Origin of the sequence: Nocardia brasiliensis IFM 10847 (assembly GCF_000710915.1) — a bacterium.
Taxonomy (GTDB): Bacteria; Actinomycetota; Actinomycetes; order Mycobacteriales; family Mycobacteriaceae; genus Nocardia; species Nocardia brasiliensis_A.
Map to the genome: position 1 here is coordinate 1 of NZ_BAUA01000119.1, position 57,671 is coordinate 57,671.

A 57,671-nucleotide genomic window follows, 5' to 3' on the forward strand; every position below is an offset into this window, starting at 1 on the left:
GCGCCCGGTGTGTACGCGTCCGTAGGCCGCGCAGTCGTGCACCGACGGCAGCACCGCGACGAACGGCAGGTCGGGTCGCAGCTGAGCCAGCGCTTCGCGCGACTGCTCCAGGTAGTCGACACTCACCTTCGGCGGAAGTGCCACGGGGCGACCGAGTTTCGAGAGTTTGGGCTGCAGCCAGTTGTAAGTCGCGCGGACCCCGCGGCGCACGCCGGACGGGCGCACGTACCGGATCAGTTCGCGCAGCGCGGTCGGCAGCGGCGAGGGCAGCGAGTCCATCCCGCCGACCGCGAAGACCACCGCATGCGCGCGCGGCACGGCCGCCCACACGCGCGGGTCACCGATCAACGCCCAGTAGGCGTCTCGGCAGGTCCAGCCGATCCGGCCGACCAGTTCGACGTCCCAGCCGAGTTCGGCGCCGACGAGATTGGGCCAGATCTGCGGATGATCCGCGGGCAGACCGCCTTTGGGCCCGAAGTACGACAGCGAATCGGCGATCACCAGCAGCACCGGTCGCTCGTCGGACGAATCGGCCACGGCCTGCGGTTGCCCGGACACATCCAGGGCGTCGGCCGCGGATTCGGCGATCAACTCGGCCGCGCCGACCACCTCGGCGACCGGAGCATCGAGATCCTCGGATTCCGCTGTGCCCGTGTCGGGCTCGGCCGCCACGACCGAACCGACAGCGGTGCCGCGTACTTCAGCGGGCGGGTCCACCGAACTGGCGGGCCGGGCGGAGTCGTCCGCGTCGGCGGTTCCCTGCGCGTCTTGCGCACCCGAATCCGTTCCGTCGGAGTCTGTTTCGGTCGCCGCGGCCGGGGCTACCGGCGGCGGGCCGAACAGCGCATCCGGGATCGAACGTTCCGGTTTCGCCGAAGCTTTCCGGAACAGTTCGTCCGGCACCTGCCGAATCGGATCTTCAGAGGACATCCGGGGCCACCTTCGCAGCTGCGTTCCACACGTCGAGACGCCAGCCGGGCTGGTCGATGCTCGGACCGTGGCTGCTGAGCTGCACCCAGCTGGTATTGGCCAGTCCACCGAGGACCGGCCAGTTGGCTGGCGGCAGGTCGAGCAGCGCGGCCGTGAGGCCTGCGATCAGCCCGCCGTGCGCCACCAGGATGATAGTCCGGCCCGGCCAGTCCTGCCGCTCGACGAGTAATTCCCGCACGACCGGCAGCGCCCGTGCGCCGACCTCCAGTTTGGTCTCGCCGTTGGGCGGCCGAAAGCCGGGGTTACGACGCCATTCCAGGCGCGCGCCGGGGTAATCGGCGTCCACCTCCAGATGCGTCAGGCCTTCCCAGTCACCGAGATCGGTTTCGCGTAGCCGCTGATCGGGCACCACATCCAGCGCGGTGTGCTCGGCCAGCGCGGACGCGGTGTCGAAGGCGCGCCGCAGATCCGACGAGACGATGGCGATGGCATTGCGGGAAACGAGTTCGCGCGCCGCCTCTTTCGCCTGCCTGCGACCGAGTTCGGTGAGATCGGTATCGATCTGCCCCTGCATCCGGTCGGCGGCGTTCCATTCGGTCTGGCCGTGGCGCAACAGGATCAACGTGCGCACGCTGGCATATTTGTTCACGACTGCCACCCGGCTACTCCCCCTCGTTCACTCGGCGTCGCTGTCCGCGTCACCGTTCACCGCCGCGGGCCGGTTCTCCGGCGCGCCGATGCCGTCCACCGGCACCACCGGGCAGTCTTTCCACAACCGTTCCAGCGCATAGAAATTGCGCTCGTCGTTGTGCTGGATGTGCACCACGACGTCGACGTAGTCGAGCAGCGCCCAGCGCCCCTCCCTGGTGCCTTCGCGCCGCACCGGCTTGTGCCCGGCTTCGCGCAGCTTCTCCTCGACGTTGTCGACGATGGCGTTCACCTGGCGCTCGTTCGGCGCGGAGGCGATGACGAAGCAGTCGGTGATCACCAGCTGCTCCGACACGTCGAGCACCACGACGTCGGTGGCCAGCTTCTCGTCCGCCGCCAGCGCAGCAACCTGCGCGATCTCGACCGACTCGACCGATGCCGTCATGCCCGCCCCTCGCTACGCATTTTCACTCAGCTACCTTCCGCTTCTGCGGCCTCGTACAGGTGCCGCTTCGATATGTACTGCACCACGCCATCGGGGACGAGGTACCACACCGGCCGGTTCTCGGCGGCGCGGCGACGGCATTCGCTCGACGAGATCGCCAGCGCGGGGATTTCGATCATGGTCACCGCGTCGGCCGGCAGGTCGCGCAGATGCTCTTCGAGATGATCGGTATTCAGTTCATACCCCGGACGGCTCACCCCGACAAACCTCGCCAGTTCGAACAGTTCCGCCCAATCCTGCCATGTCAGGATGTTGGCCAGCGCATCCGCTCCGGTGATGAAGAACAGCTCGGCGTCGGGATGCTTGCTGCGCATCTCGCGCAGGGTGTCGACGGTGTAGGTGACTTTCTCCCGGTCGATGTCCGCGCGACTGACCGAGAAGCTCGGATTGGAGGCGGTCGCGATCACGGTCATCAGGTAACGGTCCTCGGCGGGGCTGACCTGTTTGTCCGCCTTCTGCCACGGCTGACCGGTGGGAACGAAGATCACCTCGTCGAGGTCGAACCGGTCGGCGACCTCGCTGGCGGCGACCAGGTGACCGTGGTGGATGGGGTCGAAGGTGCCGCCCATCACACCCAGTTTGCGGCCGCGCCGGCCTGTCTCTTGCATGAGTGCCGAGCTTAACCGGTCGGCTGCCGGTCGCCGGGGCCGGTAAGCCGCGGACCGGCGGCTGCGGGCAACCGCCCGCAGCCGCGCTATTCGCCGGATGCTTCCCCGTCCAGCATTTCGTCCAGCTGTCTGCGCGTCTCCGCGAGTTCGTCGCTCACCTCCGCGCTCGGGGCGGCCTGCTCGAGCTCCACGATCAGGGCGTGCATCGCCCGGAACCACGGCCGGTCCGGTTCGGCGCCGTAGCCCCACAGCTGCAACCAGGCCGCCGAGCGCACGCACCGGGTCCGAGACACCACCTCGCCGAGTTCCCCGAACAGTTCGGCGGCGCGCAGATACGCCGCCAGCGCCTCCTCGGGGCGTTCGCAATAGTCCAGCGCCGTCGCGGCGGACCAGGCCAGTTCGGCGTGCAGCGCGCGCCGTTCGGGATCACGCTCCACCAGCCGGGCGCCCTCGGCGAACTGACGCGCGGCCTCCTCGTACCGGTGCAACGCCTTCAGTGACGCGCCGAACTGCGCGCGCACGGTGGCCAGTTCGGCGGCCGGATAGGGCACATCGGCCGTCATGACTTCCTCGAACAGCGCGACGGCCTCGCCGTGCCGGGCCGCCCGGTGGAAGGCCCGCGCCGCGATCACCGTGTGATGCAGCAGATCCGGTTCGGACAATCCCTCCCAGCGCGCGCCCGCGCGCACCGCCGCGTCGGCCAGGTCCAATTCGCGACCGTGTTGTCCGGCCAGGGCGATGACGAGCTGGGAACTGAGCCGGGCCAGATGCTCGGCGGGCAAGACCGCGACACCGATCGCCAGCGCCTCGCGCAGATGCCCTTCGGCCGCGGCCGGCGCGGCGGCGAGTTCCGCGGTGCCGAGTTCGGCGAGCCGCAGCGCTTCGGCCCGGCGGTCGTCGGCCGAGCTGCCCGCCCATTCCGCGGCGACCACCGTGCGTTCGACGCAGTCCGCGGCGGCGATCTCGTCCACCGCGGCACGCACGCTGACCACCTCGAGCTGCTTGCTGCGCAGTCCGAGCGGCAGCCGTTCCACCAGTGGTTGCGCGGCCAACCGCGCGGCGATCCGGGTGCTCACCGCGGTGTTGCCGTTGCGCAGGTCGTACCGGGTGCACAGGCCGGCGATCTCCGTATCGAGTTCGGCCAGCAGCGAATACGCGGTCCCGCTGCCGATGGGCAGATAGCCCAGGCCCAGGGTTTGCAATCGGCGCAGCAGGACGCTCACGCCGGTGATGAACGCGAGCCGCGCGCCGACGTCCGCACCGGGCTCGGTGAGCCAGCGGGAGTGCTCGGCGAGAATCTCCAGCCCGCGCCCCTCGTTCCCGGTGAGCGCGCAGAATTCGATGTGCTGGGCCACCGACGGCCGCAGACTGTCGCTGTGCCGCACCAGCGGATACCCCGTGAGGTGCGCACCCCGTGCCTCGGCGATGCGCCCGGTGCGCAGCAGCGGCAACAGCGCCTGCGCCAGCACCCGATGCGGCTCCTCGCTACAGCTGTGCGCCCCGTCGAGCACCGACTGCCAGTGCGCGAGCGCGGCTTCGTCGTCGCCGAGAGCCGCACTGCCGGTACCCCATTCGTTGCGTTCGCAGGCTTCGCAGTCGGACATGCCGTCACGGGGCGCGGCCATGGCCTGCTCGTGCAGCCGGGCGCCCTGCTCGGCATCGCCGAGCTTGCGGGCCAGCTCACCGCGCAGCGCGAGCACCGGTCGCAGACTGTAACCGCGCTGCCGGTACCGATTTTCGAGCTCTTCGAACCAGCGGTGCACGGTCGGCAGCGGGATCGCCGGATTGTCGATCAGCCCCCAGGTCATCCATTTCAGGTACCAGTGCACCGAATACGTCAGCGGACCCAGCTCGGCCGGGTACTGGTCGTAGATCTGCAGCAGTCGGCCGTAGGCGACCGGCGCGAGGTCGCGCTCGCTCGCATAGGTGTAGGACTCGGCAAGCTCCAGCAGCACCCGTCCTTCGAGGTGCCGGTCGGTGGCCGATTTGGCCGCTGCCGCAAGCATTTCCAGCCGTTCGACGCGAAGCCGACCGTGCGGCAACGAATAGACCTGCGCCAGCGCGTCCTTGATCTCGGCGGTGTCCACGTTCACTCCGTCTCGTCGCCGGTGCCGGTGGCACGACGCGTTGCCCAGCTGAGGAATTCGCCGAAGGCGCGGTTGAGCAGCGCGGTGTCGGCGGGCCGCAGCGGGCGGTGGGTCATCAGCAGGGCCTGGCCGTACAGCGATTCCACCGCGGTCTTCAGGAACGCGGAGTCGCTGATCCGGGACAGCCTGCGCACGATCGGGCTGTGGTGGTTCAGCACGAGCTGAGCACGCGGTGCGGCCGCATCGAGCGCACCGAGGATCTCCGACCACAGCTCGTCCGCGCCGAGCGCGGTCTCGGCCCTGGTGCGCTCGTTGCGCGCGGCCCGGCCGTCCAGGTACAGCGCGGGTACCGAAAGCGGATGGAAGGCACGCAGAATCACGTCGCAGGACAGGGGATCGAGCACCGCGCGGGCCGTGGTCAGAACCGGGGTCAAGGCCAGTTCCTCGGCGGGGTCGACCGGATCGAGCGCTGCCGTAAGGGTGTTCACGTCGAGGTCGACCACCTCCACATCGGGTAGTAGTCGCGGTAGCAACGCCACCAGTTCCCGGTCGTAGGCGTAGCCGCCGTTGACGATGCCGATGCCCTGCGCGGCCGCGGTCGAGGCCACCTGACGGAACTCTTCCACCGTCGAGGTGATCCGGATGACCGGGTGGTTACGCGCGAAGTCGGCGAGCGGTACCCGGCCGTCGGTGGTCTCGAAGTGCAAGTGCGGCAGCATGATCCGGAACAGTTCGGGCGAATGCCGGGCCATCGCCTTGACCCCGAGCGCGTGCACCGCGAGGAACGCGGCCAGGCGTTGCGGCTGCTCGGCGGCGATCTCGGTGAGCCAGTCGCGCACCCGATCGCCGAGCACCTCGCGGATGATGGCGAGCCGCTCGTCCTCGTAGAGCCCTTCGCGAGAGGCGGTCGGTCGCAACGAGTCGGTGTCGATCACGCAGCGCACGAAGAACGCCCAGTCCGGCAGCAGGCCGCGGACGGCGTCACCGAGCAGCATGCCCTTCAGGTAGACCCGGTGCGCGCTGCTCTCGGCCGGATTGCCCGGCTGGGCAAGGACATACGCGACACCGGTGACCCCCGCGAGCTCCGCGTCCAGGTCGATCACGTCCAGCGGCGCGAAACCGAGTGTGCGCTCACCGAATTCGAGCAGCGCCGCCCGGCGCTCGGCCTGGGACGGATAGTCGCGATGCCACACCGCGGGCCCGTCGGTGACCGGCACGATGATGCCGTCGGACTCGACCGTCACCGCATACGGCAGCAGCGAACCGAATTCGCGGGCGAGCTCGATCACCCGGCGCGGCGCGAACCACGACTCGGCGCCCGCCCGCGGGGTGAGCCGCACCGTCGTGCCCGGCTCGGGATAGGCCTTCGGCTCCAGCACGCGCACCGAGTAGGTGCCGTCGGCGGCGGCCAGCCATTCGACCGGCGGGGCGGCGGGGTCCGCGGCGGAGCGGGTGACCACCTGGATCGTCTCGGCCACCGTGAAGCAGGCCAGCAGGCCGATCCCGAACTGCCCGAGGAACTCGCGGCGCGCGCCCTCGATCTCGTCCCGCTTCGAGGAGCGGCCGATGGTGGCCAGGAAGCGGTGCACGTCCGCCTCGGTGAGCCCCACCCCGGGATCGGCGATCCGCAGGCCGCGCTCGTCCACACCGATCCGAATCGCGGTGGGCGCCAGCCGGTCTCGCGCGGCCCGCGCCGTGACGGCGTCCACCGCGTTCTGCAGCAGCTCGCGCAGATAGACGCGCGGGCTCGAGTACAAGTGGTGCGACAGTAAATCGACGATCCCCCGTAGATCCACCTGGAACGCATAACTGTCCGCCACCGCCGCCGCCCCGTTCGGCGTTCTTTCCACCATGGCTGGCGATCCTGCCCGAACGGCCCAATGGTTCTCTTAACGATCGCTGATGGCGGCCGATCGTTACACCGGGAGCAGGCGCGATACCACCGCGGTCAACTGCCGGGCCGAGCGGCATTCGTGCATCTCGATGACATCCTGGTACTTATCGGCGGCCGAATCGCCCGAACCCCAGTTGGTGCGCATCTCCGGATTGAGCCAGTGCGCGTGCTTGGCGGTGCGCACGAGCGACCGCAGCGTCTCCAGGTCGGGATCGCGGTAGTTGGTGCGTGCGTCGCCGAGGATCAGCAGCGAACTGCGCGCGGTGACCGCGTCGGGGTAGTTCCTGGCGAAGCTGGCGAGCGCGTTGCCGTAGTCGGAATGCCCGTCCATGCCGACTACGCCGGCCTCGGTGAAGATCCGCGCCATCGCCTTGTCCAGCTGGGTGCGCGGATCGAAGAACCGGGTCACCTCGTCGGTCTGATCGACGAACGCGAAAATCCTTACCCGCGAAAACTGTTCACGCAACGCGCTGACCAGCAGCAGGGTGAAATTGCTGAAGCCGGCCACCGAGCCGGACACATCACACAGCAGCACCAACTCCGGTCGACCGGGGCGCGGCTTGCGGTTCACCAGATCGATCGGGACGCCGCCGGTGGACATCGACTTGCGCAGCGTCTTGCGCAGATCGATCTCGCCGCGCCGGGAATGCCTGCGCCGCACCGCGAGTCGCGAGGCGAGAACGCGAGCCAGCCGCTGCGTGCTGCGCCGCATCTCGGCGAGTTCGGATTCGGAGGCGCGCAGGAAGTCGACATCCTCGGATTGCCGTGCGACGCCATAACTGGCGACGCGCTCGCGACCGATCCGCTCGGCCACCCGCCGCCGGGTCTCGGCCTCCACCGACGCGCGGAACCCGTCGATGCGCCCGCGGGCGGTGCGCCGGGCGATCTCGGTGTCGAACGCGCTGACGTCCGGCCCGGCCGCGAGCCCGGCCAGGATCTTGGCCAGCAAGGTCTGCGGCTGAACGTCTTTCAGGGCTTGATAGGCCGAGAACGAGGAACCGCTGGCCGACTGGTACTGACCGAGTTGATCGACGAGCTGGGCGGCGAGTGCTTCGAGTCGTGCCTCGGCCGATTCCTCGGTCAGCAACTGCGCGAGCAATTCGCGCAGCGCCGCGATATCCACCTCGCCCGCCGCGTTGCGCGGGATCTCCACCTCGTCCCGCGCGGCGGTGCGCTCCCCCAGCGCCACTGGAAACCACAGATCGAACAAGCCGTCGAACGTCGCGCGGTGCGTGGTCCGGCGCAGTAGGGCGCAGGCGAGACCTTCGCGCAGCACGTCACGGTCGAGCAGGTCGAGCACGGTGACCACGCGGCCCGCGTCCACCGTCTCCGACGGACCCACCGGGATGCCGCGCTCGCGCAGCGCCTCGACGAACCCGACCAGGTGGCCGGGCAGTCCGTGCGGCGCGTGCAACTCCGGTTCCGGCGCGGGCAGCGATCGCGCGGGCATCGGTCAGGCCAGCTTCAGCTCGGCCAGCGCACGCTGGTGATCACTCTGGTGTTTGAGCACCACGCCGAGCGTGGCGCGCACCGTGGTGTCGTCCAGATCGTGCAGGCCGAGCGCGAGCAGCGTGCGGCCCCAGTCGATCGATTCGGCGACCGAGGGCAGCTTCTTCAGTTGCATGCCGCGCAGCACGTGCACGATCCGCACCAGCTGGGCGGCGACGGCGGCGGACAGCTCCGGCACCCGGCTGGCCAGGATGCGGCGTTCCAGTTCCTCGTCCGGGAAATCCAGGTGCAGGTACAGGCAGCGCCGCTTGAGCGCCTCGGACAGTTCGCGGGTGGCGTTGGAGGTGAGCACCACGAACGGCTTGCGGCTCGCGGTGATGGTGCCCAGTTCCGGCACGGTCACCGCGAAATCGCTGAGCACCTCGAGCAGCAGGCCCTCGATCTCGACATCGGCCTTGTCGGTCTCATCGATCAGCAGCACGGTGGGCTCACTGCGGCGGATCGCGGTGAGCAACGGCCGCGACAGCAGGAACTCCTCGGTGAAAACGTCGGCTTTCGTTTCTTCCCAGTCGTTTTCGCTGGACGCCTGGATACGCAGGATCTGCTTGGCGTGATTCCACTCGTACAGCGCGCGGGCCTCGTCGACCCCTTCGTAGCACTGGAGGCGGACCAGTTCGGCGGCGGAAGTCTGCGCGACCGCGCGCGCCAGCTCGGTCTTGCCGACGCCCGCCGGACCCTCGATGAGCAGCGGTTTGCCCAGCCGGTCGGCGAGGAACACCGAGGTGGCCGTGGCCTTGTCGGCGAGATAGCCCGTTTCGGCGAGCCGATCGATCACATCCTCGACCGAGGTGAAGATCGGCTCCTGGGGCGTCTCGGGAATGGGGGCCACGTGCAGTCCTTCCTTCGGAGGCGAACGGAATGCGGACCGCTCGCCCCTCTACTTATACGGGCCGAATCTGGCCCTCGCCCCACACGATCCACTTGGTGGAGGTCAGCTCCGGTAGTGCCATCGGGCCGCGGGCGTGCAGCTTCTGGGTCGAGATGCCGATTTCGGCGCCGAAGCCGAACTGCTCGCCGTCGGTGAACGCGGTGGACGCGTTCACCATCACGGCCGCGGCGTCGACCCGGCTGGTGAATTCGCGGGCCGCGGCGATCTCGCCGGTGACGATGGCCTCGGTGTGCCCGGTGCCCCAGGTGTTGATGTGGTCGATGGCCGCGTCCAGGCCGTCCACCACCTTGAGCGCGATATCGAGGGTGAGGTACTCCTCGCCCCAGTCCTTGTCGTTCGCCGGCACCAACCCGGGCAGGTCGCCGTGCACGGTGACGCCGTGCCGCTCCAGCGCCTCGATCAGCTTCGGCACCGCGGTGGTGGCGATGGCGTCGTCGATGAGGACGGTCTCGGCGGCATTGCAGACGCTCGGCCGGCGGGTCTTGGCGTTGAGCAGGATCTGCTCGGCCATGTCCAGGTCGGCGGCGGCGTGCACGTAGACGTGGCAGTTACCGGTGCCGGTCTCGATGGTCGGCACCTGCGCGTCCCGGACCACGGCGTTGATCAGGCCCGCGCCGCCACGCGGAATGACCACGTCCACCAGGCCGCGGGCCTGGATGAGGTGAGTGACGCTGGACCGGTCCGCGCTGGGCAGCAGCTGCACGGCGTCGGCCGGAAGATCCTGTGCGACAAGCGCGTCCCGCAGCACGGTGACCAGCGCGGCATTGGAGTGCGCCGCCGAGGACGAGCCGCGCAGCAGCGCCGCGTTGCCGGACTTGAGGGTGAGCCCGAAGGCGTCCACCGTCACGTTCGGCCTGGCCTCGTAGACCATGCCGACCACCCCGAGCGGCACCCGGACCTGCCTGGTCTCCAGACCGTTGGGCAGCACCGAGCCGCGCACCACGGTCCCGACCGGGTCGGGCAGCCCCGCCACCTGGCGCAGCCCGGAGGCGATGCCGTCGATCCGGGACTTCGTCAACCGCAACCGGTCCAGCAGCGAATCCTCGGTGCCCGCGGATTTCGCCGCCATCAGGTCCTCGGCGTTGGCATCGAGGACGGTGTCGGCCGCCGCGAGCAGTGCGTCGGCGGCCGCGTGCAGCGCCTCGTTCTTCTGCGCCGTGGTCAGCTGGGCGAGCACCCGCGACGCGACCCGAGCCTTGCGCGCGGCCTCGTGCACCGCCTCGCGGACATCCACGTCGGACGCCGTTTCTACCGTCATGGCTACAGCCTACTGACCCGGCTCAGGGCGAATCCCACCACTCGGCGCGACGGCCGAGGCAGGGCCTAACCTCGACGGCATGGCCGAAAAGACGGACGTTGCCTCGATCGCGGTGCTCGGCAGTATCAACATGGACCTGGTGACGACGACGCGGCGGCGGCCGGTGCCCGGGGAGACGGTGCTCGGGACGGGGTTCGCGATGGTGCCGGGCGGGAAGGGGTCGAATCAGGCCATCGCGGCGCAGCGGGCAGGTGGGTCGGTGCGGTTCGTGGGCGCGGTCGGTGACGACGTGTTCGCGGACGAACTGCGGCGAGCGCTGACGGATGCCGCCGTGAACGTGGATCGGCTGCGTACCGTGGCCGGCCCGAGCGGGGTCGCCGCGATCGTGGTGGACGACGGCGGCGAGAACAGCATCATCGTGGTGGGCGGGGCGAACGCCCGGTTGACCGAGCTGACCGACGAAGACCTCGCGGTCATCGCCGACGCCGATATCCTGCTGTGCCAGTTGGAGATCCCGATCGAGACGGTCGCCGCGGCGGCCCGGCATGCCAGGACGAACGGCACGACGGTGCTGCTCAACCCCTCACCGGCGCAACCGCTCCCCGCCGAGCTCTGGGCGAATATCGATGTGGCAGTGGTCAATTCGGGTGAAGCCGAGCAACTCGGCGCCGAGCTGGACCCGGTGGCGCACGTGGTGATCACCCGTGGCGGCGAGGGCGCGGTCTACCGCGGGCCGAACAGCGAGATCACCGAGCCCAGCCCGCACGTCGAGGTCGTCGACACCACCGGCGCGGGCGACACCTTCACCGGCGCGCTCGCCGCGGCCTGGCACCGCGGCCCCCGATGGGCGCTGAACTGGGCGGTCACCGCGGGCGCCCTGGCCACCACCAAACTCGGCGCCAGCACCTCCATCCCCACCGCGGCGGAGATCACCGGGGCGCTCGTCGCCGAGTAGCCGAAACACACCCGGTCGACGGGCGACCCGGCGAACGGTGGATCGTGCCCGGCCGACGACCGCCGGAACGGCCCGCGGCCGCACGCGAATCCCCTGGGCGACACCGGGTTCGACCCGTCGGGTTATTCCCCCGGCCGGACCCGCGGGCTATCGTTGACGTTCATGCCGACCATGCCGGAGCGCATACCGTCCGAGGACGACCACGAGGCACTGATCGGCAGGGTGGACGCCGATATCGTCGCCCTCACCTTCGTCGACAATGCCGGGATCACCAGGGTGAAAACCGTGCCGATGCGCCGGCTCGCGCAGGCGGCGCGGTTCGGCGTCGGGGTCTCGCCCTGCTTCGAAACCTTCGCGTTCGACGACCTGATGACGGTCGGCGAATATCTGGGCGGCCCGGACGGCGACCTGCGGCTGGTCCCGGATCTGTCCGTGCTCACCGAACTCGCCTGCCAACCCGGCTGGGCCTGGGCGCCCGCCGACAAATACACCCAGGACGGCACGGCGTTCGTGGCCTGCCAGCGCGGGTTCGCCACGCGTCAGGCCGCCGCGGCCCGCGCGGCGGGGCTGCGGCTGTCCCTGGCGTTCGAGACCGAGTGGTCCGTCGGCCAGGACACCACCGAGTTCACCCCCGCCATCCACGGGCCCGCCTACGGCCTGGTGCGGCTCGGGCAGGTCGCCGACTACGCGCGCGAACTCGTCGCGGTGCTGGAACGGCAAGGCATCCTCGTGGAGCAGTTCCATCCCGAGTACGCACCCGGCCAACTGGAACTGTCGGTGCAGCCCTGCGACCCGGTCGGCGCCGCCGACGACGCGATCCTGGTGCGGCACACCATCCGGCAGGTGAGCACGCAGTACGGCTGGCGCGCCCAACTCGCCCCCTGTATCGATCCCGCCGGTGCCGGTTCCGGTGCGCACCTGCACTTTTCGGCGCTGGACGACGACGGTCCGCTGTTCGCCACCGGCGAGGGCCCCTACGGCATGCGCGCGAACGGCGAGGCCTTCCTCGCCGGAATCCTTCGGGAACTGCCCGCATTGGTCGCGGTCGGCGCGGGTAATCCGGCCAGTTTCCTGCGCCTGGTGCCGTCCCGCTGGGCTGGGGCCTGGCAGTGCTGGGGCCGGGAGACCCGCGAAGCGGCACTGCGTTTCGTCACCGGAGTGCGCGGGACCGAAGAGTGGGCGGCCAACGCCGAGGTCAAATGCTTCGACGCGACCGGGAATCCGTATCTGATCGTGGGGTCGATCATCGCGGCCGGGCTGGCCGGGATCGCCGAGGGGCTGCGGCTGCCCGCCGAGATCACCGGCGACCCGGTGGATTTCGACGCCGAACGCTTGATGATCGCCGGCGTACGGCGGTTGCCGACCAACTCCGGCGAAGCCGCCGAGCGTTTGGCCGATTCCACGGTGCTCGCCGACGCGATGGGCCCCGAACTGCACGACGCCCTGCTCACCGTGCGCCGCGCCGAAGCAGCGCGCTACCGCGACACCAGCCCGGAAGAGCTTGTCGCACTGACCCGTTGGCGGTTCTGACGTGCTGACCGACGGACTCACCCTGACCGATCACCACTGCCACGGCGTGGTGCCCGCCGATCTCGATCGGCCCGGTTTCGAGCAATTGCTCAGCGAAGGGCCGACCGGCACCTTCGATTCCACCATCGGGCTCGCCGTCCGCCGCTGGTGCGCACCGGCCCTCGACCTGCCGCCGCATGTGGGCGCGGATGCCTACCTGTCCCATCGGGCCGAGCTGGGCTGGCGCGAGACCGCGGTCCGTCTGCTCCGCGCGACCGGGACGACCAGCTGGTTCCTCGACACCGGATACGGTGGCGGCACAGCGGATTTCGGCGCGCTCACCGACGGCGAGGTGCGCGAGATCGTGCGCATCGAACAGGTCGCGGAGCAGGTGATCGCCGAGGTCGGTGCGGGCCGGAAGGTCTTCGAGCAGATCGAATCGCGGCTGCGGGCGCGGGCGCGCGACGCGGTGGGGCTCAAGACCGTCGTGGCCTATCGGTGTGGCCTGGACTTCCCGCTGCGGGATCGGCCGCCGCGCGCGGTCCTGCCCGAACGCAGGCTCGCCGACCCCGACCTGCTCGGCTGGCTGGTCTGTCTCGGCGCGCGGATCGGCGCCGAATACGGTCTGCCACTGCAGTTCCACACCGGCTTCGGCGATACCGATCTGCGGCTGCACCGGGCCGATCCGTTGTTGCTCACCGACTTTCTGCGCAAGACCGCGGACACCGGCCTGACGGTGATGCTGTTGCACTGCTGGCCGTTCCATCGCAACGCCGCGTACCTGGCGCACGCGTTCACCCATGTCCGGATGGATGTCGGGCTCACCGTGCCGTACGTGGGGCACCGCGCTCAGGCGGTGCTGGCCGAAGCCCTGGAGCTGGCACCGTTCCGGTCGCTGTGCTACTCCTCGGACGGCTACGGACTACCGGAGCTGCACTATCTCGGCGCGCTCTGGTGGCGGCGCGGCCTCGGGCGGCTCCTGGACGAGTGGATCGCCGACGACGTGATCACCACCACCGACGCCGAACGCCTCGCCGCAGGCATCGCCCACAGCAACGCCGAGGCGGCGTACCCGAGCACACCGGCGCGGTGAACCGGCATTTAATCGAGTGCACTGCGCAGACCTGATCCCTACCGTTGAGCAGTAACTACAACGAGAGGATCGAACCGATGTTTCCCGTCGAGCTGCGCGGTACCCGGGCGCAGACGCTGATGTGGGCCGAGGAGCACGCCGTCGAACAGGCGGCGCTGCAACAGCTGCGGAATATCGCCGCGCTGCGCTGGGTCCACGGCGTCCGCGTGATGCCGGACGTGCACCTCGGCAAAGGCGCGACGGTCGGTTCGGTGATCGCGATGAAGGACGCGGTGTCCCCCGCCGCGGTCGGTGTGGACATCGGCTGTGGCATGGAGAGCGTCAAGACCGACCTCACCGCCGCCGACCTGCCCGACGACCTGCGGTCGCTGCGGTCGCGGATCGAGGCGGCCGTGCCGGTGGGCTTCTCCGCGCACGACGATGCGGTCAACGTGGCCGAGCTCGGCGCCGAAGTCACCGCGTCGGGTGCGAGCACCGCGACCCTGCGCACGGGCTGGGATCGCTTCTGGGGTTCGTTCGCCTCGCTGGACGAAGGCGTGCGGGCACGAGAGTCCAAGGCGCACAAGCAGATGGGCACGCTGGGCGGCGGCAACCACTTCATCGAGATCTGCCTCGACCAGGACGACGCGGTGTGGATCCTGCTGCATTCGGGCAGCCGCAACATCGGCAAGGAACTCGCCGAACGGCACATGGCCGTCGCGCGCACGCTGCCGCACAACGTCGACCTGCCCGATCGCGATCTGGCGGTGTTTCTTTCCGGCACACCGGAAATGGCGGCCTACCGGCGCGACCTGACCTGGGCGCAGGAATACGCCGCGCGTAATCGCGCGGTGATGCTCGCCCTGGTCTGCCGGGCGGTACGGGACGAATTCGCCGCGCGCGAAGTACGTTTCGAGCAGCCGATCTCCTGCCACCACAACTACGTGGCGGAGGAACTCATCGACGGCGTTCCGATGCTGGTGACCCGTAAGGGTGCGGTGCGGGCCGGCGCGGGCGATCTCGCGCTGATCCCGGGTTCGATGGGCACCCGCTCATATGTGGTGCGCGGCAAGGGAAACCCGGCCTCGTTCCAGTCGGCCTCGCACGGCGCGGGTCGGCGGATGAGCCGGAACGCGGCGAAGAAGCAGTTCACCGTCGCCGACCTGGTCGCGCAGACCGAGGGCGTCGAGTCCCGCAAGGACGCCGGTGTGGTGGACGAGATCCCGGCCGCCTACAAGGACATCGACGAGGTGATCGCCGCACAGCGGGATCTGGTCGACGTCGTCGCGACGCTACGGCAGGTGCTGTGCGTCAAGGGCTGAGCCGTTGACTCCGGGCCGCGCGCACCACATCGTGGGCGCGCGGCCCGGATCTACCTGCGCCGCAGGGTGGCCGCGATCGCGGCGCCGATCAGGAACATGCCGGTGATCAGCGCGAAGCCGTTCAGCACCCAATTGTGCAGGGCCAGATGGAAATCGTCGGACAGCTCCGGCAGATTCTCGATCTGCCGGTAGGTGTCCTCCGGGAACAGGATCTGCAGCAGGCCGGGGATCAACCCCCACACCAGCCCCGCGATGGCCGTACCGACCGGCGAGAACGCGGCCAGCGCGGCGACCAGGAACAGCAGCACCGCGCCGCCGATGATCTGGAAGTTCGAACCCCACCGGTCGGCGGCGGTGCCCAGGAGCACCCACTGCCGGGTGTCCAGTGCACCGTGCGCGGCCAACCCGATCCCGATCGGCGTCACCACCAACCCGACCACCGACCCGATCAGCGTCCGCCCGAAGCCGCTGCGGGTCTGGAACTGCGTGCCCGGCGGTGACCAGCCCGCGGGTGGCTGATAGTTGCTCGACATGGTTGCCCTCCTGCGGGTCCCCGGCGCCGGGAATCTTCCCAGTCCTATTCTCCCCCGGCGTCCGTCACGCCGAGTCGCGAGTGTCGAGGCCGTACAGCGCGGCGATGTTCTCGACCACGACGGTGTTGCCGCCCCGCTGTTTCGCCTGATACATCGCGCTGTCCGCACAGCGGATCAGATCCTGCACCAGCCGGCGGGTGCGGTGGAAGCCGACCACGTCCGCCTCGCCGATCGACAGGCCGATGCTGGCGGTCACCGAGATCGATCCCATCGGCGCGGCGAGGGCGGCGCGCAACCGCTCCGCGGCGTCGAGCGCGTCGGGCAGCGACAGGCGCGCGACGATCGCGAATTCCTCACCGCCGAGCCGGGACACGATGCTGTCCGCCGGTGCGTTGTGCAGCAACCGTTCCGCGGTCGACACCAGCACCTTGTCTCCCGCGTGGTGTCCGAAGGTGTCGTTGACGACCTTGAACCGATCCAGGTCGGCCATCAGGACACAGACCGGAACCGGGCCGGGACGGGCGACCACCAGCGAGGAGTGGTATTCGAAACCGCGCCTGCTGAGCAACGTCGTCAGCGGATCGGACAGCATGTCGGTGCGCAGCACCCAGTAACAGAACTGCAGGCCCGGCGCCACCACCGTCGCCGCGACCATGCCGAGGATCATGATGGCCGCCGAGGCCGGGTCGCCCTCGCCGAACAGCGGCACGGCGAGCACCACGGCCGAGGCGAGCGACCACGCGGTGTGCACAGCGAGCAGCCGCGGACTGTGGAAAGCGCTGACATAGATGCCGACGATCAGCAGGAGCAGCATGCCGACCGAGCGCACCACGTAACCGGGGCTCAGCAGACAGACCACCGTGACGCACACGTCGCCCGCCGCGATGAGGACCAGCGATTCCAACACGTTCGGCCAGGGCAGAAACCACCAGCGCGCGACCCACACGACCGACAGCGCCGCGATGCACCAGAGCACCGTCCGGCCGAGGAGCGTGTCCGGGCCCGCCGGCGAGGTCACGGTGAGCACGCTGATGAACGGTGTTGCCAGGCCGCACAATCCGATCGCGATCTTCACCACCCCGAGCGCGGAGCGGGACTCCAGCGCGTTCACCACCCAGCGATAGTCGACGCCGTCGCGCCACCAGTCCCGCAGCAGTTGGAGGTGGCCGGTCAGCGCCGCACCTCGTTTGCTCCGCTCGTTCATTGCCACAAGTCCTCGGCGTCGACGAATCCTCGTATCTCCACGAAAAGCGCACCCGATGCGGTGAATACCGCCACCTGACGCCGGACTCGACCCGGCGACGTCACAGCAATTCAGGCAGTGTAAGGCACATCACGACTTCTGAACCCCGGATATACCGACCGTTTCGAACGGGATTCGGCGCGTCGCCCGCGCCGGTGGTAATGGACGCGACATGCGCGCAGGGGGGCGGGCGGACGCGACGCGCGCCAGGTGTGTCGGTACCGTCGGGCACGATGGAGCGCATGACCACGGCGACCGATGTCCCGGCGATCGACCTCACCGCACCCGACCTGCGCGAGCGCGCGGAAGCGCTGCTGCGCGAGCTGGCCGGTCCGCAGGCCCGGCTACGGGAGGATCAGTGGACCGCGATCGAGGCGCTGGTGGTGCAGCGGCGCCGGGCACTCGTGGTGCAGCGCACCGGCTGGGGTAAGTCGGCGGTGTACTTCATCGCCGCGAAGCTGCTGCGAGGCGCCGGCCGTGGCCCGACGGTCATCGTGTCCCCGCTGCTGGCGCTGATGCGCAACCAGGTCGCGGCGGCGCAGCGGGCGGGAGTGGTTGCCGCGACCATCAATTCGGGCAATATGACCGAATGGGATGAAATACATACCCAGGTCGCGGCGGGCGCGGTCGACGTACTGCTGGTCAGCCCGGAACGGCTGAACAATCCGGACTTCCGCGACCAGGTGCTGCCCAAGCTCGCCGCCGACGCGGGTCTGGTGGTGATCGACGAGGCGCACTGCGTGTCGGACTGGGGTCACGACTTCCGGCCCGATTACCGCCGCATCCGGACCCTCATCGCCGACCTCGGCTCCGAGGTGCCGGTCCTGGCCACCACCGCGACCGCCAACGATCGCGTGGTCACCGACGTGGCGACCCAGATCGGCACCGACACTCTGGTGTTGCGCGGCACCCTCGACCGCGAATCGCTGCACCTGTCGGTGGTGCGCTTCGACGACGCGGTGGAACGCACCGCATGGCTCAGCGCACAGCTGCACCGGTTGCCCGGCTCGGGCATCGTCTACACCCTCACCGTCGCCGCCGCACACGACCTGGCCGACGTGCTGAACTCGCACGGGCACACGGTCGCCGCGTACACCGGCCAGACCGATCCGGCCGAACGCGAAGCGCTGGAAGCGGCGCTGCTGAACAACGAGGTGAAGGCGCTCATCGCCACCTCGGCGCTCGGCATGGGCTTCGACAAGCCCGATCTCGGCTTCGTCGTGCACGTCGGTGCGCCGTCCTCGCCCATCGCCTACTACCAGCAGGTGGGTCGCGCGGGTCGCGGCACCGCCCGAGCCGAGGTGGTGCTGCTGCCCGGTCCGGAAGACGCGCGGATCTGGAGTTACTTTGCCTCCGTAGCGTTTCCGCGCGAGCACATCGTGCGGGCGGTACTCGACGCGCTCGACACCGACCGCCCGCTGTCCACCGTCGCGCTGGAACCGATGGTGGAGCTGAACCGGTCCCGCCTGGAGATGGTGCTCAAGGTGCTGGACGTGGACGGCGCGGTGCGCCGGGTACGCGGCGGCTGGCTCAGCACCGGGCAGCCGTGGACCTACGACACCGAACGCTACGAGCGGTTGTCCGCGGCCAGGGAGGTCGAACAGCAGGCGATGATCGACTACCAGTCGACCGCCGAATGCCGGATGGAGTTCCTGCGCCGCCAGCTCGACGATCCCGGATTGCCCGCGGCGCCGACGGATTCGCCCGGCTGCGGGCGGTGCGACAACTGCACCGGCGCCCGTCCCGATGTCTCGGTGGACGCCGCGGCGGTCGCCGCGACCCGGGCCCGCCTCGATCGGCCCGGACTCGACCTCAGCCCGCGCAAGCAGTGGCCGACGGGTATGGCGAAACTCGGTGTTCCGTTGTCCGGCAAGATCACCGACGGCGCCGAGACCGGCCGGGTGCTCGGCAGGTTGACCGACCTCGGCTGGGGCCAGCGCCTGCGCGCCCTGCTCGACGGGCCCGACGACCCGATCCCCGACGCGGTCTTCGACGCCTGTATCGCCGTACTGCGCGACTGGAACTGGACGACCCGCCCCACCTCCGTCATGGCCCTCGCCTCCCCGCGCTACCCGGTGCTCACCGCCACGCTCGCCGCCCGCCTCGCCGAAGTGGGACGCCTCGACGATCTGGGTACGCTGCCGACGCGTCCCGACCGTCCCCCGGTCTCCGCCGCCAACTCCGCGCACCGCGTCGCGGGCCTCTACGACTCCTGGGACGTCCCCGACCTCACCGCCGTCGAGGGCCCGATTCTCTTGGTGGACACCCTGTCCGACACCGGCTGGACCCTGACCCTCGCCGCCCACGCCCTGCGCAAGGCAGGCGCCGACGCCGTCCTCCCCTTCGCCCTCGCCTCGGTGACCTAGCGGGACACGCCGGCCGCAGCGCCACAGGCCGACCGCTGCGCCACCGGCCGACCGCTGCGCCACCGGCCGACCGCTGCGCCACCGGCCGGGCGCTGCGCTACAGGCTGAGGGTGGCGCGGAGGCGGGCGTCGAGGGATTCGCACTCGGCGGCGGTGAGTTCGCCGAGGTGCTCGGCGAGCCAGGGGCGGTAGGCGCGGTGCAGTTCGAGGGTGTCGGCCCAGCCGTGTTCGGTGTGCGTGGCGAGCACGTGGCCGGGGTCTGCCTCGCGAAGCGGGACGACGTGCAGCCAGCGGTACGGGGACGTGATCACCGCGGAATCGGAGACCAGCACCACCGTCATGCGTCTGGGCAGCGGGGTGCCGTCGCTGAGCGCCGGAGAGTAACGCCAGATCTGTCCGCGCCTCATGCCGCGCCGCGGGCGTCGGCTTCGGCGGCCTCGGTGACGTGCACGTCGTCGTAGGCGGCGGCGCGTTCGGCTTCCTCGTCGACGGCGAGCTTGGCCAGGCTGTCGTGCACGAGCGCGGACCGCAGCGACGCGTTGATCACTGCGGAAAGGCTGCGTTTCTGCTGGTCGGCCGCCTGTTTCGCCCACTCGGCCACCTGCGGGTCCAACGTCACCGTGACACGCGTCGCCTTGCTCATACTCACATGCATACCAGATCGATGCACTCGGCGCGGGCGCTCGATCGGCTATCGTCGGACCCGTGGCCAGCAAGTCGGCGGCGTCGGCCATCGAATTGGATGTCGGCGACCGCACAGTCCGCATCAGCAACCCGGACCGGGTGTACTTCCCGGAGTCCGGTGCGACGAAGCTCGACCTGGTGCAGTACTACCTGAGCGTCGGCGACGGCATCGTCCGCGCGCTGCGTGATCGGCCGTGCATGCTGCACCGGTTCCCGAAAGGACTCGCCGGGGACAAGGTGCATCAGAAGCGGTTGCCCGCGGGTGCGCCGGACTGGATTCCCACGGTGCGCGTCTTCTTCCCCCGGTACGGCAGGCATGCCGACGAGTTGTGCGTACACGAATTGGCCGATGTCATCTGGGCGGTGCAGATGTCGACCGTGGAGTTCCATCCGTGGAACTCGCGCGCGGCCGATACCGAGAGCCCGGACGAATGGCGCATCGACCTGGATCCGATGCCGGACTGCCCGTGGTCGCGGGTGCAGCGGGTCGCGGGCGTCGTGCACGAGGTGCTCGACGAACTGGGCGCGGTCGGCTGGCCGAAAACCTCCGGCGGCAAGGGTTTACACGTCTATGTGCGGATCGCGCCGCAGTGGGGTTTCCAGGATGTGCGGCGCGCCGCGCTCGCCTTCGCCCGCGAGGTCGAGCGCCGCGCCCCCGACGACGTCACCACCACCTGGTGGCGCAAGGACCGCGATCCCGCGATGCTGTTCGTCGACTACAACCAGAACGCCCGCGACCACACCATCGCCGCCGCCTATTCGGTGCGCGGCGTGCCGGCCGGCACCGTCTCCACCCCGGTCCGCTGGGACGAGATCCCCGATATCGATCCGCGGGATTTCACCATGCGGACCGTCCCCGCTCGTTTCGCCGAACTCGGCGATCTGCACGCGGGCATCGATGACGCGGTCTTCGAGATCGACCGGCTGCTCGAGTGGGCCGATCGCGACAAGGTCGACGACGACCTGGATCAGGAAACCGACCTCGACCAGGAGTGACCCGAACCGGTCTGGCCAGCGGTGATAACGTCGCTGCGGTACTGATCGACGGTGCCGCGCGAATCCGTCGCACTGCTTCGAAGGAGGTCCATTTCCGTGCACCGACTCCCGGCAGCGATAGCGATCGGACCCGCCGACCCACCGCCCGCGCTGTTGGCGAAGGCGGTGACGGAGGCCGGCGCACAGGTGACCGATCCGGCCGAAGCTCGCGGGTTGATCTGGGCGGGCACGCCGGGACAGTTCCCCGACGAGCTGCCCGCCTCGATCGAATGGGTGCAGCTGCCCGCGGCGGGGGTCGAGCAGTGGTTCGACGCGGGCATCATCGCGAACCATCCGAAGGTTCGGTTCACCTCCGCCGCAGGCGCTTTCGCGGCCAGCGTGGCCGAGCACGCGCTGATGCTGCTGCTCGCCGGGGTGCGCTATCTGCCCGAGCAGCTGCGCGCGGCGAGCTGGCGGCAGCAGGACTTCGTCCCGCATATCGGCTCACTGCGCGGCAAGACCGTCACCATCGTCGGCGCGGGCGGCATCGGCCGCGCGCTGATCCCGATGCTGATCCCGTTGGGCGCGCACGTGATCGCGGTGAACCGCTCCGGCCACCCGGTCACCGGGCCCGGCATCCCGGACACGATCGAGACGATCTCCACCGATCAGCTCTCCAGGGTCTGGGCGCGCACCGACCACGTGGTCGTCGCCGCACCGGCCACGCCCGCGACCACCCACCTCATCGACGCCGACGTGCTCGCGCGGCTGAAACCGTCGTCGTGGATCGTGAACATCGCTCGCGGCAGCCTGATCGACACCGACGCGCTGGTCACCGCGCTGGCCTCCGGGGCGATCGCCGGCGCCGGACTCGACGTCACCGATCCGGAACCCCTGCCGGACGGCCATCCGCTCTGGGTACTGCCGAATGCCATTGTCACGCCGCATGATTCGAATCCGCCACAGTTGCGGCTGGCCGCCTTCGCCGACCATGTCGGCGCGAACGTGCGACGGTTCGTCGCGGGCGAGGAACTGCTCGCGCCGGTCGACCCCGAACGCGGTTACTGACCCGATACGTCTGCCGAGTTGCTCGGCATACGTATACGACGGCGAAAAGTACTTATAGATGACTGATTCGGGGCAACCCCCTGCGGCCATAACGTAGTTCCTGTCAGCACAACGACAGCGAAACCGCAGATCACAGCCCCGAAGGAGCTCATCATGGACACCATCGTCGCCCAGTACCTGGAAGCCTGGAACACCACCGACGCCGCCGGGCGCAAGGCCGCCGTGGCCCGCGTGTTCACCGAGACCGCAGGCTACACCGACCCCCTCATGGCGGTCACCGGCCACGACGCCATCGACGCCGGAATCGCCGCCGCGCAGGCACAATTCCCCGGTTGGACGTTCCGGCTGGCCGGTCCGGTGGACGCGCACCACGACCAGGTCCGGTTCACCTGGGAGCTCGGCCCGGCCGACGCGCCCGCCGTCGTCGTCGGCTTCGATGTGGCCGTGCTCGAGCAGGGCAAGATCGCCAACGTGTACGGCTTCCTGGACCGCGTCCCCGCCACCGCCTGATCGAAACCATTTCTCCCCCATACTGATTCACCGAACGTAAGGCACCGCCATGACCACCACCGCCCCGTCCTACCTGTCCTCCGTGCTCGCCCCCGGCCCGAAGCTGCTCCGCCTCTCGCTCCGCTTGGACGCGGTGGTCACCGGCGTCAACGGTCTGGCATATCTCGCACTCGCCAAGCCGCTGGAGTCGCTGCTCGGCCTGAACACCGAGATCGGCATTCCGGTGGGTGTCTTCCTCACGCTGTACGGTCTCGCGGTGGCGGTCATCGGCACCCGGTCCACGATCAGCACCGGCGCCACCCGCGCGGTCATCGCGGCCAATTCGGCCTGGGTCGTGGTCAGCCTCGCGGCACTGTTCGAGGGCGCCTTGGACCTGAACGCGGTCGGCTCGGTGTGGGCGGTCATGCAGGCGGTAACCGTCGGCGGTTTCGCCGCACTCCAGTACCTGGGTCTGCGCAAAGCGTCCTGAACCAGTCGAAACCCGGCCGGGGTACCAGCAGACCTGCTGGTACCCCGGCCGTTTTTGCAGGTCAAGGCCGCTTGTAAACAGCCTGCAATAAATGTGCCATTGACAACTGGCACATTCATGGATGATTCTGGGCACATGACAAGGTCAACGAGGACCTCGGTTCCCGGCGTACCCACGGCACCGTCCGTGCAGGCGACGCTCGCCGCGACGGCCACCCGGTTCGGCTTGCGGCAGCTCAACTGCGCAGTGCCGATGAACGCGCCGGGAGTCTGGTTCGCCCGCAAGCTCGTCGCCACCTTCATGGCCGTCGGGGGTCCGGTGCCGAACGGTACGCAGGTCACGCCGGTACGGTCCGGCGCGGTGCGCGGGGAATGGGTCCGTGCGGCCGGTGTGTCGTTCGGCCGCCGCGCGATCTACTACCTGCACGGCAGCGCCTACGTGATCTGCTCCGCCCGTACCCACCGCGCGCTCGCCGCGCAACTGTCCCGCAAGACCGGCCTGCCCGTCTTCGTCGTCGACTACCGGCTCGCCCCCGAGCATCGCTTCCCGGCGGCAGCCGATGACGTCGAGGCAGGCTACAACTGGCTGCTCGAACAGGGCTATACCCCGGAAAACCTTGTCCTCGCTGGTGATTCGGCAGGTGGACACCTCGCGCTCGACCTGCTCGTGGAGAACGGCCGTCGCGGCATGGCCACCCCGGCCGGTGTCGCGTTGTTTCCCCCCTGCTCGATCTCACCCTCGGTCTCGCCGCCGAACAGGAACGGCAGCAGTCAGATCCGCTCATCACCGCCGCGGCGGCGAGCCGGATGCCCGCCATGTACACCCGCGGCCTGCCCGCCGACGCACCACGGGTGCGGCTGAGCATCCCCGACGGCCTCGCGTTGCCGCCGATGCTGGTGCAGGTCGGCGGCGCCGAAATGCTGCGCGCCGACGCGCGGGCGTTGTGCGCGATGGTGCGCGCCGCGGGCGGCAGCGCCGATCTAGAGGTGTGGCCGGGCCAGATGCACGTCTTCCAGGCGTTGCCGCTGCTGGTGCCCGAGGCCGACCGAGCCCTGACGCGCGCGGCCGACTTCCTGTCCGCCGCACTGGCCTCCCATCCCGTCTCGGAAAAGGTGAGCTGACATGTTCGGACTGGAAAACCTTCTGCCCCTTGGTAATCGACCGCGGCGCAGCTACGGCGCACGAGCGGTGGTGACCGGCGCGGGCAGCGGCATCGGCCGGGCCTTCGCGGTGGAAATCGCCAATCGCGGCGGACACGTGATCTGCGCCGATATCGACGAGGGGCGGGCCGACGAGACCGTCGCCCTGATCGAGCGCAAGTTCCCCGGCGCCGCACACGCGTTCCGCTGCGATGTCGCGCAGCGCGAAGACGTGGAAAACCTTGCGCGCTTTGCCGAATCGCTGTTCGAGCGGCCGGTCACCTTGGTGATCAACAACGCCGGCGTGGGCATCGGCGGAACCCGGGTCGGCCAGGTCGGATTCGACGACTGGGAATGGGCCCTCGGCATCAATCTGTGGGGCGTGGTGCACGGCTGTGAGGTGTTCACACCGAAGCTGCGCGCCGCCCGCCGCGGCGGCATCATCAATGTCGCCTCCGCGGCGGCCTTCACCGCCGCGCCCTCGATGGCCGTGTACAACGTGTCGAAGGCGGGCGTGCTCGCGCTGTCGGAAACGATGGCGGCCGAGCTGAGCGGCACCGGCGTCGCCCTCACGGTGCTGTGCCCGACGTTCGTGAAAACCAATGTGGCCAAGGACGGCCGGATCACCCAGCAGTCCGCGCGGCTCGCCGACACCTTGATGCGCTGGACCGGGTTCTCCCCGGAGACGGTCGCCCGCAACACCCTCGACGCGCACGATCGCGGGCAGCTCTACGTGCTGCCGCAATTGGACGCGCACGTGATCTGGCGGCTCAAGCGCTACTTCCCCGCCCAGTACACCTATGTTCTCGGCCTCCTGGATCGCGTACTGCCCCAGGACAACTCCCCCGCCACCGACCACGCTGCGGTCACCGACAAGACAGGAGTCTGACATGGCCATCGCAATGGACTTCGACGACATGCTCACCAAGATCAAGAACCGGCAGTGGGCGCTGGCCGATATCGACTGGGACGCACCGGGTGCCGAGACGATCTCGCCCGAACTGCACGCCCGGCTCAAGCCGTTCATGGCCGACCTGATGTGGATCGAGAACGTCGGCGCGCGCGGTTTCGCCGCCATGGCCAAGAAGGCGCCCACCGAAACGCTGCGCGAGATCTACCGGTACTTCCACGCCGAGGAGCAGCGTCACGCCAATGCCGAGCTGGCGCTGATGCGGCGCTGGGGCATGCTCGAGGGCGACGAGATCCCGCAGCCGAACGTGAACGTCAAGCTGGTGATCGACTTCCTGGACAAGTACGCCGACGACATGTCACTGTCGTTCCTCGGCACCGTGATCCCGATGCTCGAGGTCGCGCTCGACGGCGCGCTGGTCAAGTTCATCATGGACGAGATCGAGGATCCGGTCTGCCAGGAAGCCTTCAAGAAGATCAACAACGACGAATCCCGGCATCTGGCCGTAGATTTCGCGGTGATGGATCTGCTCGGCCACTCCCAGGCCCGCAAACTGTTCATCGACCTGGTGGGCGGCTGGATGAAGCCCTCGCTGATCATCGGCGTCTTGAGCTACGTGCCGCTGCTGAACAAGATGCGCGACAACATCGTCGAGATGGGCGTCGACGAGGAGAAGCTGTACGCCGCGCTGAAGCGCTACGCCAATGTCGGCGAGCGCAGCGAGTTCGCGCGCCGACTGCCGATGTACCAGATCGTGAAGATGCACGGCGGCTGGGTGATCGACCGCGGCCACCCGTACCACCTGTTCGCCGACGCACTGGTGAAGATCACCGCGCGGGTGCCCAAGGCCCTGCTGCGCCGCGACCCGACCTGGGTCAAGGAAGTCACCTACGAGCCGGCGGCCTGACGGGATGACTATGACGAACAAAACCCTGGACGTCGCGATCATCGGCGGCGGATTCGCCGGTATCGGCGCCGCGATTCGGTTGAAGCAGAAGGGCATCGACGATTTCGCCATCTTCGAACGGGGCGAATCCATCGGTGGCACCTGGCGCGACAACACCTATCCCGGTGCGGCGTGCGATATTCCGTCCCGGCTGTACTCCTACAGCTTCGCGCCGAATCCGGACTGGTCGCACACCTATTCGGGCAGCAACGAGATCCTCGGCTACATCGAGACGATGGTGGCGGAGTTCGGGCTCGCGCCGCATCTGCGGTTCGGCCACAACGTAACCGGCATCGTCTTCGACGAGGCGGCCGGACGCTGGGAGATCTCGGTCGAGGGCCGCGCCGACACGGTGCTCGCCCGCACCGTGGTGCTCGCCTCGGGCCCGCTGGCCAACGCGAGCTTCCCGAACATCCGCGGCATCGAAAGCTATGCCGGGCACAAGATCCACAGCGCCCGGTGGGATCACGACTACGACTTCACCGGTAAGAAGGTCGCCGTCGTCGGCACCGGAGCCAGTGCGGTGCAGATCATTCCGGAGCTGGTCGACAAGGCAGCCTCGGTCAAGGTCTTCCAGCGCACACCGGGCTGGGTGCTGCCGCGGGTGAACCGGCGGACAAACGCGGTCACCAGGGAGCTCTACCGCCGGGTGCCCGCCGCCGAGCAGCTGGCTCGGCAGGCCTGGTTCTACGGCCACGAGTCGGTCGCGCTCGGCGTGGTCTGGAACACCCCGCTCACCCGGGTGGTCGAGCTGGTCGGCAAAGCCCAATTACGCAGGCAGGTCAAGGATCCGTGGCTGCGCAGGCAGCTCACGCCGGATTTCCGGGCGGGCTGCAAGCGGCTCCTGATGACCGACGACTACTACCCGGCGCTGCAACGGGACAACTGCAAGCTGATCACCTGGCCCATCGCCACCCTGTCCGAACGCGGTATCCGCACCGCGGAAGGCATTGAGCACCACGCGGATTGCATCGTATTCGCGACCGGTTTCGATGTATCCAAGACCGGCACGCCGATTCCGGTGGTCGGCCGCGACGGACGGGTGCTCGCCGACGAATGGTCGCGCGGCGCATACGCGTTCAAGAGCGTCGCGGTGTCCGGGTATCCGAACATGTTCCTCACGTTCGGGCCGAACTCCGGGCCGGGCCACAATTCGGCGCTGGTGTATATGGAAGCCCAGATCGACTACCTGGTGCAGGGCATCGACACCATCCTGAAGCAGGATCTGCGCGTCCTCGATGTCCGCAAGGACCGGCAGGACCGCTACAACGAGGGCATGCAGCGCAGGCTCACCGGCACCACCTGGAACTCGGGCTGCAAGAGCTGGTATCTCACCGAGGACGGTTTCAACGCCACGATGTACCCGGGCTTCGCCTCCCAGTACGTCAATCAGCTGCGCACCGTCGACCTCGCCGACTACACGGTGGTGCCGTCGGCCGGTCAGGTGCGCAAGACGCGGATCGCGGCGGTTTCTTAGGTGATCGGTGCCGGAGATCGGGGCGATAGACTCGGCTCCGGCACCGTGGCGGGCGAGGAGGTGAGTTCGATGGAGTACCGGATCGATGACCTCGCGCGCGCCGCGGGCACCACCACCCGCAACGTGCGCGCCTATCAGGAGCGTGGCCTGCTGCCGCCGCCGATCGGCAAGGACGGCCGGGCCAGCATCTACGACAACTCGCATCTCGAGCGATTGCGGCTGATCGACGCGCTGTTGCAGCGCGGGTTCACCACCGCGCACATCGGCGATTTCATCACCAGCTGGGAGACCGGCAAGGACCTCACCGAGGTGCTCGGCCTGCAACACGCCGTGACCGCCTCGTGGTCGAAGGACGAGACGTTCGAGGTGCCCCGCGAGCTGATCGGCACCATTCTCGGCGCCGAGGCCGATGAGCTGGTGGACCGGCTGCGCGAGATGAAGCTGGTGCGGCTCGAGGGCGACACCGTGGTGTTCACCGACACACAGCTGCTCACCTCGTTCGCCGAACTGCACGAGTACGGCCTGGAACTGCGCACCCTCATCGAGATCTACGCCAAGGTGGCCGACCGGATCGATGACATCACCCACATCATGATCACGGCCGCCAAACAGCACATCATCGATGAGCACGGCCCCGGCTGGCTGCCCGATACCAGCAGCGAGATCGCGGACACCACAACGATGTTGAGCAAGATGCGGGAGCTGGCCGTGGCCTCGGTGCACGCCACGCTGGCCCGCTCGCTGGACGTGACCCTGCGCCGGGAACTCGGCGACTACCTGGCCACCGCGGCCGAACGCGAACGCGCCCGCACCGATCCCGCCACCTAGCGCGGCGGCGGGAAATGGCCGAAACCAGCGGCTGATGAGCGCCGAAGCGCGCGCTCGGTCCGTACCGTGGTGCCATGCACGTCGCGCTGTTCACCGACTTCCATCCCGACACCATGGGCGGAATCCAGACCTCGGTGCACGCCCAGCGGCGGGGGCTCGAACGCCTCGGCCACCGCGTCACCCTGTTCTGCGCGCCGCTGCCCGGCGCCGCGGACACCGACCCCGATGTGGTGGTGCTGTCCGCGCTCGGTGGTGTCGTGGTGAACGGATTCGCCATGGTGCTGCCGACCAGGGCGAACGCCCGATTGATCGACGCGGTGTTCGCCGAGCGGGGCCCGGTCGACGTCGTGCACACCCAGACCACCTACGGCGTGGCCATCGCCGGGTTGCGCGCCGCCCGCCGGCACGGCATTCCAGTGGTGCACACCGTGCACAGCCGCGACGACGTGTTCATCCAGCACACCTCGCCCGCCCCCTACCTGGCCGCGCTGACCATGCGCGCGCTGCACGGCCGCTTCGTCGCGCACCCCGAGCGGATGCCGCGCAACGACGAATCCCGGGCGGCCAGGCATGCCTGGCACACCATGGTCGGCCAAGCCCAGGCGGCGGATCGAGTGATCGTGCCGACCAACCATTTCGCCGAGCGTCTGCGCGCGCACGGGCTGGCTCGTCCGCTGCGGGTGATCTCCAACGGCATCGATGACGCGCTGCTCGATCGGGCACAGGCCGCCCGCTCGGCCGAAACACCCACTGCCGCAACCGGGTCACTGCGTGTGCTGTGGTGTGCCCGGCTGTCCGCGGAGAAGCGGCTGCTGGCGGCGCTCGATGCGGTGGCCGCGGTGCCGAACTGCGAGTTCGACATCTACGGTTCGGGCGATCTCGAGGATCGCGCGCGGGCGGTGATCGACACGCGCGGACTCGGGGCCCGAATACGGCTACACGGCGCGGTCGGCCAAGCCGAGTGTCTCGCCGCGATGGCGAACCACGACGTGCTACTTTTTCCCTCTTCCGGTTTCGACACACAGGGCATGGCCCTGCTGGAGGCCGCGGCGATGCGGCTGCCGGTGGTCTACTGCGATCCCGATCTGGCCGAGACCGTGCCCGACGGCGGCGGAATCCGCACCGGCGACCCGTCGGTGGCGGCGATCGCGGCGACGCTGCGGGAATTGGCCGCCGACCCCGAACTGCTGGCGCCGATGCGCAAGATCCTCACCGAGTACACCGATTCCGCCCGACAGTCCCGGCTGACCGCGTCGATCCTGGAGGTCTACGCCGCTGCCGCACAGCAGGTTCCGGATGTGCCCACCGCGCCGGGACGGCTGCCGCTGATCGGTCACACCGCGGTTGCGCTGCGCGACGGATTGCGCTTCGTCACCTCGCTGGCCGAACTCGGGCCGATTGTGCGGATCTATCTGGGCCCGCGCCCGGCCTACCTGCTCACCACCCCGGAACTGGTCCGCGCGGTGGGTTTCGGCGAGGCAGGACAGTTCCATCGCGAGGAGTTGCGCGAGGCGATCGCCGAGGTCATCCGCGAGGCGTCCAATGTGCTCAGCGGCAAACCGCACGAGTTGCGCCGCCGGTTGATCGCGCCCGCGCTGCGGCAACGCCGTTTGAACGAATACGCCGTGGTCGCAGCGAATCTCGCGAATACCTGGTCGGCGTCGCTGCGTCCCGGGCAGCAACTCGATCTGGCCGACGAGGCGCATCGCTTGGTGCTCGACATCATCTCTTCCACCCTGTTCACCGCGGACTTCGGTGCGCAGGCTAAACGTGAAGTACAGCAAAGTATTCCGTGGCTGCTCGGGCAGGTCATCCAGCGGGCCGCGCTGCCTCCGCCGGTGCGTCGGATGCGGGCGCTGGCGAACCGTCGCTTCGCGCGCACGGCGCACCGGCTGCGTACCCAGATCGGTGCGGTGGTCGCCGAATACCGCCGTGCCGACCGCGATTTCCACGATGTGCTGTCGGAGTTGGTCCGCCATCGCGACCCGGAGACCGGTGCCCAGCTCTCCGACGAGGAGATCATCGACGAGCTGCTGCTGATGCTCGCGGCCGGCGTCGGGTCGACCGCCTCGATCCTCGGCTGGGTGTGGCACGAGATCATGCGCCAACCCCGGATCTCCGATGAAATACGCAGGGAGCTCGACGATTTCGTGGGCACCGGACAGGTCAGCGCCGAGCACGTCACGCGACTGCCCTACCTGCGCTCGGTCATCCAGGAGACGCTGCGCTTCTGGGGCCCGTGGGTCAGCACGCAGACCGCAGACGGTCCCGTCACGTTGGGCGAGACGATCTTGCCCGACGGCGCGACAGTGGTGTTCAGCCCGTACCTGATCCACCACAACCCGCACTACTATCCCGATCCCGAAACCTTCGACCCCGACCGCTGGTTCCCCGACCGGGTCGAGGAGATCGACAAGAAGGCGATCCTGCCGTTCGGCGTCGGCAACCGGCACTGCCCCGGCAGCAACTTCGCCCTGATGACCGTCACCCTGGCCACCGCCGCGCTTTTCGCCCGCTGGCAGCCGGTTCCCGACCCGCTCTACCAGGTCACCGCATCGAACCGCGATTTCGTTCCCGCACCGTCCCGGATCCCGGCGGTCTTACGTCTCGCTCCGTAACCGGTGAGATCCACGGCGTCGCGTCGTCAGGAGAGGTATGGACACCATCCCGATGGCAGCCCGCACATGACCGCGGTGGGCGCGCTGTGGCTCGACGGCGCGGTCGTGTTCATCACCGGCGCGCGAAGCCGCAAGGGCCGCAACCTCGCTCGGGACCCGCGCTGCGCGGTCAGCCTCTCGCTGCACGACTTCGATCTGGTCATCGAGGGGACGGCAAGTCAGGTCACCGACCCGGTGGTGGTGGCCGAGGTCGCCGCGAGGTACGCCGCGGACGGGTGGCCCGCCGCCCCCGACGCGACCGGGCAGGCGCTCACCGCCGAGTACAGCGCGCCGTCGGCGGGACCGCCGCCGTGGCACGTCTATCGGATCAGCGCGGAGTCGGCGACAGCCCTGTCCACGGTGGAGCCCGGCGGAGCGACCCGCTGGACGTTCTGAGCGCATCGGCCGCGGCTGGATCCGCCCTGCCGAGCGGGTGCGGACCACGTACGCTACGTGGGGCGCGTTGTTCACAGCGCACCAGCGCGGAGCTCGGTGAGCACTGGTGCGGCGACGGCGCCGGCACGGGTACCCGTTTGATACGGCGGGGCCGACCGTCGAGGGGATGGAGCCGGTTATGGCATCCGGGCAATCGAGAGTTCCGCCGCAGGTGGTGGTCCGCGCCGTCGAGCTGATCCGCTACGGGGTGTCGGTCGCCTATCGCAAGCTGGTACCCGGCCACATCGCGGTGATGGAACTGCTCGCCGCCGGCTGGCTCACCCAGGCGATCCACGCCGCCGCCGAACTCGGCATCGCCGACGTGCTCGCGGACGGCCCGCGCAGCGGGGCCGACCTGGCCGAACAGGTCGGAGCCGACGAGGACGGGCTGCACCGGCTGCTGCGCTTGCTCATCGCCTACGGCATCTTCACCCGCCGCCGCGACGGCAGGTACGCGCTCACGCCGATGGGCAAAGCATTGCGCCGCGACAGTGCCGTTTCGCTGCGCGACGCGGCGCTGTTCTTCGGCTCCGCAGTGCACCGCGACCACTGGTCGCATCTGGTCGACGCGGTGCGTACCGGCAAGCCGGTCGGCCAAGCGCTGCACGGCATGTCGTTCTTCGAGCACGTACAGGCCAACCGCGAACTCGGCAGGCTCTTCGACAACGCGATGACCAGCATCGGCACCCTCTCGCTCGGGCCACTGCTCGCCGCCTACGATTTCACCCGCTTCGCCACCGTCGTCGACGTCGGCGGCGGCGAAGGCACGCTCATCGCCGAAATCCTGCGCAGCGCACCGGAATCCACCGGCATCCTGTTCGATCTACCCGAGGTCGCCGAGGCCGCGGCCGACCATCTCGCCGCACGCGGCGTGGCCGAGCGATGCACCATCGAGCGCGGCTCGTTCTTCGACACGGTGCCGCGGGGCGGCGACGTCTATATCCTCAAGCACATCCTGCACGACTGGCCGGAGCAGGACGCGGGACGCATCCTCAGCGCGGTCCGCGCGGCGATGAAACCCGGTGCGCGCCTGGTGATCGTCGAGCTGGTGCTGCCGGAGAACAATCACCCGCACCCGGGCAAGTTCGTCGATCTGGAGATGCTGGTGAACGTCGGCGGGCGCGAACGCACGGCCGCGGAGTATCGAGAGTTCTTGGCACGCTACGGCTTCACCTTGCAGCGGGTGATCCCGACGGTGTCGCCGGACAATATTCTCGAGGCCGTGCCGAACTGAATTCGTTCGTCTTGTAGGCCTGCCAAGCGTCTACTCGGCGGTCAACGCTGCACCGACCACCGTGGTCACCACCCGGATGACGGCAGCGGTATCCGGCGGCGGTCCCGTGCGGTCGGCGAACAGCAGGTGCCCCGTGCCGATCAAAGCGGGTGCGAGCGCGTCGATATCGGCATGCTGCGCGATCCGGCCGTGCCCGCGTTCGGCGGCGAGATATTCCGCCAGCATCGCCGTCGCCTCCGACATCAGCGGCAGCCCGGTCGGCCACCGGTGACGCAGCCTGGCGCGCAACTCGTCCCGGAACGTGACCAGGCTGACGATCGCCACTGCGACCGACTCGAATATCGATGTCAGTGCGTCCGAGAGGTGTTCGACGACAGAGCCGGTGCCCGCCGACACATACAGTGCGGCGGAAAGTTGTTCCAGCTTGGCGACACGATCCAGCACCAATTCGGCCAGGAAATCGTCGAAGTCGGCGAAATGCCGGTGCAGCACGCCTTTCGCGCACCCCGCCTCCGTGGTTACCGCCCGACTCGTCAGCGCGCTCGGCCCGTCTCGGCGCATGATCCGTTCGGCGGCGTCGAACAACTGTGCGCGCACGTCACGCATGGCGACTCCCGTTGGCACCGTGTACATCTCCCTTCGTCACCAAACCCGCCCTTGCCGAGTGGGCACTTGCCCATTTACAGTGGGCGCATGCCCACTATACCGTCGGGGCAATCGCCCTCCCCTGAGCTCGAATCCCATCGAGTCCGCGCGATCGCGGAATCATTCGGTATCGATGCCGCGCGCTACGACCGGTGCCGTCCGCGCTATCCCGCGGCACTCGTCGCGGCGGTCGTCGACGCCAGTCCAGGACGCAGCGTCCTCGACATCGGAACCGGCACCGGCATCGTCGCGCGTCGATTCCAGGCCGCCGGCTGCACCGTCCTCGGCGTCGAACCCGATCCGCGCATGGCCGAATTCGCACGCCACCGGGGCGCCGAGGTCGAAGTGTCCACCTTCGAGACCTGGGATCCGGCGGGACGCAGCTTCGACGCCGCCGTCGCCGGGCAGACCTGGCACTGGGTCGATCCCGTCGCGGGCGCGCACAAGGCGGCCGCCGCCCTGCGCCCGGGCGGCACCCTCGCCCTGTTCTGGAACGTGCAACAGCCACCACCTGAACTCGAACAGGCCCTTGCCGATGTCTTCCGCCGGGTGGTTCCGGAATCTCCCATCGCGAGTCTGCCCACCGTGTCCAGCGTCGAGATCTACACGGCGATGTGCGATAAAGCCGCCGCAGGCATTCGCGCAACGGCCGCCTTCGACGAGCCGCAACAGCAACGTTTCGAGTGGACCCAGAGGTATACCCGCGACGAATGGTTGGACTACTCCGCCACCACCGGCGCCACGACCCGCCTGGCACCGGCCGTGCTGGACGAGGTGCTCGCAGACCTCGGCGCGGTCATCGATCGCACAGGGGGCGATTTCGTCTGCCGATACACGACCGTCATGGTCACCGCGACCAGAGCGGATTGATCTCGGCTTCCCCGGCGACACCCTCCGCCTGAACAGCTCGTTCGGGCGGTGGAGAAGTGGGGTTAGCGTGGTGGGGTGACGCAGGAAGACGATGTTGTCGAGCTGGTTCGGGGAGTGTTCGGGGAGCAGCTGGTTGGGGTTTACCGGCACGGGTCGGCGGTGTTGGGTGGGTTGCGGCGGTATAGCGATATCGATGTGTTGGTGGTGAGTGCGGACTCGTTGGATCAGGGGCAGCGGCGGGTGCTCTTGGAGGGGTTGCTCGACTTGTCGGGTGAGGTGGGGGAAGCGCTGCGGCCGGTGGAGTTGACTTCGGTGGTGCAGGGTGCGGTGCGGCCGTGGCGGTATCCGCCGACGAGTGATTTTCAGTATGGGGAGTGGTTGCGGGCGGAGTACGAGAGTGGTGAGATACCCTCGGCCACAGCCAGTCCGGATCTGGCGGTGCTGATAACCATGGTGCTGGAGGGCGACTCGGCGCTGGTGGGGCCGCGGCCCGCGCAGGTGCTCGAGCCGGTCCCCAGGGCCGACCTGACGGACGCGATGGTGGCGGGCGTGCCGGAGCTGGTCGGGGAACTCGAAACCGATACGCGCAACGTGCTGCTCACTCTCTCCCGGGTGTGGATGACGGTCGCCACCGGGGTGATCACCTCGAAAGACAAAGCGGCCGAGTGGGTGCTGGATCGGATCGCGCCGGAGCACCGACCGGTGCTCGCGCATGCGCGGTCCGTGTACCTGGGTGCGGCAGAAGAGAATTGGACAGGGCAGGCGGCACAGATCGAGCGGACCGCCATGGCGCTGCGCGCCGGGATCGAGCAGGGCGCCGCGGAGAACGAGACGTCCTGAGCCCGATTACCTCGGCATTACGAACGCCCGCGTGGTGATGCCGAGGGTTTTATCGGAGATGCAGGACGCGCGCATCGGCTGGCCGACCGCGGACGGCACCGATTCGGTGCCCGAGTAGGCGCCGAAGATCGGCCCGTCGGGCGTGCTGGGCGTCATCAACCCGAGGCATTCGACCTCGAGCGCAGACGCACTGTCACCGTCATGGCACCGCGCGACGGCGTCGGTGATCCCCGGCTCGACGTAGCACACGGCGGGATCTCCTTGCGCGGACCCCGAGCCCGCGATCAGTAGCCCGGAGGCGAGCGTGACCAGACAACCGCCTCCACCGATACGCCGCAGCAGGGTCCTCACAGCAATCCTTTCTTCCGCGTTACATCGCCCGAATCTCCGATCGTCCCTGGTGTTGCACCGGAACGGCGGCCGACACGACGAGCCGTACCGGCACGAGTTCACTACGGCAGGGTCAGCGCCTGCGCGACCAGGGTGAGATACAGCGTCAGGATGAACAGCACAGCGGGCCCGAACGGATAGTCGATCCGCGCCGAGCGCAGGAACTTCCACGCGCCGAACCCGGGCAGCACCAGCAAAACCACCGGCACCCACGCGATCAGTGACCCGGGCGCCGGGTAATCCCATGGCCGGACGAGCAATATGTCGCACAGCACCGCGACCACGGCGCACAACAGCATCGCCGCGACACTCCCGTTGGCGCCCAGCGCATTCGAGTACAGCAGCTCGCCAGGACGACGTTCCCGCGAAGTCTTCCTGGCGAATTCGAATTGCAGGAACGCGCCCGCGAAGACGACCGCGACCGCCGCGGCCTGCCAGTGCGCCCGCACCTCGCCGGTGTCGATGGCCGAGACCACCACGTAGCCGGTGACGAGCAGTTGCACCGGATAGGTGACGATCAGGTTCACCATGATGGCGTCGCGCACCGTACGGAACGCGCGTTCGAGCCCCCACAGCGCCAGCCCGTAAGCCATTGCCACCGCGATCATCACGGCTGAGCCGACGGACAGCGCCAGGCTGCCCGCGATCGCGCCGGCCGCGATGACGCCCATCGCGATCCGTAATTCCACGGCGCTCACCGCCCCGGTCACCAGCGGCCGGTCCGGATTGTGCACCCGGTCGTACTCGAGGTCCTTCTGCTCGTCGACCATGCGCAGGTACAGCAGCACGAACGCGACCACGACGATCCGGACCAGGGTGTCACCCGTCGGTCGCCACGGCGAATCCGGCTGTGTCACCAGCGAAGCCGTGCCCTCCAAGGCCAGCACCCACAGCACGCCGTACAGCAGGTAGTGCGGTTTGTACATCACCGCGGTGAACCGCGCTATCCGCGCGACCGAGGTCAGCGGGTTGGTCACGCCCACCGATCCCAGCTGGTCAGCTCGGCGGCGGGCGTGCGCCGTCCCGGCCGGTCCCGCCCGGGCAGCAGGTGCGCGACCGGAACCATGGCGACCTGGGTCACCTCGTCGTACGGAATCCCCAGCAGCTCCGCGATTTCCCGCTCGTACGCCAGGTGCGCCGTCGTCAGGCAGGACCCCAGCCCACGTTCCCGCAAGGCCAGCATGAAGTTCCACACCGCCGGATAGATCGATCCGTAGAAGCTCGCCAGCCGCGGCGGTGAGGCGGGTTCGGGCGGACGGCCGAGCGAGCAGACGAAAACCAGTGCGGGCACCTGCGCCAAATGATCGGCGAGGTACTGACCGGACGCGAGATCGCCGAGCTGGTCGGGCCGTGGTGTCCGGCCGGACATGTTGGCGGCGAAGCTTTTGCGGTAGAACTCCCCGATCTGCCGCTTGGTCTCGCCGTCCTGCACGATGAGGAATCGCCACGGTTGCCGATTGCTGCCGCTGGGCGCCTGCACCGCGATGTCCAAGCACGCCAGCAGTTCTGCCCGATCGACCGGACGGGACAGATCGAGGCGGCGGCGGGTGGACCGGGTCGTCGTGAGCAGATCGGTACCGGTCAACGGCCTGCCTCCGGTTGCTCGGCGCCGAAAGCCAGCTCGTCGTCGGCGAATTCGAGATCGATCTCGGCCGCCACGGCGCCGGCCTGCCGGATCTCGCAGTGGATCACGGTGCGATCGGCCTGCTGCCCGGTGATCTCCGCGACGCATTCCGCGGGCCGATCCAGCTCGACGAATCGCTCGAAAGAGCTTCCGACGCACTCCAATTGCGGCGCGCGGTGCAGCACCATCGCCAACGCGGTCTGCCTGCACGCCTCGATCAGCAGGCTGCCCGGCACGTGGTCGAGCTCGTGATCGAACAGGAACGGATGTCCCAGATCCGGGACGAGCGTCGCGCGAGCGGTATTGCCGTCCAGTTGCGGCGGTCCGATGACGACGTTGCGCCAATTCTCCCGGCCGACAACGGCGCAGGCGGCCCGATCACTCAGCGCGGACGCCCCGACGTACGGTCCGAGCTCGAGGCTCTTGCGGAAGGCGGAGCGCAGCGCCGCCCACTGCCGTGGCGTCACCCAGGAGAACGATCCGTCCACGGTCATCATCGACTCACCGCCGCAGTCGATTTCGAGCACCATGTCCAGGCCGTGCAGTGTGTCACCGCGCACGTGCCTGCGCGGCACCCGAACCCGCATGACGAGGTCGGCGGGCGCGGTGCCCACCGTCCACGCCGCGGTGTCCGCGCCGGTGCCGTTGAACGTGCGCACGATGAACCCCATTTCGGCGGGGACTCCGTAGAACTCGTGGCTGAGCGCGATCGCGGCCTGTCTGGCCGCCTCCATCACCAGCAGCGGATCGTGGCGCAACCCCAGCGTCCCGGCGTGGTCACCGTAATACGCGTGCATCCGCGGTAATTGGGCACCGGCCACGAACTCGTGCTCGGCGACGGCGTCCAGCGAGGTGACGAACACCTCCGACACCGCGCACCGATGCGCGAGCTCGCGCGAGATGGTGCGTAGATGGGTTGCCGTTTTCACCGTTTCCATATTTGCCGTCACGGTCGTCCCTCCTGCCAGTCTTCGGCGGATACCGGTCGCAGCGTCTGCTGCTGGGTACCGGCCCGCATCGGGAGTACATAGGACCCGAGCACGATCACCGACCACGGATCGAGTTCTCGGCCATCGGCCCACGCGGCGTACAGCAGCCGCGCGCACTCGTCGTCCGCCTGTGGGTCGAAGTCGTCGGGGGCCGGCGCACCGGCCCGTGCCAGGTCACGCAGGATCTGCTCGGTCGCATCCGCGCGATCGAAACTGCGTGCGGGGACCTGCGTGTAGAGCGCATCGGTGAGCGTGAGCGCCTCGGCCGAGCGATCCTCGCCCGTCCCCGCCTGCGCGATCACCGCCGCCCGCCGCTGCTCGCCCAGGTAGATGGCGAGCTCCCGCAGCACGTCGGCGGGATCGTCGGGCGAATGCACCAGATTGAGTAAATAGTTGTGTCTACCGAGAAGGTATCGCAGCTGACCGGCCTCGCGTTTACGCGGATCCGTCGGCCCTTTGGCCTCGGTGAGGCGCACGGAGACCGGTAGTTCCCCGTCCTCGCCCCGGACGACGAGCACCAGCACGTCCGAGATGCCGACCAGCAGGTCGGCCAACGTGCGGCGTTCAGGCGAGGCGATGTTCCAGGCGAAGTACCACAGCGCGCGGGCGAGATGCCGGTCCACCGCGACCCGGAACGCGGACACGACCTGGAAGTCGTTGTCGGCCAGCCATTTCAGGGTGGGCTCGACCGCCCTGGCGACGATCGCGTCGGGCTTGAGCAACAGCAGCGAATGCTCGCGGGCGAACTTCGCGGCGTCCACGCCGAGTCGGTCGAGCTGGTCGACCGTCTCCAACAGATAGGTGTCGGCGGCGTAGGCCGTTACCTTCTCCGGCTGCGGTGTCAGCTCGGCGAGCAATTGTTCCAGTGCCGGGCTCATCGGTCCGCTCCGCCGAAGTCGTTGCCCGCCAGTACTTCTTCGATCGAAGGCAACGGCACGCCCAAATAGCCGGATTCCAGGCAGTAGTCCAACAGCAAGCGCAGATACTCCTTACCACTCGCGGGCGCGGGTCTACCCAGCAGCACTTCGGCATTCGCGGTGGCGAAGCGCAACTTGCGGCGGAAATAACTGGTGTAGAGCACACCGATGCGGCGGTAGTACTCGCGCTCGATGCCGTCGAGATCGTTCTCGTCGAACGTGCCGGCGGGCACGAACGTCGCGACCTCGAAGGAGGGGTACTCGGCCAGCACGTCGGAGACCTCGCGCAGCGACAGCGCGTCCCGGCCCACGGCGTGGAAGGTACGCCCGTGCGCGGAATCGAAATCCAGTACGGCGGCGGCGATCACGTCGGCGACATGATCGACCGGCGCCAGCGCCAGCGTCGCGTCGTACCGGCCGGGCAGCGAGCGCAGCTTGCCTTCGACCATGAGCTTGACGACGGTGTAGAGATTCTTGTATTCGCGGATCACGCCGGTGTCGCTCGCGCCGGTGACGATGCCCGGCCGCACGATCGCCCAGCGCAGACCCTGCTCCCCCGCGGCCCGCACCAGCTGCTCGGCCCGGAACTTGCTCTGCTCGTAGCCGTTTCCGAACGACTGCCCCGCGTCGAGGTCGTGTTCGCCGATGGTGCCGCTGCGTTCGCCGCACACGTAGGCCGTGCTGACGTGGACGTACGGGACGTCCCACGCGCGGGCGAGCTCGATCGCGTTGGCGGTGCCCTGCACGTTCAGCTCGTCGTAATCGGTCGCCGAGGCGTCGAACGCGGTAGTCGCCGCGGAGTGCACGACGATGCCGACGCGGTCGGCCAGATCGGCCCGATCCGGCTCGGACAGACCGAATCCCGGCGCACGGATGTCACCGGCGACGGCGCGGCCCGCGCCGAGCACGGTGCCGTCGTTGCGGATGATCCGCGAATTGCTGTGCAGCACCGCGGCAACCGGGCGGCTCGCGGCGGACAACCGGGCGAGAACCTCCGCACCGACCAATCCCGAGGCGCCTGTCAGCAATACCGTGTCCCGCCCGGTCATGCGCGTCCCTCCACGGCCAATGTCGCGGCGACCAGCGTGATGACCTCGCCGACCCGGCGCACGCCGACGAGTTGCTCGGGCCGGTAACGCGGCAGGTCGAAGGAGCGCTCCAGCACTACGGTCAGCTCCATCAGACGCAGCGAGTCGAAGCCCAGGTCTTCGATGAGCCGCTGCTCGTCCTCGGCGGCTGCCTGCGCGTCCGGGGCCATCCGCTGGATCAGCCCACGAACCCGTTCGGCCACAGCGGCGTCGGCCACGGCGGTCATGCCCGCACCTCCTCGTCGCGTAGATGCGGTTGCTGCCCGCCGGAAGCCAGCAGGTCGCGGGCCTCGTCCAAAGGCAGTTCGGTGTCCAGATAGCCGGCAATCCGGAGCCAGTCGTAGCCGATCGCCAGCGTGCGACGCCACTGCTCCCGCGAGTCGAAGGAGGCGGGGAAGCCGGTCGCCGCCGGGTCGGCGGCCACCGAACGTACCAGCGTGACGAACTCGTCCAGCACGGCGAGCCCGGACAGCGTGTCACCACCGTCCACGAGCTGCGAGAACCGTACCCGCCCGGCCGATTCCAGCCGAGCGAGCAGATCGTCGCGGTGCGGGGAAGCGGACGGCAACAGGCGGGCCAGCGTCGACGACGGGGCGACGTCGGCAGGCAGCGGGTGAATACCGTAGGCGGACAACACCACCCGCACGGCCATCGCGATCATCCGGTGCGCGGCGATATCGGCGACCGCGCCCTGCGCGTTCTTGATCGCGCCCGCCAGGTCCTCCCTCGCATTCTCCAGCACGATGTTCGACCACACCAGGTTCAGCGCGCACTCGGTGAACCGGCGCGCGGGCAGCGGCGAGAGCGTCGCGATCGCCTGCTCGCGTACCGCCCCGGTCACGCCGAGCGCGGGCGATATCGCGGACGGCACGGGCGTGTACGGTCTGACCTGTTTGCAGAGCGCCAAGGCGGGCGTGAGCACTTCGCCACCACGCCATTGCAGGCCGACGAAACCGAGTCGCAGGAACTCGGCCAAAGCCGCGGTGCTGTCGTGTGGCGCACGACCGAGGACCGCGGCGATCGAATGCCGGAACACCACCGAGCGCCACGCCCGCGCCGCGTCGTCGGAGAGCACGAAAACCTCACTGCTGTCCCGCATCACGTGTATGCGCGGCCCGATGTGCCAGGTGGTGACCTCGGGTCTCCGCGCGAACAGGATCTGGTCGGGATCATCGACGACGCCCGTCACGCCGAGTTCCCCGGCGAGCGTGCACAACTGGGCCCAGGTCGCGTCCTCGGACAATGGCCGCGCAGAGGCGTCGGGCCGCACGGCCCCGCCGTCGCGGCTGTCCTCGCTTGCCCATGCGGCCGGATCGGCCAGTGCACGGTAACGGTCGACGAGTTCGTCGGCACCGATCCGATCCAGCTGGCGCGGCAGCCATTTGGTCTCGACGTAGCTTTCGCCCCGGCGCGCCGCCCAGCCCTTCATCGCCTGGAGCAAACCGTCGCGGGCCCACTCGACCGCCTCGTCGCCGGCATGCAGCGCCCGCAACGCGACGGCGTAGCGCAGCGCATGCCGGGCGCGGTCGTGCCACCATTCGGCGAGCAGCCCGGTGAACGCGGCATGCGGAAGCAGTGCCCGCAATTCGCCGACGTCCTGGCGGCCGGCCCGGACCACGGTGGCCCGCAGGAACCGCTGACATCGATTGAGCAGGTCCTCGTCCAGGTCGGGCACGCTCGTGGCCTGCGCGACCTGTTCGAGCTGCCTGCGCAGTTGGGCGGCCGAGCGGGTCCGCACCTCCACCCGGCGGCCGTCGATGAACAGCACCGTCGGCAGCGTCGGGAGTTCGTCGTCGCCAGGCGCGAGCACCAGGAAGTCCACATCGGACCCGTCGTTACCGAAACCCTCGGCCAGCGACCCCTCGAACAGCACCGTCGAATCCCGGGGCACGGCAACGCTGTCCAGGGCCTTGTCCAGCAATTGGACCGCCCGATCGAGCGCCATGGTCGGCACCGGCAGGTCCGGATCGGCGCTCCCGCGGGCCGCCCCGGCATCGGCGGCGCCGACCCGCTCTTCGTGCGCGACCGCGTCGGCCAACGCACCGCCGCGGAACTGCTCCCACATGTGCCGGCGCCGCGGTTTACCGCTGGAGGTGCGGCGGATGATGCCGCGCGGGCCGGTGACGATGGTGACCGTCTGCGCCGGGCCGAGTTCGCTACGAATGATCTTGCGGGCCTCGGCGATCCAATCACCCGGCTTCGACTCGGCGAACAGCGCGATGCCCTGGGCACCGGGCTCGGTGATCGCGACCGCGGCCAGCTTGCCCTTGGTGATGCCGGTTTCCTGGGCGACCCGGGATTCGATGTCCTCCATGAACACCGACCGCCCGCGCACCTTCAGGCTCGACCCCATCCGGCCGAGCACGAAAACCTCGCCGCGGTGCAGGAATCCGGCGTCGCCGGAATGCAGTGCGCCGTCGAGGATCCGGGTGGACGCGGACTCGGATTCGTCGGAGTAGCCCAGCGCGACCGAATCGCCCATCACCACCATCTCGCCGAGCGTGCCGTCCGGTAGCGGACGACCTTCGTCGTCGACCACGGTGACGGTCGATTCCGGTGTCGAGTAGCCGAGCCCGGTGATCCAGCCCGCGCCCTCGACGCGGTGGGTGTCGTCGAGCAGTCGCTCCTCCAGCACGGTGACCGGCTCGCCGAAACGCAGTGTCGAGGTGTCGATCCGCAGCGCGGTGATCGGACGATGGCGCGCCGACGAGGTCACCATCAGGGTCGACTCCGCCAGCCCGTACGCGAGCGTGTAGGCGCTCATCGAAAAGCCTTGCGGACCGGCGAGTTCGGCGAAGGACTGGAGATCGGCCACCTCGACCGGTTCGGATCCCACGGCCAGCGTGCGCCAACCGGACAGGTCCAGATCGGCGATCTCGGCGGGCGAAACCCGATGTGCCACATAGCCGAGCGCGAACGAAGGCGACGGGGAATGCTGGGCGTGCGCCATCGCGCGCAACCAGCGGACCGGATCGCGGACGAACTGGTCCGGCCGCATCAGGTACAGATCGCCCTGATTGGTGACGGTGGTCAGGAACGCACCGACCAGACCCATATCGTGATAGAGCGGCAGCCACGAGACCATCGCCTCGCCCGGCTCCCACTCGACCAGCGCGGAGATCATCGCGATGTTGTTCGCCAGGTTGTGCCAGCTCACCCGCACCCCGCGCGGAGCAGCGGTGGAGCCAGAGGTGAACTGCAGCAGCGCGCACTCGTCGGGTTCGCCGAAGACCCGTTGCTCGGGTGGGCATTCGGGCAGCGCCGCGGCGTCGATCACCAACGGCTCGTCGGTGCGCCCGGCCGCCGTGGCCGCCTGGCGCACGAGCTGTTCGAACTCGATCGAGGTGACCACCAGTCGCGGCTGCGCCTGGCTCAGGATGCCCGCGATATGCGCGATGATCTGCTCGAGATCGCCGAACATCGGCGGCGCGACCGGCGTGAACACCCCGCCGCACGCCCAGACCGCGTAGAACGCGGCGACGCAGGGAAATCCGGTCGGCATGATCACGCACGCGCCGTCACCACTGCTCATGCCGTGCGCTCGCATCAACGCCGCGATCGACCAGGTCGATTCGGCGAGCTCGGCATAGCTGCGATATTCCCAGCCGTCCGCCTCGTCGGCCAGGTGGATACCCGCCGCCGCGGCCGGGTCGGCTAGCCAATTACGTACGGCGGCAACATCTTTGTCGTCACGCATCGTGGTCATCTCCTTCGGCCAGCACGGTAACGGTGCCATTGGTGCCATCGACCCGGATCCGCATACCGGTCCGTATCACTCTGGTGACGTCTTTGACCTGGACCACCGTGGGCACGCCCAGTTCCCGCGCCACGATCGCCACATGGGTGAGCGGGCTGCCGCGCTCGATGACGAGCGCCGCCGCCGAGGGCAGCGCGGCCACCCAACCGGGATCGGTTCGATAGGCCACCAGGATGCCACCCGCGACGTCGCGCGGCTCGTCCACGACCACCGCGGCTCCCGTCACGATGCCCGAGGCCGACGGCGTGCCGGGCAGCACGGTCCCCGCCGTCGCCGCCGGGGTGTCGGTGACCGGCACCCAACCCTGTTGCGCGAGTTCGGCCCGGCCGAACGCCGAACCGACCGTGACGAAGCGATCCGGCGCCACCAAACCGGCGTCCTTGGCCCGCTGCGCCTTCCGGGCGGCGACGAGCTCACGCATCATGGCGGTATCGGCGCCGTCATAGCACCCGCGCAACTCCTGCACGGTCAAGTAGAACACGTCGGAGAACTCGTCGATCACACCGCGGCCGGCCAGATCACGACCCATCGCCCGGATCATCCGCTTGACCATGCCGAACGCACGGGTCCGGCAGAACCGCAACCGTTCCCGATGCGCCGCGCAACGAGACACCTTGCCGCGCAACCGTTCATAGATCCGACGGCGGAAACCGCGCAGATGGGCGTCCAGGTACTCCTCGGCTTCGTCGCGGTGCCCGAGCGGTGCGTCGGGCAGGGCGCTGCGCAGCATGATGAACAGGCTCGCCGGATCTTCGCGCAGGTCCGGCGTTTCCAGCTTCAGTTCGTCCAGGCTGCGGTATCCGTACCGATCGATATAGGCGTCGACCTTCGCCCGGAAATCCGGATGCTTTGCCAGTGCAGGGTAGATCTGTTCCGGCGCAGTCGAATTCACCAGCGCGGTCAGTTCGGGGTCGACCCGGGCCGCGTCCGCCAGCGCCTTCATCGCCCGGGCCGGTTCCGCGGACTCGACGTCGGCGCCGGGGCCGACTACCGCGTACAGGAACCACTCCGGGGCCTTCGGCAGGAACAGCTTGGTGAGCAGGAACATCAAACCGGTACAGGTCAACAGGATGGCGTCGAGCACCATCAGCGGTCCCCAGCGCTCGACCAGATCGCGGTCCACCTTCCGGTAGGCCGCATAGGCTTCGGCGCCGGAGAGCGCGGTGTAGTCGATCGCGTCGTATTCGTCGTAGACGCGGTAGAAGTCCGTCATGAATTGCTCGACCAGTTCGTCGATGCCGAACAGCCGGCGCAGGTAGGTCACCGTGGTCACGGTCCGCGACCGCAGCCGGGCCAGCGGATTACCGAAGGTGAACGGCCGCAACGTTTTCGCGACATCGTCGGGCAACGGCTCGGCCACACCCAGCGCGGCCTCGAGTACCTTGCGGTTCAGTGGATAGCCCGGCGCGATGCCGACCATCCGATACCAGTGCAGCAGGTTGTAGTACACCCGGCCGTGAAAGTAGCCGAGCAGCACCGGAGTCCACTGGTCGGTTTGGCGTACCTGTGCGCTCGGCACGCGCAGCGAACGCGCGTAACCGTGGTACACCCGGCCGTAGATATCGGCGGCGGTGGTGTAGGTGAGCGGCGAGGTGATGCCGCTGAAACTCTCGATGATGTTGGAGTTGTCCCAGATTCGGCGCTCACCGTCGGGCACCACTTCGCCCGCGCCGCGCAACACCGCGCCGGGTGGCGCACTGGCCAGCGCCGTCGTGATGGGGCGCGCCTGCAGAAACCAGAGCCCCTCGCCGTCGATCGCCCATTCCACGTCCTGCGGCGCGCCGAACTCGACCTCCAATTTCGCGCCCAGTTCGGCGATCTCGGCGATCTCGGCCGCGGTGAGCGCGGACTGTTCGCGTCGAGCGGGCTCGACCGGATCGATCGTGTAACCCTGATCCGCGGTGACCGTGTAGGACTGGTCCTTCTCGCCCAGCACCGTCTCCAGCACCGTGCCCGAACTCTTGTCGACCACCACGGAGTCGGCGTCCACGGCACCGGACACCAGCCCCTCGCCGAGTCCGTAGACCGCGCTGAGCACCAGTTCGTCCCGGGCGCCGCTGATCGGGTTCGCGGTGAACAGAACACCACTGGTCCGCGCCGCGACCAGCCGTTGCAGTACCACCGCGACACCGGCGGCGGGCGGTCGCTTGTTCGCGAACGCGTAGCGCAGCGACCGCTCCGAGAAGGCCGACGCCCAGCAGTCGCGGACCCGGTCCAGCACCGCGTCCAAGCCGTTGACGTTCAGAAATGAGTCGAACTGGCCCGCGTACGAGTGATCCGGGCCGTCCTCGGCGGCCACCGACGAGCGCACCGCAATCGACCCGCTACCGAGCCGCCGATAAGCGTCGGCGATCAGCTCACCGATATCCGGCGGCAACGGTTTCGCAGCGATTTCAGCTCGAAATGTTGCCGCGACGGTGAGCGCGGCATCGAGATCATCGAGTGAAACGATCGTGTCCGCTGTCTGGGCCAGCGCGCTCTCGGCGAGGAACCGGGTGAAGACGTCGGTACCGAGCACGGTCCAGTCCGGGACTCGAAACCCGCACTGCCCCAGGCTATGCAGGCCCCGCGCTTTGCCGCCGCCGAGCTCGGCGATCGTCGCGGTATCGGTCCATGGTCCAAGCACGTGCACGGATTCCTCCCGTCACCCCTGGGTCAGCGCACCGCAGCAAGGCGCTGCGACACGGGCTAGCCGAGCAAAAACAAATAGGGGTTGTTTGGATATATCCGAGAAATCACCGCATTGTTAGCCCACAATCCTAGGTGCTCGGTGCGCCGACCGCACCGCGACCGCTAGGCTACGAGCAGCGTCGGTGGGTTCGGTGAGGATGTGATTCGGGCGGTGAGTTGGACGTTCACTCCGGACGAGTTCGCCCACGTCTGGCGGGAAACCGAGCTCGATCGGCACCCGTATCCGTTGCGGATACTGGAGACCCCGCGTACCGAGAACGAGGCCGATCGCCTGCGCGCGACCCTCGACGAGCGGCTGCCGCCGCGCGCCGACCCGGACCTGAGCGCCTGCCTGCGCATCCTGGCGGCGCCGCAGACCAGGATCGTGGCCATCGGCGGTGCGCACACGCCGGGCAGTGAACTGCGGCTGCTCGCCGCGGCCATCTACGACCGCGCTGTACTCGCCCTGCAGGAGCCGGGCTCGACCCCGGAGTTCGGTGGCCGGATTCGCCTCACCATCGGGCACAGCGGCAAGCTGGGGGCCCGGATCGCCGGTCTGCTGCCCACTACTCCACCGGGACACGAACCCGCGCGCGTCGCGCCCACCGAGGCCGTACGCGACGAGGAAGTGGTGGTCGCCCAGCGCCCCACCGCACCGCGCATCCGCAAGCTGCTGTTGCGGCCCCACTCCGCAGAGGGACACATTCGGATCGAATCCCACCTCGACCAGCCCACGCCCGCGCCGGCCATCCACTACACCTGGATCGACGTCAAAGGCGACGGGCGATACCTGATCAGGGCGGGCAAGGAGGTCCACATCACGCCCGCCTCGGCCGAGCAGATCGCCGCACAATTGCAGAAACGCATTCAGCCGTGACGCCCGGCGGCCCGGCCGAGCATCCGACCAGTGCTGACCGGATGCTCGGCTTCGGGATAGTCTGGGGCGGACCGACCATCTCAGGGGTGTGCGATGACGATCGAGACCAGCCGAGCCGATATCACCCGGTTCAAGCAGGCGGCCCAGGCAGGAACAGTCCAGTTCGATCCGGCTGCGGCGCGGCAATGCGCGCAGATGTACGAGCGGCAGGCCGAACGACTGAGCTACCTGCAACAGCGCCTCGAATCCGCCGCTGAACTCGGCGGATTCGGCGGATTCGTCTCCGCCCAGCAGTTACAGGCCGGCTTCAATCACAAAGCACGCGATGCCGCCGCGTTGCTCGATCACTACATCGAAGCCGCGTACCGGATGAAAGAGGCGTTCTTGATCAGCGGCGGGCTACTCGAAGAAGCCGATGCCGCCAACGCCGCCGCACTGCGCGCCGTCGCCTCCCGGGTGCCGCGATGACCGGCGTCGACCCCGACTACATCAGCTCGATGGAGCACTTCGAGTCGATGCGGCACGAAGAGATCTACGCCAAGGCCCAGCAGATCGACGCCGCGGAGGTGCTGCGCGCGTCGGTCGCGTGGCTGGAGGTGGCGGGCACGCTCAGCACCTCCTTCCCGCTCACCCGCACCAGCACCGATCGGGTGATGAATTCGATGGAGTGGCAAGGCGCCGCGGCCGACGCCGCGTTCGCCAGCACCCGCAGCTTCGCCGCGTCGGTGGACGAGCTCGCCGCGATCATGGGGCAGGTCGGGGCCCGCCTCGGCGGGGTCGCCGCAGCCGCCGAGGCGGTCAAGATCGCCGTCGCGCCGCCCGGTGGTTCCGGGCCGATCGGGACCGTCGCGAAACTCCTGGAGGCCGCGCACGTCATCGACGCGCAGATGGCGGAGGAGGCGCTGCGCCAAGAGGCGGTGCTGGCCATGAACATGGTGTACAAACCGGCGTACAGCACGGCGGGCAAAGCCGTTCCGGCGCTTCCTGCTCCGCCGCAGCTGCCCGGTATCCAGTCGGCGCCGCCGTCACCGAGACAACGTCAAGCACCCCAGTACTTCCCGCAGGACGAGCAGCCGTCGACGCCGCAGGACAGTTACCCGTCCGCGCCGAACGGTCAACCGCAGGTACCGCCGAACGGCGCCCCGTTATCCCCCGAATCACAAGCGCCACAACGCCCTTCGACGCCTCCCGACCCGACACCCGCGCCGCCCACCACCCAATCTCCCTCCCCCACACCGGCTCCGCCGACAACGCAGGCTCCGCCGACCCAGGACGCGCCACCCACCACTCAGGCGCCACCTCCGACAACGCAGCAAGCGCCGCCGCCACCACCCACCACACAGGCGCCGCCGCCCCCGCCGCCGACCCACGAGCCGCCGGCCCCGCCGACCCGCGACGCCCCGCCACCCGCACCCCCGAGCCAACAGGCGCCTCCGCCCCCGGCTCCGGCTCCGGGCCAAACTCCGGCCCCCCTCCCCGACCCCGGCGGCCAACCGGGTGTCACCGGACCCATCCCATCGGAAGACGAGCAGCAACCCCCGTCGACCACCAACCAACCCGGCGTGGTCCCTTCGCAGAAGTAGGCTCCGATCCGCCTGGGCCGCCGCCCATCCCAGCGGCCCAGGGCGGTCGCCACCTCTCACGGCAGCGAACCGACCGGCGCTCCCGCACCCCGTGCGGGTTGTCGCACTCGTTCTGCACAGCCGAAATCGGTGCGGCAGCGCAGAAGTGGTGCGGCAGCGCACGACGGGGTAACCGGCGCAGGAGCTGCGCGGCCGTACACCCTCGGCGTCACGATATCGGCGTGCAGCCTGCTGGCTCAGACCTTTACGAGGTCGTCGGCGTGGATTACCGGGCGTTGCATGGTTTCCGGGAGTTCGGCGGTGGAGTGGCCGAGCATGGTGGTGAGTTCGGTGCTGTCGTAGGCCACGACGCCGCGGGCGACTATGCGATCGTCGGTGGTGACGAGATCGACCACGTCGCCGCCGTAGAAGCGGCCGCGCAGGTCGGTGACGCCTGCGGCCAGCAAGGAGCGGCGGGCCACGACGGCTCGAGCCGCGCCGTCATCGATGAGCAGCGCGCCGCGACTGTCGGCGGCATGCCGGACCCAGAACTTGCGGGCGGACAGGCGAACCGGGCGGGCGGCGAACGCGGTGCCGACCGTGCCGCTGGTCAACGCGGCGTCCGCGGCGGTGGCGGCGGCGAGCAGCACCGGCACGCCCGCGTCCGCGGCCAAGCGGGCGGCGGACAGTTTGGACGCCATGCCGCCGGTGCCCAGCGCGCCACCGCTGCCCGCGATCACCCCGTCCAGGTCGGCGCTGCTGCGCACCTCGGGGATGAAGTTCGCGGCGCCCTTGCGCGGATCGCCGTCGTAGAGGCCCTCGACATCGGAGAGCAGGACGAGCGCGTCGGCGCCGACGAGGTGTGCGACGAGGGCCGCGAGCCGGTCGTTGTCGCCGAAACGGATCTCTTCCGTTGCGACGGTGTCGTTTTCGTTCACCACGGCGATCGCGCCGAGCGAACGCAAGCGGTCCAGGGTCCGCTGTGCGTTGCGGTGGTGCTCGCGGCGCGCGAAATCGTCTGCGCTGAGCAGAACCTGGCCGACGGTGCGGTCGTAGCGCGCGAACGAGGTGCCCCAGGCGTGCGCCAGTGCGAGCTGGCCGACGCTGGCCGCGGCCTGCTTCGTGGCGAGGTCACGCGGCCGGCTGCTGAGCCCGAGCGGTGCGATACCGGCGCCGATGGCGCCCGAGGACACCACCACCACATCGGATCCCGCGCGCATCCGCGCCTCCACCGCGTCGGCGAGCCGGTCGAGCCGCGCGAGGTCGATCCCGCCCTCGAGACTGGTGAGCGCGGAGGAACCGATCTTCACGACCACCCGCCGCGCCGACGCGATCGCCTGTCGCGCCTCGCTCAGCTCCGAATCCACCTCGGTCACACCCGAATTCCCCGTCATAGCCCTCGAACTCCCTGCGCCGCAATCGAATCCACCGACACCGGACCGGTCGCTACTCCTCGTCGTCCTTGACCAGACCGCGGCGCACCCGGGAAGCGTGTTTGCGTTCGGCGGCGCTGATCCGGTTGTCCTGTTCCAGGCGGATATCCGTGCCGCGGCCGGTAGGCACCATGTCGATGCCCGCCGAGATCTGCGGCTCCCACTCGAAGGTCACGTTGCCGATGGTCACCGGGGCCCCCGGCTCCGCACCCTGCTTGACCAGTTCGTCTTCCACACCGAGGCGAGCGAGCCGGTCGGCGAGGTAGCCGACGGCTTCGTCGTTGTCGAACTGGGTCTGCTTGACCCAGCGTTCCGGCTGCGGACCGCGCACGATGAAGCCGCCCGGCTCCTCGGGATCGGCGATGACACTGAACCCGGTCTCGTTGACCGCGATCGGCCGGATCACCGGACGCGCGGGCGCCGCCTTCGGATGCGCCGCCCGATACTGCAGCACCAGGTCGGCGAGCGCGAAGGTCAAGGGCCGCAGACCTTCTCGACTCACGGCCGAGATCTCGAAGACCGGCCAGCCCCGCGCGGTGAACTCCGGGGTGACCATCTCGGCGAGCTCGGCGGCGTCCGGCACGTCGATCTTGTTCAGGATCACCACGCGCGGCCGATCGGCCAGGTCGCCGAGGTCGGCATCGGCGCTGAGCGCCGGTTTGTAGGCAGCGAGTTCGGCTTCGAGCGCGTCCACGTCGGACACCGGATCGCGACCGGGTTCCAGGGTCGCGCAGTCGACGACGTGCGCGAGTACCGCGCACCGTTCCAGATGCCGCAGGAAGTCGAGGCCGAGCCCGCGGCCCTCGCTCGCGCCGGGAATCAGGCCGGGCACGTCGGCGACGGTGAAGGTGGTGTCCCCGCTGAGCACCACGCCGAGGTTCGGCACCAGGGTGGTGAACGGGTAGTCCGCGATCTTCGGCTTGGCCGCCGACAGCACGGACACGAGCGAGGACTTCCCCGCCGACGGGAAGCCGACCAGGCCGACATCGGCCACGGACTTCAATTCGAGGACGAGGTCGCATTCCTCGCCGTCCTCGCCGAGCAGCGCGAAGCCGGGGGCTTTGCGCGCCTTCGAGGCGAGGGCCGCGTTGCCGAGACCGCCGCGGCCGCCGCGGGCCGCGATATAGCGGTTGCCCGCGCCGACGAGGTCCATCAGGACCTTGCCCTCGTTGTCGAGCACCATGGTGCCGTCCGGCACCTTGAGCAGCAGGTCGGTGCCCTGCTTGCCGTCGCGGTTACCACCCTCGCCCGGCTTGCCGTTGCCGGCCTTGGCGTGCGGGTGGAAGTGGAAGTCCAGCAGGGTGTGCACGTTGGAATCGACCTCGAGGATCACATTCCCGCCGTGGCCGCCGTTGCCGCCGTTGGGCCCGCCGAGCGGCATGAACTTCTCGCGGAGCACCGAAGCACACCCGTGTCCGCCCTTGCCTGCGCGCACGTGCAGTACGACACGGTCGATGAACTTGGACATGTGGCGATCATCCTCCTTCAGGACTGGTCGTTGGCTGAGGCTGTGCCGGAAAACGCACGGGCCTGCTGAAAACACAAAACGGGCCAGGGTTTGCGACCCTGACCCGCTCGGCTGTTGTCTGGAGAGGTAAGGCCTAGGCCTCGACCGGCTCCGCGACGACGATGTTGACGGTCTTGCGTCCACGCTTGGTGCCGAACTCGACGGCGCCCGCCGCGAGGGCGAACAGGGTGTCGTCACCGCCACGGCCGACGTTCACGCCGGGGTGGAAGTGGGTGCCACGCTGACGCACCAGGATCTCGCCCGCGTTGACCTTCTGGCCGCCGAAGCGCTTCACGCCGAGTCGCTGGGCGTTGGAATCGCGACCGTTCCGGGAGCTGGATGCACCCTTCTTGTGTGCCATAGCTGAATCTCCTCGGGATGTCTTACTTGATGCCGGTGACCTTGATGACCGTCAGCGGCTGACGGTGACCCTGACGCTTGTGGTAGCCGGTCTTGTTCTTGAACTTGTGGATGCGGATCTTCGGGCCCTTGGTCTGCTCGACGACCTCCGCGGCCACGGAGACCTTGGCCAGCTTGGCGGCGTCGGTGGTCAGGTCTGCCCCGTCGACGACGAGAACCGGATCCAGGGAGACGGCCGTGCCCGGCTTACCCTCGATCTTCTCGACCTTCACCAGGTCACCGACCGCGACCTTGTACTGCTTTCCGCCGGTCTTGACGATCGCGTACGTTGCCATCGGTCGGCTTCCTCCACTCGAATAAGTACAGTCATGTTTCTTCTCGCGGCGCAAGTTCGCGACGCGAGATGTTCTTGGCTGGCTTGCTGCGCGGGGCGTGGTATAACGCCCATCGCCAGGCAGCGACCGACCAAGGTTACCAGAGCACCCCGGCAACGACACAATCCGGCCGTCGGCAGCCCGCGAGCAACTCGACGGCCAGGGGTTTCGGTCCCAGGCAGCCGGGCAGACCGCGGTCTACGCGGCGCGGTGCGCCCCGGCGCAACCGCCCACCGGCAAACGATTCGGCCGGTCGTACCCCGCGGGTGCGACCGGCCGAATCAGGCTGACGGATCAGCTGTTACGACTCTTCCGGCGGCGGCCCCGCGGGACGCCCGACCGCACGCCGTCGCGGCCTGCGCTCCGGCACCACGACCGGGACATCGGCCGTGTAGTCGACGGGGGCCGCGGGCGCATGCTCCGCGGTCGGCAGCACGAACACCGCGCCGCTGCTGTCCGCGGCGGGCGCGGCCACCGAACGGGCCACCCGACGCCGGCGGGTGGTGCGTGGCGCGGGCTCCGGCACGCCGTTGGTCACCGCATGGTTTTCGGCAGTCTTCGGCTCGGTACCCTGCGGCTCCGTGGCCTTCGGCTCAGCGGCGACCGGCTCCGGTGCGACCGGGGCCTGCGCGCGCGACTCGACCTCGACGACCTCCGCCGGTTCGGTCTCCTCGTCCTGCGCGGGCACGGCGACCACGGCCTCGGTGGTGACGGCCTCGGTCACCTCCTCGGCAGCGGTGGCGGGTTCCGGCTCGGACACGGGGGTCTCGACCGCCGATGCCTGCTCAGCGGAATCGACTTCGGCCGCAGCGGTATCGGCCGCGCCCGACTCGGCCTCGACCGCCTTCGGCTCCTCGTGCGCCGCGTCCTCACCGTGGTGCGCCGCCATCGCGAGCGCGACCGGATGGGCCCGCTTGACCGCGATGTCCTCCTCGGACTCCGCAACCGCGGTGCCGTTGGCGGCCGCCACGGGTGCGGCCGGGGCGGCGCCCTTGTCGCGACCGCGACGACGACGCGACCCGGTTTCGCGAGTGCCGCGGCCCGCGCTGTCCTCGCCCGAGGACGGCTCGACGGGGTACGCGTGCACCAGGATGCCGCGGCCATGGCAGTGCTCACACGTGGTGGAGAACGCCTCGACCAGACCGGTGCCCAGCTTCTTCCTGGTCATCTGCACCAGGCCGAGCGAGGTCACCTCGGACACCTGGTGCCGGGTGCGGTCCCGGCCCAACGCCTCGGTCAGCCGGCGCAGCACCAGATCCCGGTTCGACTCGAGCACCATGTCGATGAAGTCGACGACGATCATGCCGCCGATATCGCGCAACCGCATCTGGCGCACGATCTCCTCGGCCGCCTCCAGGTTGTTGCGGGTGACCGTCTCTTCCAGGTTGCTGCCGCCGGCGCCGGTGAACTTGCCGGTGTTCACGTCGACCACGGTCATCGCCTCGGTGCGGTCGATCACCAGGGTGCCGCCCGAGGGCAGCCACACCTTGCGATCGAGCGCCTTGGCGAGCTGCTCGTCGATGCGGTAGGTCTCGAACACGTCGACGCCGTTGTTCTCGTGCCGAGCGACCCGGGCGAGCATCTCCGGCGCGACGGTGCCGATGTACTTCTCGACCGTGCTCCAGGCCCGGTCACCTTCGATGACGAGCTTGGAGAAGTCCTCGTTGAACAGGTCACGGATGACCTTGACCAACAGGTCCGGCTCTTCGTACAGCGTCTTGGGCGCACCGTCGTTCTTGCCCGCGGCGGCCTTCTCGATGGTGCGCCAGGTGGCCTGCAGGCGTTCGACGTCGCGGGCCAGTTCCTCCTCGGCCACGCCTTCGGACGCGGTGCGGATGATCACGCCCGCGTCGTTGGGCACGATGTCGCGCAGGATCTCCTTGAGCCGCTTGCGCTCGGTGTCGGGCAGTTTGCGACTGATACCGGTGGACGTGCCGCCCGGCACGTACACGAGGAAGCGACCGGCCAGGCTGATCTGCGTGGTCAGCCGGGCGCCCTTGTGCCCGACCGGATCCTTCGAGACCTGCACGAGCACCTGATCGCCGGGCTTGAGCGCCTGCTCGATCTTGCGTTCCTTGCCGCCGAGCCCGGCGGCCTCCCAGTTCACCTCGCCCGCGTACAGCACGCCGTTGCGGCCGCGGCCGATGTCGACGAACGCCGCCTCCATGCTGGGCAGCACGTTCTGCACCTTGCCGAGGTAGACGTTGCCCACCATGGACGCGGACCCGGTGCTGGTGACGAAGTGCTCGACCAGGATGTTGTCCTCGAGCACCGCGACCTGCGTCGCGGTCGGATGATCCGGGAACGCCTTCTCGCGCACCACCATCACCCGGTCGACCGCCTCGCGGCGGGCCAGGAACTCCGACTCGGTCAGGATCGGTGGGCGGCGGCGACCGGCCTCGCGGCCGTCGCGCCTGCGCTGGCGCTTGGCCTCCAACCGGGTGGAACCGGTGATGCCCTGCACCTCGTCGACCGTGGTCGCGCGGCTGCGGCTCTTGTTCCGCGGTTCGCGCTCGTGCACCACAGTGTTCGGCGGGTCGTCTTCGGTGACGTCGGTGGCGTCGCCGGAATCACCGGCGACCTTGCGCCGGCGCCGCCGACGCCGGCGGCGGCTGGAACCGTCGCCCGCGTTCTCGTCGTCGTCGGCATCGGCGTTGTCGTCGGCCGTGTCGGTCGACTCCGCGGTGTCGGCGTGCTCGGCGGGCTGCTCGTCGTCGGTATCCGACTCGGCCTCGCCGTCGTTGTCGTTCTCGTCGTCGGCGTCGCTGTGCTGTTCGCCACGACCGCGGCCACGACCCCGGCGGCCCCGCCGCCTGCGGCGCGGCTGATCGTCGGCGTCGTTCTGCTGGTCGGCCTGGTCCTGCTCGTCCTCGACGGTCTCGGGCTCTTCCTCGACCTGCTCGACCACGGGCTCTTCGCGCCGGGTCTCCCGCTCGGTGCGGCGCTTGCGGCGGGCCTGCTCGGCCGCGGCGGCGTCCGGCGGCAGGAACAGCGGGGCCTGCACCACGGCGGCGGACTCGAAGACCACCGGCGCGGCGACGTGCGGCTCTTCCCGGACAGGATGAGTGAACAGCTGGATCGACGGCTGGTGTGCGACCTCGTTCGGCCGCTCGGAGCCGGTCGACCCGACGATCGGGTCCGGTGCGGAGAAGACGAGGCCGCCGTGGCCGCGGCTCGGCGGCGACTCGACGATCTCGGCCTGTTGCTCGGCCGGAGCTGCGGCGGCGGGCGCCGAGGGTTCCGCGGCTGGGGCAGCCGCGGTTTCTTCCGCCGGGGCAGCCGGAGTCTCGGCGACCGGGGTCGCGGTCACCGGGGCGGGGGTCTGCCCCTCCGGCGGGCCGAGCGCGTCGCGGACGGATTCCGCGATCGCCCGGTCGACGTTGGATTGCGCGCTGCGCGCATCAGCTCCCAGCTCGGTGAGCTTGGCCAGGATGCGCTTGCTCGTTACTCCCAGGCGCTTGGCGAGTGCATGAACTCGGATCCGCTCCGGCAATTGTTCCGCATCCTGTGGTGTTGTTCCCGATGGCTCTTGTTCGGCCACGAAGTCTCCTCGGACCCCCGGGCGCGTCCCTCCCGGTAAGGAGTGACGCGGCCGACGCGGGGGCACTGTCCGTTCGCCTCACGCCGCTCGGCGCAAGGTCATCTGGTCTCGCCCCGCATGTCCGGTTATCACCATGTCGATCGTCGGTTCGGCTAACTGGTCACGCGGCGCCTGGCTGTTGGCTGAACTCCACGGTGTGAGCGCTCATCCAGCGTGCCGACGCGAACAGCGGGCCCAGCAACCGGGCCTTTTGTCCGTGGCAGCGATGATCGGCATCGAACCGCGGTGTGTCATCCGGTTGCGATCGTCCCGATCGTCCGCGTACCTGCGCGAACAGTCGGCATCAACAGCAACCGCTTCCAAGTATCCCACACCACGCGCGGCGAGTACGCCGCGGCGCACGTGTCGATGGCCCGGCCGCGGCAGTCGCGCGCGACCGGGCGAGGTCGGCAACTGTCGGTTAAATGCGGAACTCGGGGAACCAGAGAGCAATCTCTCGTTTGGCGGATTCGGGCGAGTCGGACCCGTGCACCAGGTTCTCCTGGGTCTCCAGGGCGAAGTCCCCACGCACGCTGCCGGGCACGGCCTTCTCGACCGGGTCGGTGCCACCGGCGATCTGCCGGAACGCCGCGATGGCGCGCGGCCCCTCCAGGACGGCCGCGACGACCGGGCCGGAGGTGATGAATTCGATCAGGGAGCCGAAGAACGGCTTCTCGGCGTGCTCGGCATAGTGGCCCTTGGCCAAGTCCTCGGACACGTGCTTCAGTTCGAGAGCCGCGATCTTCAGGCCCTTGCGCTCGATGCGTACCAGCACCTCGCCGACGAGGCCACGGGCCACACCGTCCGGCTTGATGAGTACCAACGTCTGCTCAGTCACGGCGACACTCTAACCGGCACCCCCACCGGGTACCGAACCCGCGGTTCCGTCGCGGCCGCGGCGAACCTTCCCCGGGCCCGACTCAGGACGAGCGCGGGAGCCGCTGGCTCGGCAGCAGACCCTTCTCGATCCGGCCGCGCACGTCCGCGCGCAGCACCAGGATGAAGCCCCACACCACGGCGAAGACGATGCCGATGATGCCGATGGACAGATGGATGAAGGTGCCGAGCAGCACCAGAACCTGCAGGCCCAGATTGAACGGCATCGCCCAGGAGCGGCCCTGCAGTCCCGCGCCGAGGAACATCACGAGGGCGAGCACGACGAGGTAGGTGCCCGACCACCAGGTCACCCCGCCGCCGACCGAACCGACGACCGGCAGCGCGAGCAGCACCACGATCGCCTCGAGCACGAGGGTGCCCGCCATGACGCCGCGGAAACCCTTCCACGGGTCCGTGGCGGGCGGTGGCACCGAACCGGTCTCGTCGGTCATGCCGGGTCCTTTCCGAACAGTGCGCGCGTCGCGCCCGCGGTCACCACCGAGCCGGTCACCACGACGCCCGCGCCGGACACCATCTCCCCGGCCTCACCGACCTCTTCGGCGATGGCGATGGCCGACTCCAGCGCGTCCGGCAGGGTCGAGGCGGTGATCACGCGCTCGTCGCCGAAGCGCTGGACCGCGAGATCGGCGAGC

General features: G+C 69.1%; 52 protein-coding genes and 1 pseudogene (1 of these 53 running past the window's edge). 22 read left to right on the top strand and 31 right to left on the bottom strand.

Going from position 1 to position 57,671, the window contains the following annotated elements; all coding sequences use genetic code 11:
- The 9 genes from octT to NBRGI_RS25690 all read right to left on the bottom strand — a co-directional run.
- Window positions 1–537, bottom strand: a 537-nt coding sequence (octT, locus tag NBRGI_RS25650) for a diglucosylglycerate octanoyltransferase (RefSeq protein WP_029899771.1), incomplete at its 3' end; no start/stop codon positions are given.
- Between the two features lie 382 nt (window positions 538–919).
- Window positions 920–1,579, bottom strand: a complete 660-nt coding sequence (locus tag NBRGI_RS25655) for a histidine phosphatase family protein (protein WP_051066532.1) — start codon at window positions 1,577–1,579, stop codon at window positions 920–922.
- Window positions 1,580–1,606: 27 nt separating this feature from the next.
- Window positions 1,607–2,023: a ribosome silencing factor gene (gene rsfS / locus NBRGI_RS25660; RefSeq protein WP_029899772.1), complete on the bottom strand. Its 417-nt coding sequence runs from the start codon at window positions 2,021–2,023 to the stop codon at window positions 1,607–1,609.
- Between the two features lie 26 nt (window positions 2,024–2,049).
- Complete coding sequence (gene nadD, locus NBRGI_RS25665; RefSeq protein ID WP_014982670.1) at window positions 2,050–2,691, bottom strand: nicotinate-nucleotide adenylyltransferase; 642 nt, start codon at window positions 2,689–2,691, stop codon at window positions 2,050–2,052.
- A gap of 86 nt (window positions 2,692–2,777) precedes the next feature.
- A complete protein-coding gene (locus NBRGI_RS25670; protein ID WP_235211099.1) occupies window positions 2,778–4,778 on the bottom strand; it encodes a hypothetical protein in 2,001 nt (666 codons plus the stop codon).
- Window positions 4,779–4,780: 2 nt separating this feature from the next.
- Entirely contained in the window at window positions 4,781–6,631 is a 1,851-nt protein-coding gene (locus NBRGI_RS25675; protein WP_029899774.1) for an HSP90 family protein, read from the bottom strand.
- A gap of 63 nt (window positions 6,632–6,694) precedes the next feature.
- Window positions 6,695–8,122 carry a vWA domain-containing protein gene (locus NBRGI_RS25680; protein ID WP_029899775.1) on the bottom strand — a complete coding sequence of 476 codons (1,428 nt, stop codon included), beginning with the start codon at window positions 8,120–8,122 and terminating at the stop codon, window positions 6,695–6,697.
- Between the two features lie 3 nt (window positions 8,123–8,125).
- Window positions 8,126–9,010: an AAA family ATPase gene (locus NBRGI_RS25685; protein WP_029899776.1), complete on the bottom strand. Its 885-nt coding sequence runs from the start codon at window positions 9,008–9,010 to the stop codon at window positions 8,126–8,128.
- A gap of 52 nt (window positions 9,011–9,062) precedes the next feature.
- Complete coding sequence (locus NBRGI_RS25690; RefSeq protein WP_029899777.1) at window positions 9,063–10,328, bottom strand: glutamate-5-semialdehyde dehydrogenase; 1,266 nt, start codon at window positions 10,326–10,328, stop codon at window positions 9,063–9,065.
- Window positions 10,329–10,407: 79 nt separating this feature from the next.
- Between NBRGI_RS25690 and NBRGI_RS25695 the strand changes: the two genes are divergently transcribed.
- The 4 genes from NBRGI_RS25695 (at window position 10,408) to NBRGI_RS25710 (ending at window position 15,186) form a co-directional block, all read left to right on the top strand.
- Complete coding sequence (locus NBRGI_RS25695) at window positions 10,408–11,283, top strand: ribokinase (protein ID WP_029899778.1); 876 nt, start codon at window positions 10,408–10,410, stop codon at window positions 11,281–11,283.
- A 162-nt stretch (window positions 11,284–11,445) separates the two neighbouring features.
- Complete coding sequence (locus NBRGI_RS25700; RefSeq protein ID WP_029899779.1) at window positions 11,446–12,813, top strand: glutamine synthetase family protein; 1,368 nt, start codon at window positions 11,446–11,448, stop codon at window positions 12,811–12,813.
- Between the two features lies 1 nt (window position 12,814).
- Entirely contained in the window at window positions 12,815–13,885 is a 1,071-nt protein-coding gene (locus NBRGI_RS25705; RefSeq protein ID WP_029899780.1) for an amidohydrolase family protein, read from the top strand.
- A 77-nt stretch (window positions 13,886–13,962) separates the two neighbouring features.
- Window positions 13,963–15,186 carry an RtcB family protein gene (locus NBRGI_RS25710; RefSeq protein ID WP_029899781.1) on the top strand — a complete coding sequence of 408 codons (1,224 nt, stop codon included), beginning with the start codon at window positions 13,963–13,965 and terminating at the stop codon, window positions 15,184–15,186.
- Between the two features lie 50 nt (window positions 15,187–15,236).
- On the opposite strand, the gene NBRGI_RS25715 is transcribed toward NBRGI_RS25710, so the two are convergent.
- Complete coding sequence (locus NBRGI_RS25715) at window positions 15,237–15,719, bottom strand: hypothetical protein (RefSeq protein ID WP_029899782.1); 483 nt, start codon at window positions 15,717–15,719, stop codon at window positions 15,237–15,239.
- Window positions 15,720–15,783: 64 nt separating this feature from the next.
- A complete protein-coding gene (locus tag NBRGI_RS25720; RefSeq protein WP_029899783.1) occupies window positions 15,784–16,923 on the bottom strand; it encodes a GGDEF domain-containing protein in 1,140 nt (379 codons plus the stop codon).
- Window positions 16,924–17,204: 281 nt separating this feature from the next.
- Here NBRGI_RS25720 and NBRGI_RS25725 point away from each other — a divergent pair, with 281 nt between their 5' ends.
- Window positions 17,205–19,328: a RecQ family ATP-dependent DNA helicase gene (locus NBRGI_RS25725; RefSeq protein ID WP_029899784.1), complete on the top strand. Its 2,124-nt coding sequence runs from the start codon at window positions 17,205–17,207 to the stop codon at window positions 19,326–19,328.
- 97 nt (window positions 19,329–19,425) lie between these two features.
- On the opposite strand, the gene NBRGI_RS25730 is transcribed toward NBRGI_RS25725, so the two are convergent.
- Together NBRGI_RS25730 and NBRGI_RS25735 are read right to left on the bottom strand one after the other, a co-directional pair.
- Window positions 19,426–19,734, bottom strand: a complete 309-nt coding sequence (locus NBRGI_RS25730) for a hypothetical protein (protein WP_029899785.1) — start codon at window positions 19,732–19,734, stop codon at window positions 19,426–19,428.
- On the bottom strand, window positions 19,731–19,970 hold the full coding sequence (locus tag NBRGI_RS25735) for a DUF6364 family protein (protein ID WP_029899786.1): 240 nt from the start codon (window positions 19,968–19,970) through the stop codon (window positions 19,731–19,733). The genes NBRGI_RS25730 and NBRGI_RS25735 overlap by 4 nt, the downstream gene beginning before the upstream one ends.
- A gap of 62 nt (window positions 19,971–20,032) precedes the next feature.
- Here NBRGI_RS25735 and ligD point away from each other — a divergent pair, with 62 nt between their 5' ends.
- The 12 genes and pseudogenes from ligD (at window position 20,033) to NBRGI_RS25795 (ending at window position 32,659) form a co-directional block, all read left to right on the top strand.
- The gene (ligD, locus tag NBRGI_RS25740; protein WP_029899787.1) at window positions 20,033–21,007 is read left to right on the top strand and encodes a non-homologous end-joining DNA ligase; all 975 of its coding nucleotides are present in this window, start codon (window positions 20,033–20,035) and stop codon (window positions 21,005–21,007) included.
- A gap of 90 nt (window positions 21,008–21,097) precedes the next feature.
- The gene (locus tag NBRGI_RS25745) at window positions 21,098–22,054 is read left to right on the top strand and encodes a D-isomer specific 2-hydroxyacid dehydrogenase family protein (protein WP_029899788.1); all 957 of its coding nucleotides are present in this window, start codon (window positions 21,098–21,100) and stop codon (window positions 22,052–22,054) included.
- Window positions 22,055–22,207: 153 nt separating this feature from the next.
- Entirely contained in the window at window positions 22,208–22,564 is a 357-nt protein-coding gene (locus tag NBRGI_RS25750) for a nuclear transport factor 2 family protein (RefSeq protein ID WP_029899789.1), read from the top strand.
- Between the two features lie 49 nt (window positions 22,565–22,613).
- Entirely contained in the window at window positions 22,614–23,033 is a 420-nt protein-coding gene (locus tag NBRGI_RS25755; RefSeq protein ID WP_029899790.1) for a hypothetical protein, read from the top strand.
- 300 nt (window positions 23,034–23,333) lie between these two features.
- Window positions 23,334–24,154, top strand: a pseudogene (locus NBRGI_RS44230) (alpha/beta hydrolase).
- A gap of 1 nt (window position 24,155) precedes the next feature.
- A complete protein-coding gene (locus tag NBRGI_RS25765; RefSeq protein ID WP_029899791.1) occupies window positions 24,156–25,061 on the top strand; it encodes an SDR family NAD(P)-dependent oxidoreductase in 906 nt (301 codons plus the stop codon).
- Window positions 25,062–25,068: 7 nt separating this feature from the next.
- Complete coding sequence (locus NBRGI_RS25770) at window positions 25,069–25,989, top strand: reductase (protein ID WP_029899792.1); 921 nt, start codon at window positions 25,069–25,071, stop codon at window positions 25,987–25,989.
- Window positions 25,990–25,999: 10 nt separating this feature from the next.
- The gene (locus NBRGI_RS25775; RefSeq protein ID WP_081878228.1) at window positions 26,000–27,505 is read left to right on the top strand and encodes a flavin-containing monooxygenase; all 1,506 of its coding nucleotides are present in this window, start codon (window positions 26,000–26,002) and stop codon (window positions 27,503–27,505) included.
- Window positions 27,506–28,333 (top strand): MerR family transcriptional regulator, encoded by an 828-nt coding sequence (locus NBRGI_RS25780; RefSeq protein ID WP_235211100.1) that lies wholly within the window; start codon window positions 27,506–27,508, stop codon window positions 28,331–28,333.
- 74 nt (window positions 28,334–28,407) lie between these two features.
- Window positions 28,408–30,951, top strand: coding sequence for a cytochrome P450 (locus NBRGI_RS44235; RefSeq protein WP_036560797.1), 2,544 nt, complete (start codon window positions 28,408–28,410; stop codon window positions 30,949–30,951).
- Window positions 30,952–30,954: 3 nt separating this feature from the next.
- Complete coding sequence (locus tag NBRGI_RS25790; RefSeq protein ID WP_268808428.1) at window positions 30,955–31,386, top strand: pyridoxamine 5'-phosphate oxidase family protein; 432 nt, start codon at window positions 30,955–30,957, stop codon at window positions 31,384–31,386.
- A gap of 178 nt (window positions 31,387–31,564) precedes the next feature.
- Window positions 31,565–32,659 (top strand): methyltransferase, encoded by a 1,095-nt coding sequence (locus tag NBRGI_RS25795; RefSeq protein WP_029899797.1) that lies wholly within the window; start codon window positions 31,565–31,567, stop codon window positions 32,657–32,659.
- Between the two features lie 30 nt (window positions 32,660–32,689).
- On the opposite strand, the gene NBRGI_RS25800 is transcribed toward NBRGI_RS25795, so the two are convergent.
- Window positions 32,690–33,265 carry a TetR/AcrR family transcriptional regulator gene (locus tag NBRGI_RS25800; RefSeq protein WP_228836257.1) on the bottom strand — a complete coding sequence of 192 codons (576 nt, stop codon included), beginning with the start codon at window positions 33,263–33,265 and terminating at the stop codon, window positions 32,690–32,692.
- 87 nt (window positions 33,266–33,352) lie between these two features.
- On the opposite strand from NBRGI_RS25800, the gene NBRGI_RS25805 reads away from it, so the two are divergent.
- Both NBRGI_RS25805 and NBRGI_RS25810 read left to right on the top strand, forming a co-directional pair.
- Window positions 33,353–34,174: a class I SAM-dependent methyltransferase gene (locus NBRGI_RS25805; protein WP_029899799.1), complete on the top strand. Its 822-nt coding sequence runs from the start codon at window positions 33,353–33,355 to the stop codon at window positions 34,172–34,174.
- Window positions 34,175–34,249: 75 nt separating this feature from the next.
- A complete protein-coding gene (locus NBRGI_RS25810; protein ID WP_081878230.1) occupies window positions 34,250–35,014 on the top strand; it encodes an aminoglycoside adenylyltransferase family protein in 765 nt (254 codons plus the stop codon).
- Between the two features lie 6 nt (window positions 35,015–35,020).
- Here the strand turns inward: NBRGI_RS25810 and NBRGI_RS25815 are convergent, their stop codons facing one another.
- The 9 genes from NBRGI_RS25815 to NBRGI_RS25860 form a co-directional block, all read right to left on the bottom strand.
- Complete coding sequence (locus NBRGI_RS25815; protein ID WP_029899801.1) at window positions 35,021–35,365, bottom strand: hypothetical protein; 345 nt, start codon at window positions 35,363–35,365, stop codon at window positions 35,021–35,023.
- Between the two features lie 101 nt (window positions 35,366–35,466).
- Window positions 35,467–36,381, bottom strand: coding sequence for a hypothetical protein (locus tag NBRGI_RS25820; protein WP_235211102.1), 915 nt, complete (start codon window positions 36,379–36,381; stop codon window positions 35,467–35,469).
- Entirely contained in the window at window positions 36,378–36,989 is a 612-nt protein-coding gene (locus tag NBRGI_RS25825; RefSeq protein WP_029899803.1) for a nitroreductase family protein, read from the bottom strand. The genes NBRGI_RS25820 and NBRGI_RS25825 overlap by 4 nt, the downstream gene beginning before the upstream one ends.
- The gene (locus NBRGI_RS25830; RefSeq protein ID WP_235211103.1) at window positions 36,986–37,978 is read right to left on the bottom strand and encodes a ScbA/BarX family gamma-butyrolactone biosynthesis protein; all 993 of its coding nucleotides are present in this window, start codon (window positions 37,976–37,978) and stop codon (window positions 36,986–36,988) included. Before NBRGI_RS25830 ends, NBRGI_RS25825 begins: the two co-directional genes overlap by 4 nt.
- Complete coding sequence (locus tag NBRGI_RS25835; protein WP_029899805.1) at window positions 37,975–38,895, bottom strand: nucleoside-diphosphate kinase; 921 nt, start codon at window positions 38,893–38,895, stop codon at window positions 37,975–37,977. Before NBRGI_RS25835 ends, NBRGI_RS25830 begins: the two co-directional genes overlap by 4 nt.
- Complete coding sequence (locus tag NBRGI_RS25840; protein WP_029899806.1) at window positions 38,892–39,983, bottom strand: SDR family oxidoreductase; 1,092 nt, start codon at window positions 39,981–39,983, stop codon at window positions 38,892–38,894. Before NBRGI_RS25840 ends, NBRGI_RS25835 begins: the two co-directional genes overlap by 4 nt.
- Complete coding sequence (locus NBRGI_RS25845; protein WP_029899807.1) at window positions 39,980–40,249, bottom strand: acyl carrier protein; 270 nt, start codon at window positions 40,247–40,249, stop codon at window positions 39,980–39,982. Before NBRGI_RS25845 ends, NBRGI_RS25840 begins: the two co-directional genes overlap by 4 nt.
- Window positions 40,246–43,719 carry an AMP-binding protein gene (locus NBRGI_RS44240; protein ID WP_036560814.1) on the bottom strand — a complete coding sequence of 1,158 codons (3,474 nt, stop codon included), beginning with the start codon at window positions 43,717–43,719 and terminating at the stop codon, window positions 40,246–40,248. The genes NBRGI_RS25845 and NBRGI_RS44240 overlap by 4 nt, the downstream gene beginning before the upstream one ends.
- On the bottom strand, window positions 43,712–46,405 hold the full coding sequence (locus NBRGI_RS25860; RefSeq protein WP_051728032.1) for a phosphoenolpyruvate synthase: 2,694 nt from the start codon (window positions 46,403–46,405) through the stop codon (window positions 43,712–43,714). The genes NBRGI_RS44240 and NBRGI_RS25860 overlap by 8 nt, the downstream gene beginning before the upstream one ends.
- A 216-nt stretch (window positions 46,406–46,621) precedes the next feature.
- Between NBRGI_RS25860 and NBRGI_RS25865 the strand changes: the two genes are divergently transcribed.
- From NBRGI_RS25865 to NBRGI_RS25875, 3 genes are all read left to right on the top strand, one after another.
- A complete protein-coding gene (locus NBRGI_RS25865) occupies window positions 46,622–47,326 on the top strand; it encodes an ESX secretion-associated protein EspG (RefSeq protein WP_029899809.1) in 705 nt (234 codons plus the stop codon).
- Window positions 47,327–47,419: 93 nt separating this feature from the next.
- Window positions 47,420–47,794, top strand: coding sequence for a hypothetical protein (locus tag NBRGI_RS25870; protein WP_029899810.1), 375 nt, complete (start codon window positions 47,420–47,422; stop codon window positions 47,792–47,794).
- A complete protein-coding gene (locus NBRGI_RS25875) occupies window positions 47,791–48,909 on the top strand; it encodes a hypothetical protein (protein WP_029899811.1) in 1,119 nt (372 codons plus the stop codon). The genes NBRGI_RS25870 and NBRGI_RS25875 overlap by 4 nt, the downstream gene beginning before the upstream one ends.
- A gap of 236 nt (window positions 48,910–49,145) precedes the next feature.
- Here the strand turns inward: NBRGI_RS25875 and proB are convergent, their stop codons facing one another.
- The 8 genes from proB to folC all read right to left on the bottom strand — a co-directional run.
- Window positions 49,146–50,282 carry a glutamate 5-kinase gene (proB, locus tag NBRGI_RS25880; protein WP_370627838.1) on the bottom strand — a complete coding sequence of 379 codons (1,137 nt, stop codon included), beginning with the start codon at window positions 50,280–50,282 and terminating at the stop codon, window positions 49,146–49,148.
- 52 nt (window positions 50,283–50,334) lie between these two features.
- A complete protein-coding gene (gene obgE / locus NBRGI_RS25885) occupies window positions 50,335–51,789 on the bottom strand; it encodes a GTPase ObgE (RefSeq protein ID WP_029899813.1) in 1,455 nt (484 codons plus the stop codon).
- A gap of 133 nt (window positions 51,790–51,922) precedes the next feature.
- Window positions 51,923–52,189 carry a 50S ribosomal protein L27 gene (gene rpmA, locus NBRGI_RS25890; protein ID WP_014982626.1) on the bottom strand — a complete coding sequence of 89 codons (267 nt, stop codon included), beginning with the start codon at window positions 52,187–52,189 and terminating at the stop codon, window positions 51,923–51,925.
- Window positions 52,190–52,211: 22 nt separating this feature from the next.
- Complete coding sequence (gene rplU, locus NBRGI_RS25895; protein WP_029899814.1) at window positions 52,212–52,523, bottom strand: 50S ribosomal protein L21; 312 nt, start codon at window positions 52,521–52,523, stop codon at window positions 52,212–52,214.
- 340 nt (window positions 52,524–52,863) lie between these two features.
- The gene (locus NBRGI_RS25900; RefSeq protein WP_029899815.1) at window positions 52,864–56,103 is read right to left on the bottom strand and encodes a translation initiation factor IF-2 N-terminal domain-containing protein; all 3,240 of its coding nucleotides are present in this window, start codon (window positions 56,101–56,103) and stop codon (window positions 52,864–52,866) included.
- 460 nt (window positions 56,104–56,563) lie between these two features.
- Complete coding sequence (gene ndk / locus NBRGI_RS25905; RefSeq protein WP_029899816.1) at window positions 56,564–56,980, bottom strand: nucleoside-diphosphate kinase; 417 nt, start codon at window positions 56,978–56,980, stop codon at window positions 56,564–56,566.
- Between the two features lie 82 nt (window positions 56,981–57,062).
- The gene (locus NBRGI_RS25910; RefSeq protein WP_029899817.1) at window positions 57,063–57,470 is read right to left on the bottom strand and encodes a DUF4233 domain-containing protein; all 408 of its coding nucleotides are present in this window, start codon (window positions 57,468–57,470) and stop codon (window positions 57,063–57,065) included.
- Window positions 57,467–57,671: the end of a bifunctional tetrahydrofolate synthase/dihydrofolate synthase gene (gene folC / locus NBRGI_RS25915; RefSeq protein ID WP_416382766.1), read on the bottom strand. It continues 1,265 nt past the right edge of the window; only the last 205 of its 1,470 coding nucleotides appear in the window; its start codon lies beyond the right edge, outside the window; the stop codon is at window positions 57,467–57,469. The genes NBRGI_RS25910 and folC overlap by 4 nt, the downstream gene beginning before the upstream one ends.

What these genes read in the sequence shown, in the direction of transcription:
- rsfS (WP_029899772.1), bottom strand. Translation starts at nt 2,023, where the DNA reads ATGACGGCATCGGTCGAGTCGGTCGAGATCGCGCAGGTTGCTGCGCTG.
- nadD (WP_014982670.1), bottom strand. Translation starts at nt 2,691, where the DNA reads ATGCAAGAGACAGGCCGGCGCGGCCGCAAACTGGGTGTGATGGGCGGC.
- NBRGI_RS25675 (WP_029899774.1), bottom strand. Translation starts at nt 6,631, where the DNA reads ATGGTGGAAAGAACGCCGAACGGGGCGGCGGCGGTGGCGGACAGTTAT.
- NBRGI_RS25680 (WP_029899775.1), bottom strand. Translation starts at nt 8,122, where the DNA reads ATGCCCGCGCGATCGCTGCCCGCGCCGGAACCGGAGTTGCACGCGCCG.
- NBRGI_RS25690 (WP_029899777.1), bottom strand. Translation starts at nt 10,328, where the DNA reads ATGACGGTAGAAACGGCGTCCGACGTGGATGTCCGCGAGGCGGTGCAC.
- NBRGI_RS25695 (WP_029899778.1), top strand. Translation starts at nt 10,408, where the DNA reads ATGGCCGAAAAGACGGACGTTGCCTCGATCGCGGTGCTCGGCAGTATC.
- NBRGI_RS25700 (WP_029899779.1), top strand. Translation starts at nt 11,446, where the DNA reads ATGCCGACCATGCCGGAGCGCATACCGTCCGAGGACGACCACGAGGCA.
- NBRGI_RS25710 (WP_029899781.1), top strand. Translation starts at nt 13,963, where the DNA reads ATGTTTCCCGTCGAGCTGCGCGGTACCCGGGCGCAGACGCTGATGTGG.
- NBRGI_RS25715 (WP_029899782.1), bottom strand. Translation starts at nt 15,719, where the DNA reads ATGTCGAGCAACTATCAGCCACCCGCGGGCTGGTCACCGCCGGGCACG.
- NBRGI_RS25720 (WP_029899783.1), bottom strand. Translation starts at nt 16,923, where the DNA reads ATGAACGAGCGGAGCAAACGAGGTGCGGCGCTGACCGGCCACCTCCAA.
- NBRGI_RS25725 (WP_029899784.1), top strand. Translation starts at nt 17,205, where the DNA reads ATGACCACGGCGACCGATGTCCCGGCGATCGACCTCACCGCACCCGAC.
- NBRGI_RS25730 (WP_029899785.1), bottom strand. Translation starts at nt 19,734, where the DNA reads ATGAGGCGCGGACAGATCTGGCGTTACTCTCCGGCGCTCAGCGACGGC.
- NBRGI_RS25735 (WP_029899786.1), bottom strand. Translation starts at nt 19,970, where the DNA reads ATGAGCAAGGCGACGCGTGTCACGGTGACGTTGGACCCGCAGGTGGCC.
- NBRGI_RS25750 (WP_029899789.1), top strand. Translation starts at nt 22,208, where the DNA reads ATGGACACCATCGTCGCCCAGTACCTGGAAGCCTGGAACACCACCGAC.
- NBRGI_RS25755 (WP_029899790.1), top strand. Translation starts at nt 22,614, where the DNA reads ATGACCACCACCGCCCCGTCCTACCTGTCCTCCGTGCTCGCCCCCGGC.
- NBRGI_RS25765 (WP_029899791.1), top strand. Translation starts at nt 24,156, where the DNA reads ATGTTCGGACTGGAAAACCTTCTGCCCCTTGGTAATCGACCGCGGCGC.
- NBRGI_RS25775 (WP_081878228.1), top strand. Translation starts at nt 26,000, where the DNA reads ATGACGAACAAAACCCTGGACGTCGCGATCATCGGCGGCGGATTCGCC.
- NBRGI_RS44235 (WP_036560797.1), top strand. Translation starts at nt 28,408, where the DNA reads ATGCACGTCGCGCTGTTCACCGACTTCCATCCCGACACCATGGGCGGA.
- NBRGI_RS25795 (WP_029899797.1), top strand. Translation starts at nt 31,565, where the DNA reads ATGGCATCCGGGCAATCGAGAGTTCCGCCGCAGGTGGTGGTCCGCGCC.
- NBRGI_RS25800 (WP_228836257.1), bottom strand. Translation starts at nt 33,265, where the DNA reads ATGCGTGACGTGCGCGCACAGTTGTTCGACGCCGCCGAACGGATCATG.
- NBRGI_RS25805 (WP_029899799.1), top strand. Translation starts at nt 33,353, where the DNA reads ATGCCCACTATACCGTCGGGGCAATCGCCCTCCCCTGAGCTCGAATCC.
- NBRGI_RS25835 (WP_029899805.1), bottom strand. Translation starts at nt 38,895, where the DNA reads ATGAGCCCGGCACTGGAACAATTGCTCGCCGAGCTGACACCGCAGCCG.
- NBRGI_RS25840 (WP_029899806.1), bottom strand. Translation starts at nt 39,983, where the DNA reads ATGACCGGGCGGGACACGGTATTGCTGACAGGCGCCTCGGGATTGGTC.
- NBRGI_RS25845 (WP_029899807.1), bottom strand. Translation starts at nt 40,249, where the DNA reads ATGACCGCCGTGGCCGACGCCGCTGTGGCCGAACGGGTTCGTGGGCTG.
- NBRGI_RS44240 (WP_036560814.1), bottom strand. Translation starts at nt 43,719, where the DNA reads ATGCGTGACGACAAAGATGTTGCCGCCGTACGTAATTGGCTAGCCGAC.
- NBRGI_RS25870 (WP_029899810.1), top strand. Translation starts at nt 47,420, where the DNA reads ATGACGATCGAGACCAGCCGAGCCGATATCACCCGGTTCAAGCAGGCG.
- NBRGI_RS25875 (WP_029899811.1), top strand. Translation starts at nt 47,791, where the DNA reads ATGACCGGCGTCGACCCCGACTACATCAGCTCGATGGAGCACTTCGAG.
- proB (WP_370627838.1), bottom strand. Translation starts at nt 50,282, where the DNA reads ATGACGGGGAATTCGGGTGTGACCGAGGTGGATTCGGAGCTGAGCGAG.
- obgE (WP_029899813.1), bottom strand. Translation starts at nt 51,789, where the DNA reads ATGTCCAAGTTCATCGACCGTGTCGTACTGCACGTGCGCGCAGGCAAG.
- rpmA (WP_014982626.1), bottom strand. Translation starts at nt 52,189, where the DNA reads ATGGCACACAAGAAGGGTGCATCCAGCTCCCGGAACGGTCGCGATTCC.
- rplU (WP_029899814.1), bottom strand. Translation starts at nt 52,523, where the DNA reads ATGGCAACGTACGCGATCGTCAAGACCGGCGGAAAGCAGTACAAGGTC.
- NBRGI_RS25910 (WP_029899817.1), bottom strand. Translation starts at nt 57,470, where the DNA reads ATGACCGACGAGACCGGTTCGGTGCCACCGCCCGCCACGGACCCGTGG.